52 protein-coding genes, 2 tRNA genes and 1 riboswitch (2 of these 55 running past the window's edge) are annotated in these 57272 nt (G+C 67.6%); of the genes, 39 read left to right on the top strand and 15 right to left on the bottom strand.

Annotated elements, in window-relative coordinates; genetic code table 11:
• A protein-coding gene (locus ABZ827_RS10825; RefSeq protein WP_357235713.1) for an ATP-dependent Clp protease proteolytic subunit crosses the window boundary here: on the top strand, nucleotides 1-92 show its 3' end. Its footprint begins 499 nt before the window's first position; the window shows 92 of its 591 coding nt (coding positions 500-591); its start codon lies off the left edge, out of view; its stop codon occupies nucleotides 90-92.
• Nucleotides 93-132: 40 nt separating this feature from the next.
• On the opposite strand, the gene ABZ827_RS10830 is transcribed toward ABZ827_RS10825, so the two are convergent.
• Both ABZ827_RS10830 and ABZ827_RS10835 read right to left on the bottom strand, forming a co-directional pair.
• Nucleotides 133-501, bottom strand: coding sequence for a helix-turn-helix transcriptional regulator (locus tag ABZ827_RS10830; protein ID WP_357235715.1), 369 nt, complete (start codon nucleotides 499-501; stop codon nucleotides 133-135).
• Between the two features lie 117 nt (nucleotides 502-618).
• A complete protein-coding gene (locus tag ABZ827_RS10835) occupies nucleotides 619-933 on the bottom strand; it encodes a hypothetical protein (protein ID WP_357235717.1) in 315 nt (104 codons plus the stop codon).
• A gap of 344 nt (nucleotides 934-1277) precedes the next feature.
• Between ABZ827_RS10835 and ABZ827_RS10840 the strand changes: the two genes are divergently transcribed.
• The 4 genes from ABZ827_RS10840 to ABZ827_RS10855 all read left to right on the top strand — a co-directional run bounded on the left by ABZ827_RS10840 (nucleotide 1278) and on the right by ABZ827_RS10855 (nucleotide 5727).
• On the top strand, nucleotides 1278-1481 hold the full coding sequence (locus ABZ827_RS10840; protein WP_357235719.1) for a cold-shock protein: 204 nt from the start codon (nucleotides 1278-1280) through the stop codon (nucleotides 1479-1481).
• A gap of 758 nt (nucleotides 1482-2239) precedes the next feature.
• Nucleotides 2240-3838 (top strand): phosphoglycerate dehydrogenase, encoded by a 1599-nt coding sequence (gene serA, locus ABZ827_RS10845; RefSeq protein ID WP_357235722.1) that lies wholly within the window; start codon nucleotides 2240-2242, stop codon nucleotides 3836-3838.
• Nucleotides 3839-4020: 182 nt separating this feature from the next.
• Nucleotides 4021-5028 (top strand): 3-isopropylmalate dehydrogenase, encoded by a 1008-nt coding sequence (locus ABZ827_RS10850; RefSeq protein WP_357235725.1) that lies wholly within the window; start codon nucleotides 4021-4023, stop codon nucleotides 5026-5028.
• A gap of 99 nt (nucleotides 5029-5127) precedes the next feature.
• Nucleotides 5128-5727, top strand: coding sequence for a Uma2 family endonuclease (locus ABZ827_RS10855; RefSeq protein ID WP_357235728.1), 600 nt, complete (start codon nucleotides 5128-5130; stop codon nucleotides 5725-5727).
• A gap of 195 nt (nucleotides 5728-5922) precedes the next feature.
• On the opposite strand, the gene ABZ827_RS10860 is transcribed toward ABZ827_RS10855, so the two are convergent.
• On the bottom strand, nucleotides 5923-7149 hold the full coding sequence (locus ABZ827_RS10860) for an MFS transporter (protein ID WP_357235729.1): 1227 nt from the start codon (nucleotides 7147-7149) through the stop codon (nucleotides 5923-5925).
• 193 nt (nucleotides 7150-7342) lie between these two features.
• Here ABZ827_RS10860 and ABZ827_RS10865 point away from each other — a divergent pair, with 193 nt between their 5' ends.
• The 4 genes from ABZ827_RS10865 (at nucleotide 7343) to ABZ827_RS10880 (ending at nucleotide 10101) form a co-directional block, all read left to right on the top strand.
• The gene (locus ABZ827_RS10865; protein WP_357235732.1) at nucleotides 7343-8104 is read left to right on the top strand and encodes a fumarylacetoacetate hydrolase family protein; all 762 of its coding nucleotides are present in this window, start codon (nucleotides 7343-7345) and stop codon (nucleotides 8102-8104) included.
• Nucleotides 8105-8117: 13 nt separating this feature from the next.
• Nucleotides 8118-9593: a glutamate--tRNA ligase gene (gene gltX, locus ABZ827_RS10870; RefSeq protein WP_357235735.1), complete on the top strand. Its 1476-nt coding sequence runs from the start codon at nucleotides 8118-8120 to the stop codon at nucleotides 9591-9593.
• A gap of 216 nt (nucleotides 9594-9809) precedes the next feature.
• Nucleotides 9810-9881, top strand: a tRNA-Gln gene (locus ABZ827_RS10875).
• A gap of 147 nt (nucleotides 9882-10028) precedes the next feature.
• Nucleotides 10029-10101 (top strand) — tRNA-Glu (locus ABZ827_RS10880).
• 1211 nt (nucleotides 10102-11312) lie between these two features.
• Here the strand turns inward: ABZ827_RS10880 and ABZ827_RS10885 are convergent.
• Nucleotides 11313-11840 (bottom strand): PPOX class F420-dependent oxidoreductase, encoded by a 528-nt coding sequence (locus tag ABZ827_RS10885; protein WP_357235738.1) that lies wholly within the window; start codon nucleotides 11838-11840, stop codon nucleotides 11313-11315.
• Nucleotides 11841-11874: 34 nt separating this feature from the next.
• Nucleotides 11875-12576, bottom strand: a complete 702-nt coding sequence (locus ABZ827_RS10890) for an IclR family transcriptional regulator (protein WP_357235741.1) — start codon at nucleotides 12574-12576, stop codon at nucleotides 11875-11877.
• 143 nt (nucleotides 12577-12719) lie between these two features.
• On the opposite strand from ABZ827_RS10890, the gene leuC reads away from it, so the two are divergent.
• The 3 genes from leuC (at nucleotide 12720) to ABZ827_RS10905 (ending at nucleotide 15599) form a co-directional block, all read left to right on the top strand.
• Nucleotides 12720-14135 (top strand): 3-isopropylmalate dehydratase large subunit, encoded by a 1416-nt coding sequence (gene leuC, locus ABZ827_RS10895; RefSeq protein WP_357235744.1) that lies wholly within the window; start codon nucleotides 12720-12722, stop codon nucleotides 14133-14135.
• A 53-nt stretch (nucleotides 14136-14188) separates the two neighbouring features.
• Nucleotides 14189-14797, top strand: coding sequence for a 3-isopropylmalate dehydratase small subunit (gene leuD / locus ABZ827_RS10900; protein WP_357235747.1), 609 nt, complete (start codon nucleotides 14189-14191; stop codon nucleotides 14795-14797).
• A 154-nt stretch (nucleotides 14798-14951) separates the two neighbouring features.
• The gene (locus ABZ827_RS10905) at nucleotides 14952-15599 is read left to right on the top strand and encodes an HU family DNA-binding protein (RefSeq protein WP_357235750.1); all 648 of its coding nucleotides are present in this window, start codon (nucleotides 14952-14954) and stop codon (nucleotides 15597-15599) included.
• A gap of 197 nt (nucleotides 15600-15796) precedes the next feature.
• Here ABZ827_RS10905 and ABZ827_RS10910 read toward each other — a convergent pair whose 3' ends face one another.
• From ABZ827_RS10910 to cofC, 3 genes are read right to left on the bottom strand one after another with little or no spacing between them, the layout of a single operon-like run.
• The gene (locus tag ABZ827_RS10910; RefSeq protein WP_357235753.1) at nucleotides 15797-16762 is read right to left on the bottom strand and encodes an NUDIX domain-containing protein; all 966 of its coding nucleotides are present in this window, start codon (nucleotides 16760-16762) and stop codon (nucleotides 15797-15799) included.
• Nucleotides 16759-18951, bottom strand: a complete 2193-nt coding sequence (locus ABZ827_RS10915; RefSeq protein ID WP_357235756.1) for an RNA degradosome polyphosphate kinase — start codon at nucleotides 18949-18951, stop codon at nucleotides 16759-16761. The genes ABZ827_RS10910 and ABZ827_RS10915 overlap by 4 nt, the downstream gene beginning before the upstream one ends.
• Before the next feature lie 52 nt (nucleotides 18952-19003).
• A complete protein-coding gene (gene cofC / locus ABZ827_RS10920; RefSeq protein ID WP_357235759.1) occupies nucleotides 19004-19711 on the bottom strand; it encodes a 2-phospho-L-lactate guanylyltransferase in 708 nt (235 codons plus the stop codon).
• Nucleotides 19712-19741: 30 nt separating this feature from the next.
• On the opposite strand from cofC, the gene ABZ827_RS10925 reads away from it, so the two are divergent.
• Nucleotides 19742-20737: an NAD(P)H-dependent glycerol-3-phosphate dehydrogenase gene (locus ABZ827_RS10925; protein WP_357235761.1), complete on the top strand. Its 996-nt coding sequence runs from the start codon at nucleotides 19742-19744 to the stop codon at nucleotides 20735-20737.
• Between the two features lie 56 nt (nucleotides 20738-20793).
• Nucleotides 20794-21909, top strand: a complete 1116-nt coding sequence (locus tag ABZ827_RS10930; protein ID WP_357235764.1) for a D-alanine--D-alanine ligase family protein — start codon at nucleotides 20794-20796, stop codon at nucleotides 21907-21909.
• 16 nt (nucleotides 21910-21925) lie between these two features.
• Here ABZ827_RS10930 and ABZ827_RS10935 read toward each other — a convergent pair whose 3' ends face one another.
• Nucleotides 21926-22519: a DUF3515 domain-containing protein gene (locus ABZ827_RS10935; RefSeq protein ID WP_357235767.1), complete on the bottom strand. Its 594-nt coding sequence runs from the start codon at nucleotides 22517-22519 to the stop codon at nucleotides 21926-21928.
• Nucleotides 22520-22799: 280 nt separating this feature from the next.
• Between ABZ827_RS10935 and ABZ827_RS10940 the strand changes: the two genes are divergently transcribed.
• The 4 genes from ABZ827_RS10940 to ABZ827_RS10955 are packed head-to-tail and all read left to right on the top strand — an operon-like array spanning nucleotide 22800 to nucleotide 25674.
• The gene (locus tag ABZ827_RS10940) at nucleotides 22800-23795 is read left to right on the top strand and encodes a thiamine-phosphate kinase (RefSeq protein WP_357235770.1); all 996 of its coding nucleotides are present in this window, start codon (nucleotides 22800-22802) and stop codon (nucleotides 23793-23795) included.
• Between the two features lie 11 nt (nucleotides 23796-23806).
• Nucleotides 23807-24490, top strand: a complete 684-nt coding sequence (locus ABZ827_RS10945) for a uracil-DNA glycosylase (RefSeq protein ID WP_357235773.1) — start codon at nucleotides 23807-23809, stop codon at nucleotides 24488-24490.
• 36 nt (nucleotides 24491-24526) lie between these two features.
• Entirely contained in the window at nucleotides 24527-24766 is a 240-nt protein-coding gene (locus ABZ827_RS10950) for a hypothetical protein (protein WP_357235776.1), read from the top strand.
• A 50-nt stretch (nucleotides 24767-24816) separates the two neighbouring features.
• Nucleotides 24817-25674: an alpha/beta hydrolase gene (locus tag ABZ827_RS10955; protein ID WP_357235779.1), complete on the top strand. Its 858-nt coding sequence runs from the start codon at nucleotides 24817-24819 to the stop codon at nucleotides 25672-25674.
• Nucleotides 25675-25881: 207 nt separating this feature from the next.
• On the opposite strand, the gene ABZ827_RS10960 is transcribed toward ABZ827_RS10955, so the two are convergent.
• The 3 genes from ABZ827_RS10960 to rpmB all read right to left on the bottom strand — a co-directional run bounded on the left by ABZ827_RS10960 (nucleotide 25882) and on the right by rpmB (nucleotide 27527).
• Nucleotides 25882-26667, bottom strand: coding sequence for an enoyl-CoA hydratase-related protein (locus ABZ827_RS10960; protein WP_357235781.1), 786 nt, complete (start codon nucleotides 26665-26667; stop codon nucleotides 25882-25884).
• Entirely contained in the window at nucleotides 26664-27122 is a 459-nt protein-coding gene (locus ABZ827_RS10965; protein ID WP_357235784.1) for a GNAT family N-acetyltransferase, read from the bottom strand. The genes ABZ827_RS10960 and ABZ827_RS10965 overlap by 4 nt, the downstream gene beginning before the upstream one ends.
• Nucleotides 27123-27335: 213 nt before the next feature.
• Complete coding sequence (gene rpmB / locus ABZ827_RS10970; protein ID WP_011210730.1) at nucleotides 27336-27527, bottom strand: 50S ribosomal protein L28; 192 nt, start codon at nucleotides 27525-27527, stop codon at nucleotides 27336-27338.
• Between the two features lie 553 nt (nucleotides 27528-28080).
• Between rpmB and ABZ827_RS10975 the strand changes: the two genes are divergently transcribed.
• The gene (locus ABZ827_RS10975; protein ID WP_357235787.1) at nucleotides 28081-29904 is read left to right on the top strand and encodes a DAK2 domain-containing protein; all 1824 of its coding nucleotides are present in this window, start codon (nucleotides 28081-28083) and stop codon (nucleotides 29902-29904) included.
• Between the two features lie 90 nt (nucleotides 29905-29994).
• Entirely contained in the window at nucleotides 29995-32262 is a 2268-nt protein-coding gene (recG, locus tag ABZ827_RS10980) for an ATP-dependent DNA helicase RecG (protein WP_357235790.1), read from the top strand.
• Nucleotides 32263-32606: 344 nt separating this feature from the next.
• Here the strand turns inward: recG and metE are convergent, their stop codons facing one another.
• The gene (gene metE / locus ABZ827_RS10985; protein WP_357235792.1) at nucleotides 32607-34886 is read right to left on the bottom strand and encodes a 5-methyltetrahydropteroyltriglutamate--homocysteine S-methyltransferase; all 2280 of its coding nucleotides are present in this window, start codon (nucleotides 34884-34886) and stop codon (nucleotides 32607-32609) included.
• Between the two features lie 139 nt (nucleotides 34887-35025).
• A riboswitch (cobalamin riboswitch) is annotated at nucleotides 35026-35231 on the bottom strand.
• A 295-nt stretch (nucleotides 35232-35526) separates the two neighbouring features.
• Here metE and ABZ827_RS10990 point away from each other — a divergent pair.
• From ABZ827_RS10990 to coaD, 3 genes are read left to right on the top strand one after another with little or no spacing between them, the layout of a single operon-like run.
• Nucleotides 35527-38925, top strand: a complete 3399-nt coding sequence (locus tag ABZ827_RS10990) for a pyruvate carboxylase (protein ID WP_357235793.1) — start codon at nucleotides 35527-35529, stop codon at nucleotides 38923-38925.
• The gene (gene rsmD, locus ABZ827_RS10995) at nucleotides 38922-39515 is read left to right on the top strand and encodes a 16S rRNA (guanine(966)-N(2))-methyltransferase RsmD (RefSeq protein WP_357235796.1); all 594 of its coding nucleotides are present in this window, start codon (nucleotides 38922-38924) and stop codon (nucleotides 39513-39515) included. The genes ABZ827_RS10990 and rsmD overlap by 4 nt, the downstream gene beginning before the upstream one ends.
• Nucleotides 39516-39518: 3 nt before the next feature.
• A complete protein-coding gene (coaD, locus tag ABZ827_RS11000) occupies nucleotides 39519-40004 on the top strand; it encodes a pantetheine-phosphate adenylyltransferase (RefSeq protein ID WP_357235798.1) in 486 nt (161 codons plus the stop codon).
• Here coaD and ABZ827_RS11005 read toward each other — a convergent pair.
• On the bottom strand, nucleotides 39972-40547 hold the full coding sequence (locus ABZ827_RS11005; protein ID WP_357235801.1) for a GtrA family protein: 576 nt from the start codon (nucleotides 40545-40547) through the stop codon (nucleotides 39972-39974). The two genes, coaD and ABZ827_RS11005, sit on opposite strands and share 33 nt — an antisense overlap.
• A 223-nt stretch (nucleotides 40548-40770) precedes the next feature.
• Here ABZ827_RS11005 and ABZ827_RS11010 point away from each other — a divergent pair, with 223 nt between their 5' ends.
• The 13 genes from ABZ827_RS11010 (at nucleotide 40771) to smc (ending at nucleotide 53079) form a co-directional block, all read left to right on the top strand.
• Nucleotides 40771-41517 (top strand): DivIVA domain-containing protein, encoded by a 747-nt coding sequence (locus tag ABZ827_RS11010; protein WP_357235804.1) that lies wholly within the window; start codon nucleotides 40771-40773, stop codon nucleotides 41515-41517.
• 110 nt (nucleotides 41518-41627) lie between these two features.
• Nucleotides 41628-42287: a DUF177 domain-containing protein gene (locus ABZ827_RS11015; protein WP_357235807.1), complete on the top strand. Its 660-nt coding sequence runs from the start codon at nucleotides 41628-41630 to the stop codon at nucleotides 42285-42287.
• 2 nt (nucleotides 42288-42289) lie between these two features.
• On the top strand, nucleotides 42290-42472 hold the full coding sequence (rpmF, locus tag ABZ827_RS11020) for a 50S ribosomal protein L32 (protein WP_357235809.1): 183 nt from the start codon (nucleotides 42290-42292) through the stop codon (nucleotides 42470-42472).
• 14 nt (nucleotides 42473-42486) lie between these two features.
• Nucleotides 42487-43209 carry a ribonuclease III gene (gene rnc, locus ABZ827_RS11025; protein WP_357235812.1) on the top strand — a complete coding sequence of 241 codons (723 nt, stop codon included), beginning with the start codon at nucleotides 42487-42489 and terminating at the stop codon, nucleotides 43207-43209.
• Nucleotides 43210-44097 (top strand): bifunctional DNA-formamidopyrimidine glycosylase/DNA-(apurinic or apyrimidinic site) lyase, encoded by an 888-nt coding sequence (gene mutM / locus ABZ827_RS11030; protein ID WP_357235815.1) that lies wholly within the window; start codon nucleotides 43210-43212, stop codon nucleotides 44095-44097.
• A gap of 81 nt (nucleotides 44098-44178) precedes the next feature.
• The gene (locus ABZ827_RS11035; RefSeq protein ID WP_357235819.1) at nucleotides 44179-44760 is read left to right on the top strand and encodes a dihydrofolate reductase family protein; all 582 of its coding nucleotides are present in this window, start codon (nucleotides 44179-44181) and stop codon (nucleotides 44758-44760) included.
• A gap of 3 nt (nucleotides 44761-44763) precedes the next feature.
• Nucleotides 44764-45822: a PHP domain-containing protein gene (locus tag ABZ827_RS11040; RefSeq protein WP_357235821.1), complete on the top strand. Its 1059-nt coding sequence runs from the start codon at nucleotides 44764-44766 to the stop codon at nucleotides 45820-45822.
• A gap of 187 nt (nucleotides 45823-46009) precedes the next feature.
• Entirely contained in the window at nucleotides 46010-47530 is a 1521-nt protein-coding gene (locus tag ABZ827_RS11045) for a substrate-binding domain-containing protein (protein ID WP_357235824.1), read from the top strand.
• 218 nt (nucleotides 47531-47748) lie between these two features.
• Nucleotides 47749-47892 (top strand): hypothetical protein, encoded by a 144-nt coding sequence (locus ABZ827_RS11050; protein WP_357235827.1) that lies wholly within the window; start codon nucleotides 47749-47751, stop codon nucleotides 47890-47892.
• 48 nt (nucleotides 47893-47940) lie between these two features.
• Nucleotides 47941-48414 (top strand): OsmC family protein, encoded by a 474-nt coding sequence (locus ABZ827_RS11055; protein ID WP_357235829.1) that lies wholly within the window; start codon nucleotides 47941-47943, stop codon nucleotides 48412-48414.
• A 2-nt stretch (nucleotides 48415-48416) separates the two neighbouring features.
• Nucleotides 48417-48722 carry an acylphosphatase gene (locus ABZ827_RS11060; protein WP_357235831.1) on the top strand — a complete coding sequence of 102 codons (306 nt, stop codon included), beginning with the start codon at nucleotides 48417-48419 and terminating at the stop codon, nucleotides 48720-48722.
• 109 nt (nucleotides 48723-48831) lie between these two features.
• Nucleotides 48832-49260 carry a DUF1707 domain-containing protein gene (locus ABZ827_RS11065; protein ID WP_357235834.1) on the top strand — a complete coding sequence of 143 codons (429 nt, stop codon included), beginning with the start codon at nucleotides 48832-48834 and terminating at the stop codon, nucleotides 49258-49260.
• Nucleotides 49261-49461: 201 nt separating this feature from the next.
• Nucleotides 49462-53079, top strand: a complete 3618-nt coding sequence (gene smc / locus ABZ827_RS11070; protein ID WP_357235935.1) for a chromosome segregation protein SMC — start codon at nucleotides 49462-49464, stop codon at nucleotides 53077-53079.
• A gap of 75 nt (nucleotides 53080-53154) precedes the next feature.
• Here smc and ABZ827_RS11075 read toward each other — a convergent pair whose 3' ends face one another.
• Nucleotides 53155-53544, bottom strand: a complete 390-nt coding sequence (locus tag ABZ827_RS11075; RefSeq protein ID WP_280401323.1) for a DUF2237 domain-containing protein — start codon at nucleotides 53542-53544, stop codon at nucleotides 53155-53157.
• 176 nt (nucleotides 53545-53720) lie between these two features.
• Here ABZ827_RS11075 and ftsY point away from each other — a divergent pair, with 176 nt between their 5' ends.
• The 3 genes from ftsY to ABZ827_RS11090 all read left to right on the top strand — a co-directional run.
• On the top strand, nucleotides 53721-55382 hold the full coding sequence (ftsY, locus tag ABZ827_RS11080; RefSeq protein ID WP_357235837.1) for a signal recognition particle-docking protein FtsY: 1662 nt from the start codon (nucleotides 53721-53723) through the stop codon (nucleotides 55380-55382).
• 286 nt (nucleotides 55383-55668) lie between these two features.
• Nucleotides 55669-56958, top strand: coding sequence for an ammonium transporter (locus tag ABZ827_RS11085; protein ID WP_357235937.1), 1290 nt, complete (start codon nucleotides 55669-55671; stop codon nucleotides 56956-56958).
• Nucleotides 56959-56963: 5 nt separating this feature from the next.
• Nucleotides 56964-57272, top strand: the 5' portion of a protein-coding gene (locus tag ABZ827_RS11090; protein ID WP_357235939.1) for a P-II family nitrogen regulator. It continues 30 nt past the right edge of the window; the window shows 309 of its 339 coding nt (coding positions 1-309); the start codon lies at nucleotides 56964-56966; its stop codon lies off the right edge, out of view.

A 57272-nucleotide genomic window follows, 5' to 3' on the forward strand; every position in this document is an offset into this window, starting at 1 on the left:
TCCGGCACGATACCGACCGCGACCGTGTCTTCACCGCGACGGCCGCCGTCGAATACGGGCTGGCCGATTCGGTGCTCGCACCGCGTGGGTGATGGACCGGTACCCGGCGGGCGTTCGACTCCGGCCGAGCGATCAGGCCGCCCGCAGCATCGGCACTTGCGAGGCGCCCCGGTGATGTGTCGCGGCAGGCAGGCGCAGGGTGCGCAGCTCCTCGGCGACCTGTCCGGTGAGCCCACCGAGAGAGGTCCCGAGAGCACCCGCCAAGGCGGCGATCATCTCGCTCGACGGTTCTTTGCGGCCGCGTTCGACCTCGGAGAGATATTGCGGTGAAATGCCCGCTCGCTCGGCAGTTTCCGCGAGCGTCTCACGCTGTTCGCGACGCAGGGCGCGCAACCGGCCGCCGAGTAATTCGCGCCACAGCGGTTCGGGCTGCTCCGGCTGCCGGCGCGGGGATTCGTCCCGTCCACCGGGGATCGCGTGGAGTCTGCGCGGCTCGGTCATGAATCGAGCCTAGGATTCGGGTCGTTACGAGCTCTACCGATTACGCTACGGGCGTAAACCGTGGCGCGGCAGGGATATAGTGCGGGCCCGCATTCCAGGGAATGCGGGCCCGTATCGTCAGCTGCTGCCGAACGATCCGCGCAGGATGTGGCGGAACCATTGTGCCGGGTCGTCCCAGCCGGGGTGCCCGTGCCGGTCATCGTCCCAATGGCGGTCCCGGTCCCAGCCACGGTCCCGATGGTGATCCCGGTCCCAGCCGCGGTCCCGATCCCGGCCCGGATGCCCGTGCCTGTCCCGGTCGACCTGGGTGTACCCGGGTGCCGGCCCGGGGTCGGCCGCGGCCGGAGCGGCCAGCGCTGCCAACGGCAGCAGGGCGATGGCACCCGCGACGACGACCCGGCGGGTCGCGAATGCTCGTTTCGTGCGGAACACGTCGTATCCTCTCGAACTGCGCCGCGGCGCGGTAGGAGAAGCCGCGCCGGTATCGGCGATAGGACTCTCACCCTCGCGCAGCGGAGTCGGGATGTCATCGCTTTACGCGGAAAATCATCCTTGGGTACTACAGGGTTCCCCGGGGTGCCGCCTCAGATCGAGGGGCGGTGCGGCAGTACCGGTTCCGCGCCGGTCATACCGCGCTCGTCGCCATCGCGTTCTGCCTCACAGTGGGCGGTTTTCGAGGTGGAGGAACTTTCCGGGACGTGGCATCGTTATCAGAGAGATCAGTCGGATCGACCGAGATCCGTCTGGCTCGCAACAGAAAGTAAGAAGTAAGTATCATGGCTCAAGGCAGCGTGAAGTGGTTCAACAGCGAGAAGGGCTTCGGCTTTATCGCGCAAGACGGGGGCGGACCTGACGTCTTCGTGCATTACTCGGCAGTCTCCGGTTCCGGCTTCCGGACCCTCGAAGAAGGCCAGCGGGTGGAGTTCGAGATCGGCCAGGGCCAGAAGGGTCCGCAGGCTCAGGATGTTCGCTCCATCTGAGTGATGTGACGAAATGGCAGGGCCCCGCACCGCAAGGTGCGGGGCCCTCTCGTCGTTTCGGGGGAAGATCATTTTCCGGTGTGGCACAGTGTGCTCTCGCAGCGTCGTATTCCGGTGTCGTCGCAACTGTTCCCGTGGTAATTCCAAAATAAATTTGGGCATTGTCACAGTGCGGTCCAATCGTCGGCTGTGCTACTCGATGCGAGGGTCCACTGGCTGTCTATTAGTGGCGTAACTCTGGACAATCCGCTGGTAGGGGCCGTTTTGTTGTAGATCGAATCCTTATCTCGAAACTATATACAGTGATGTGAGGCACTAATTCAGGGAATTCGGTAATGCGCTGGAATCGGTGGTCGATGTGCCGCGTGACAGTCGATCAGCGACTGGCTTCCTATACGAAAGGATATTTCCATGATCCCCGTTATCATCGACACCGGTTCCGCTGTTCTGTCCACCGGTTCGGCCGCGTTCCACGGAGTCCTCGACGTCCTGGGGACCCTTCTCTTCGGCTGATCCATCGGCCGTCGCCCCGGTCTCCGACTGTGCTGGAGACCGGGGCGTCCGCGTCCGCACAGCCCGCATTCGCGCATACCCGGCCGGCCGGGGCGGTGATTCCGCCCACCCCCGGGAGCGGGTCCGCGCTGGTTGTACAGGGTCTGACAGCAGGCGACCACGAGGGGGCGGGTAACCGCCGGATTCGCTGGAACTAAGCTTGGCCGCGTCAACTGGCCGTCCCCTTCATCCAGGAGAACCCCACCGTGAGCCAAGCAGGCCGTCCTGTAGTTCTGATCGCCGACAAGCTCGCCCAGTCGACCGTCGATGCGCTCGGTGACGGTGTCGAGGTCCGCTGGGTCGACGGCCCGGATCGGCCCGCCCTGCTGGCGGCGGTGCCGGAGGCCGACGCGCTGCTGGTGCGTTCGGCCACCACCGTCGACGCCGAAGTCCTCGAGGCCGGCAAGAACCTGAAGATCGTCGCCCGGGCCGGGGTCGGCCTGGACAATGTCGATGTCCCGGCGGCCACCGAACGCGGTGTCATGGTCGTCAACGCCCCCACCTCCAATATCCACACCGCTGCCGAACACGCGGTATCGCTGATGCTGAGCGCGGCCCGCCAGATCCCCGCCGCCGATGCCACCCTGCGTGAGCACACCTGGAAGCGCAGCAGCTTCAACGGTGTGGAGATCTACGGCAAAACCGTCGGTGTCATCGGTCTCGGCCGGATCGGGCAGCTGTTCGCCGCGCGGCTGGCGGCGTTCGAAACCGAGATCGTCGCCTACGACCCCTACGTCTCCCCGGCGCGCGCCGCCCAGCTCGGTATCGAACTGCTGACCCTCGACGAGGTGCTGGAGCGGGCCGATCTCATCTCCATCCACCTGCCGAAGACCCCGGAGACCAAGGGCATCATCGGCAAGGAAGCGATCGCCAAGACCAAGCCGGGCGTGATCATCGTGAACGCCGCGCGCGGCGGTCTGGTGGACGAGACGGCGCTGGCCGAGGCGATCAAATCCGGACATGTCCGGGCCGCCGGTATCGATGTCTACGAAACCGAGCCGTGCACCGACAGCCCGCTGTTCGAACTGCCGCAGGTCGTGGTGACGCCCCACCTCGGCGCCTCCACCAGCGAAGCGCAGGATCGCGCCGGTACCGATGTCGCGAAATCCGTACTGCTGGCCCTGGCCGGCGAGTTCGTACCCGGCGCGGTGAACGTGACCGGCGGCGTGGTCGGCGACGAAGTGGCACCCTGGCTGGACCTGGTCCGCAAACAGGGCGCGCTGCTCGGCGCGCTGGCCGACGAACTGCCGGTGAGCCTCGAGGTGCAGGTCCGTGGCGAGCTGGCCACCTCCGAGGTCGAGGTACTGCAACTGTCCGCGCTGCGCGGAGTGTTCTCCGCCCACGTCGACGACCAGGTCACCTTCGTCAACGCCCCGGCACTGGCCCAGGAACGCGGAATCACCGCCGAGGTGACCACGGTCACCGAGAGCCCCAGCCACCGCAGCCTGGTGGATCTGCGGGCGGTCTTCGGTGACGGACGCACCATCAATGTCGCCGGCGCGCTCACCGAACCGCGCCAGGTCGAGAAGATCGTCAACATCAACGGCCGCAACTACGATATGCGCGCCGAGGGCATCAACCTGGCCGTCCTCAACTACGACGATCAGCCGGGCGCGCTGGGCAAGGTCGGCACCGCGCTCGGTGCCGCCGAGATCGATATCCTCGCCGCCCAGCTCACCCAGGACGCCAACAAAGAAGGCGCCACCGTGGTGTTGCGGGTCAACAAGGAGGTGCCCGAATCGGTGCGCTCCGAGATCGCGGCCGCGGTGGGCGCCGCCAAGGTCGCACTGGTCGACCTGTTCTGATGTAGCCGTGCGCGATGCCGTCCGGGGTCGGTGGGCATCGCGCGCTGCCGCGGTTGCGCCGCCCGGGCCCCGTACCCGGGCGGCACGGCTCCGCGGCTCTGTCCCAGCGGCAGGCATACCCGGCCCGCCGGCCGCGGCCCGCTCTGCTCGCGGCATCGTCGTACGTAGAAAGCGTGGTTGTCATGAAGCTCGCCGTGATCCCTGGTGACGGTATCGGTCCGGAAGTCATCACCGAGGCACTCAAAGTCCTCGACGTCGTCCTCCCCGGCGTGGTACGCACCGAATACGATCTGGGCGCCAAGCGCTACCACGCGACCGGCGAGGTTCTGCCGGAATCGGTCCTGCCGGAACTGAAACAGCACGATGCGATCCTGCTGGGCGCGATCGGCGACCCGTCGGTACCCAGCGGACTTCTGGAACGCGGACTGCTGCTGCGCACCCGGTTCGCGCTCGACCACCATGTGAACCTGCGGCCGTCGAAGCTGTACCCCGGGGTCGGCAGCCCGCTGGCCGGCAGCCCCGATATCGATTTCGTGGTGGTCCGTGAGGGTACCGAGGGCCCCTACACCGGTACCGGTGGTGCCATCCGCGTCGATACCCCGCACGAGGTCGCGACCGAGGTCAGCACCAACACCCGGTTCGGTGTCGAGCGCGTGGTCCGCTACGCCTTCGCCAAAGCGCAGACCCGCCGCAAACACCTCACCCTGGTGCACAAGACCAACGTGCTGGCCTTCGCCGGTTCGCTGTGGCAGCGGACGGTCGACGTGGTCGGCGCGGAGTTCCCCGAGGTCGAGGTCGCCTACCAGCACATCGACGCCGCCACCATCCATATGGTGAACGATCCGGGCCGCTTCGACGTCATCGTCACCGACAACCTGTTCGGCGATATCATCACCGACCTGGCCGCCGCGGTCAGCGGTGGTATCGGCCTCGCCGCCAGCGGCAATATCGATGCCACCGGCACCAACCCGAGCATGTTCGAACCGGTCCACGGCAGCGCCCCCGATATCGCCGGCCAGTCCAAAGCCGATCCGACGGCCGCCATTCTCTCGGTCTCCCTGCTGCTCGAGCACAAGGGCGAAACCGAAGCCGCGGCGCGGATCCAGGAAGCGGTTGCCAAGGACCTGTCCAGCCGCACCGGTACCTCCTCGACCACGGAGGTCGGCGACCGGATCGCCGCCGCAGTCTGATCCGGGCTGGGCCGGGCGCCGAAAGGTGTCCCGGCCCACCGGATACGGTCTCGAATCCTCGGCGAGTTTCTGGCCGAACGCCCAGATACTGGAGTCGGTGTGACAGTTCGGCGAGGCGGTTCGGCCGGCTTCGGTCCCTACACCGTTCTGGACCTGTACGCCCTACCGGACGGCGGAAAGGGCCTCGAACTCGAGCACGGCTGGTTCACCGAGGTGGCGGGCGGGGCCCGGCACAGCTATGTCGGACGGTCACTCGCGGAACAGATCCGTACTGCCGCCGAAGGTGCCGATGTCGTCGTATGTCATGGCGGGGGATGGGAAATCAGTACGGCGGCAGGTATTCGCAAGCCCGACGTACTCGTCCTTTCCGAGCCGCTTCTGCGAGCAGTCGTTGTCGATGGAACGCCGACGCTGATTCCCGGTAATGGGCTTCAACTGGTGGTAGAAGTCGTATCTCCTGGTAGCCGCAGCGAGCGAACCGACCGGGTGTACAAGGTCGGTGAGTACGCGCGGTCCGGAATCCCGCAGTACTGGATAGTCGACCATCGGCCGAAGATCCGGATGCACAGAGGGATCCTGGACGGCGGCACCTACCGGTGGGAGCCACCAGTGGGTGAGGGGGACGAGTTCGCGGCCGAGATCGAAGCGGACAGGGCGATACCGGTGAGTTTCGATCCCGCGGTACTCGTCGCACTCTGATCCCTGCGGAATCGACTGTGCGCGAGTTACGCGGGACGGCTTCACTGTCCGGCGTCGGAGCCTACGGTCGCTGGTCGACCCGGGGAAATACTTCGTAGCGCTCGCCGGAACAGCGCAAGTCTGCGCCGGCGAGCGATCTGCCGGTGATGCAGTGAACACGGTCGAACCGTGAGCTGCGAGCCGGCGCTGTCTCGGTTACTGCAGCGGTTTCTCCGAAGCCTGTGGAACCAGTGGGATGGCGACGGCGGCCAGTGCGGCTGCCGCGAGGTAGGCGGCGGGGAAGCCGGTCGCGGTGATGAGTGCACCGAGTACCGGCGGTACCGCCGCGACCATCAGGTTCTGGCCGGTGTTCTGGATACCCAGGCCGCGACCGCTCCAATAGGGGCCGGCGAGCTCGGCGATGGCGGTGAAGGCGAGGCCGTTATCGGAGACCGTGACGACCGATGCGATCACCAGCAGTGGGATGGCCGCCCACCACCATTCGGTCCAGGCGGTGAGGGCGAGCAGGGCCATGGTGGTGACCGCGGCGACCGCGATCAGCCGTAGTGGCCGCATCCGGCTGCCCATCCGGTCGGACCAGGCGCCCGCTCCGATCCGGCCCAGCGCGCCGAGGATCTGTGTCGCGGTGACCAGTGCTCCCGCCGCGGCCAGAGACCAGCCGATATCGCGGTGCAACCAGAGCAGCGCGAAGGTCCAGACGGTGGCCTGCGGGATCACCAGCAGGATGGAAACTCCGTGGATACGCCAGAGGGTGCCGCCGGCACGGTACGGGTTGGTGCCGGAGGATTGCGCGCGCGGCGGCCGGGGCGGGTCGATGATGCCCACCAGGCACCCCAGGGCGGCCAGGCCCGCCAACGCGGCCGGGACGACGAGCGCCGTCGCGACACCGAAACTGTCCGCGACCAGCGGGATGGACAGTGCGCCGATACCCACTCCGATGGGCTGGCCGGTCTGCCGGATCCCCATGGCCAGGCCGCGGCGTTCCGGCGGGAACCAGCCGACGATCACCCGGCCGCTGGCACCGTTGGTGCTGGCGGCGCCCATACCGCCGAGGAACAGCAGGATTCCGAGCAGGGGATAGCTCGTGGTGAAGGCGGCCGCGCCGCCCGCGGCACACATGAGCAGCGGCCCGGCGACCAGGGCGATGCGCTCGCCGAGGCGGTCCACCAGGTAGCCCCAGGCGATGAGAGTGCAGCACAGCCCGACTGTCGGCAGTGCGACCAGTAGGCCCGCCGTCGGCAGCGGCATACCACTGGCGGTGAGCGCGGGCAGCAGGAACGGGACGCCGTGGACGAAGATCGCGCTCGAGGTCTGTGCGAAAACTCCCAGGGCGAGCATGAGCCAGCGGCGGGCCGGGGAGACCTGGTGGGCCTGTTCTCCGCGCTCGGCGGCCCGAGTGGCCGCCGGTGAGCTGTGCGCCATAGTTCCTCATCTCGGAATACAGCAGCAGTATCTCAATATTTGAGATCCGCTTCTCAAAGTTTGAACTTTCACCGGTCACCGTACACCTCGGGGCCGCGATCCTTCCAGGCGGTATCGCGATTCTCACGTGCGCGCAGAGCCGACCGGTCGGGCGCATTCGAGCTGGTGGAACCCGGCTGGATAGACTCCGACCATGCGTCTAGGTCGAGTTGCCAGCCCCGACGGGGTCGCTTTCGTCGCCATCGACGGCGAGACCGCCAAAGAAATCGCCGAACATCCGTTCGGCACTCCGACGTTCACCGGCCGCAGCTGGCCGGTGGCCGATATCCGCTTGCTCGCTCCCATCCTGGCGAGCAAGGTGATCTGCGTGGGCAAGAACTACGCCGCGCACGCCGCCGAATTCGGCGGGCAGGCGCCGGAGGAGCCGGTGATCTTCATCAAACCGAACACCTCCATCATCGGCCCGAACGTGCCTATCCAGCTGCCACCCAGTTCCTCCCGAGTCGACTTCGAAGGCGAACTCGCGGTGGTGATCGGGCGGCCGTGCAAAGACGTCACCGCCGCCCGCGCCAAGGATGTGATCCTCGGCTACACGGTCGCCAACGATGTCACGGCCCGCGACCAGCAGGCTCAGGACGGGCAGTGGACGCGGGCCAAAGGCTACGACACCTTCTGCCCGCTCGGCCCGTGGATCGAAACCGAATTGGACCCCGCGGACCTCGAGATCACCACCGAGCTCGACGGCGAAGTTCGCCAGCGCAGCACCACATCACTACTGCTGCACGATATTCCGGAAATCATCGAATGGGTGACCCGGGTGATGACACTGCTGCCCGGCGATGTAATCCTCACCGGCACGCCCGAAGGCGTCGGCCCGATGAAAGACGGGCAGAGCGTATCGGTGACCGTCTCGGGAATCGGAACACTCACCAATCCTGTTGCCGCCAAACGCTGAACGAAAGAGAGACATGACAAACGTACGGGTCCGTTTCTGCCCGTCGCCCACCGGGACACCGCATGTCGGGCTCATCCGCACCGCGCTGTTCAACTGGGCCTACGCCAAACATCACGGCGGAACCTTCGTCTTCCGAATCGAAGACACCGACGCCGCACGGGATTCCGAAGAATCCTATGTGGCCCTGCTGGATGCGTTGCGCTGGCTGGGCCTCGAATGGGACGAGGGCCCCGAAATCGGCGGACCTTATGCGCCGTACCGGCAATCGCAGCGGCGCGATATCCACCTGGATGTGGTGCGGAAACTCCTCGACGCCGGCGAAGCCTACGAATCCTTTTCCACGCCAGCCGAAGTCGAAGAACGCCACCGGGTAGCGGGCCGCGACCCGAAACTCGGCTACGACAATTTCGACCGTGATCTGACAGCGGAACAGATCGCCGAATACAAGGCCGCCGGCCGCGGCGCCGTGGTGCGGTTGCGTATGCCCGATACCGATATCACCTGGCATGATCTCGTCCGCGGTGAAACCACCTTCAAACCCGGCAGCATCCCCGACTACGCCCTCACCCGCGGCACCGGCGATCCGCTCTACACGCTGGTGAACCCGGTCGACGACGCCACCATGCGGATAACCCATGTCCTACGCGGTGAGGACCTGCTCTCCTCCACCCCGCGCCAGATCGCCCTCTACGCGGCGCTGCGGCGAATCGGTGTCACCGACTTCACGCCGGAGTTCGGTCACCTGCCCTTCGTGATGGGGCAGGGAAACAAGAAGCTGTCCAAACGCGACCCCGAATCCAACCTGTTCGTACACCGCGACCGCGGCTTCATCCCCGAAGGCCTGCTGAATTACCTGGCGCTCCTCGGCTGGAGTATCGCCGACGACCACGACGTGTTCTCCATGGACGAGATGGTCGCGGCGTTCGATATATCGAAAGTAAATTCGAACCCGGCGCGATTCGACCAGAAAAAGGCCGATGCGATCAACGCCGAGCACATCCGGATGCTCGCCCCCGCGGATTTCGCTGGACGGTTGCTCGAATACTTCACCCGGCACGGATATATCGATAGCGGAATAGACGAAAAAGTCTTCGCCGAAGCCGCGGAATTGGTCCAGACACGAATTGTTGTTCTGGACGACGCATGGGGCTTGCTCCGATTCCTCTTCGCGCCCGCCGCCGACTTCGCGATCGATCCCGCCGCGGGGAAGAAGAATTTGGGTGAGGACGCCCAGCCGGTATTGAACGCGGCCGTGGAAGCACTCGAACCGATCACCGCCTGGACCGCCGGAGAAATAGAGAACGCGCTGAAAACCGCGCTCATCGACGGGCTGGAATTGAAACCCCGAAAAGCCTTCGCGCCGGTACGTGTCGCGGTGACGGGATCCCATATCAGCCCCCCGCTGTACGAATCCATGGAACTACTGGGCCGCGACGAAACCATGCGCCGGCTGCGCGCCGCACGGGAATGGGTCCCGCCGGCGGAATGACCCCCGGCCGCCCGGGCCTCGCCGGTCCCCGCCCCGGGCCGACGACCCGGGCGGGCGGAATCGGCCGCCGACCGGCACTCCGGTACGCCCCCGAGGCCGCCACGGCCCCATCTGACCAGGCGATTTGTAGTTTACCCGGAACGGTTTGGTACTCTCTTTCTCGGCCGGAACGACGGCGCCACCGCAGCCAGCGGCGACACCGAAAGCCCAGGTCATTGGGGTATGGTGTAATTGGCAACACAGCTGATTCTGGTTCAGCCATTCTAGGTTCGAGTCCTGGTACCCCAGCGGAGATCGCTCCCTACTTCATCCTCCAGATGCGGTGCGCGACGATAACCAGGCGATTTGGTCGCCACCGCCCGGTCGGTTACGCTGATCGAGCTTCGGATCGAACGATCCAGATCCACTCCAGCCAGGAGTTGATCAATAAGTCCTGGCCCCGTCGTCTAGCGGCCTAGGACGCCGCCCTCTCAAGGCGGTAGCGCGGGTTCAAATCCCGTCGGGGCTACTCAGCTGGCAGGCTCATGCTCATAGAGAGCATGAGCCTTTGCTGATTCGCGATGTTTTGCGGGGTGCAACCCCCGCACCCCGCCCAGGCGGGCTCGGCGCCCCTGGACCCCCCTTGGTAGATAGGGTGCCTACGGGGGTGATGCCGGGGCTGCGCCCCTGGACCCCTTTGCGGTTGGTTTCATACCGGTTCGCGTTGTGCGAACGGTGGCCTGGGGACTCACAGTCCGGATGCAGGGTTGGGTTCCGTTGAGGTTTTGGTGCTTGCGAGGACCTGCCGGAACTGCACCCCTGTCCCACCCTTTGCGGTCAGTTTCATACGGGTTCGCTTTGTCGTGGCGGTGTCCTGCGCCGCATTCGCCGCCAAAAACTACAACCCAACCGCGGTAGCCGACCCCAGCATCAATACCGAACCCTCCGCCGCCGCCAGGCGCGTTTGGTCCCCCTACCGCCCGTCTGTCCACATGCAATCCACCCCATTTCCCCGCATGCGATCGGTCGGCCTTGGTGGTTCGGGGCCCGTCTCGTTCTGGAGCGACAGAGCGGGGGAGCGAAGCGGAGGAGCGGCGGAGTGAAGAACGAGACCAAGGGGGCCCCGAACCCGCGCGCGCCAGCGCGCCAAAAACACAGAACCTTCGCGAACTGGCCTGCGTATCACCTTCGCGAACTGGCCTGTTTGTCACCTCGTGGACTGGCCGTTTGTCACCTTCGCGAACTGCCTCTGGGCGCGTTCGATTCGGGATGCGCGGCAATTTCCGTGGGCCTCGTTGAACTCGGCACCGCTAGTGGTGTGCGGTGAGGTGCTGTGTTTTTGGCGGGTGGGTGGAGGTGACGAGGTTGGTAGAGGTGAGAAGCTGATCAGTTCGTGAAGGTTCTGTGTTTTTGGCGCCGCCTGCGGCGTCGCGGGTTCGGGGCCCCCTTGGTCTCGTTCTTCACTCCCGGCGCTCAGTCGCTGCGCTCCTTCGCTCTGGTCGCTCCAGAACGAGACGGGCCCCGAACCACCAAGGCCGACTGTCCGCATGCGGGAAACGGGGGTGGGGATCGGATGCGGACTGATTGGTGGTAGAGGGCCAAACGCGCCTGGCGGCGGCGGGGAACGGGGTGGGGTCGGATGCGCGGACTGGTGGTAGGGGACCAAACGCGCTCGGGGCCGCGGCAAATTGGGTGGGGATTGGATGCGGACCCGAGGCCCGCCGGGCCCCCGGAACCGAATCAGTCGTCGAGCGCGTTGGCCGTGGAACCGCCCAGGGGCATTTCGGGAAGCCCCAGTTTGCGGTGGTCCCAGCTGCGGACGCGGTCGGGGACCACCCGCACCGCTACTCGTTTATTGAGCATTCCCTCGACATACTGGCGCATATCTTCCGTGTACGGCCCCGTGTAGCGCTCCCAGACACTGACACCGACAGCGAATAGCTTCTCGGGGTCGTCGATAACCTCCGCGTGGCCTTCGATGGCGACTCCGCGCAGCGTGTCGTATGTTTTCCCGGCCTCGACCATGCAGGTGACGGCGGGGTTGCGGCGCAGATTGACCGCTTTCTGGGATTTACCCTTCGTTTCGAACCACAGTTCGGGGACGCCGTCAGGGTTTTCCGGATCGGTGATGAGCCCGTACCACATCGCGGTCAGGTGCGGTTTTCCGTCGCCTCCGAGGGTGGCCAGCGTGGCCACGCGGCTGCGGGTGAGGAAATCGGTGATCTCGGCGTCGGTCATCACGATCTGCGACCGTTGGTTCACTCCCATGGGGTCACCATAAGTGACAGCGCCCGCCTGCCGCTCAGAGTCGGCGGTGCAGCGCATCCGCCGCCGCGACCAGATCCGCGGCCCAGCGGGCACCGGGCCGGCGGCCCATACGGTCGATCGGGCCCGATACGGATATGGCGGCGACTACGGTGCCGTGCTGGTCGCGGACGGGGGCCGAGATGCTCGCGACGCCGGCCGCGCGTTCGCCGGCGCTTTGTGCCCAGCCTCGTTTGCGCACGTCGGCGAGGGTGCGTTCGGTGTATGCCGCGTCGGCCAGCACGCTGCGCTGCAGGTCGGAGTCGGCGAAGGCGACCAGGACCTTGGCGGCAGAGCCCGCGGTGAGCGGCAGCCGGGAGCCGATCGGCACGGTGTCGCGTAGTCCGGCGGGTGGTTCGAGGGCCGCGACGCAGACCCGTTCGCTGCCGTCGCGGTAGTAGAGCTGCACGCTCTCGCCGGTGATCTCGCGCAGCCGCGGGAGGATGGAACTCGCGGCCTCGAGCAGGGGATCCGCGGCGCCGGCGGCGAGTTCGCCGAGTGCGGGGCCGGGACGCCAGGTGCCGTCGCCGTTGCGGGCCAGCAGCCGATGCGTTTCCAAACCCACGGCGAGGCGGTGAGCGGTGGCGCGGGGTAGACCGGTGCGGTCGCACAGGTCGTTGAGACCGCAGGGCCGTTCGGCGACCGCATATAGCACTGCCACCGCTTTGTCCAGGACGCCGATACCGCTATGCTGTCTCATACAACGATATTAGCGTCCTGCATTCTGAGATGCCATCACGAACAGCCCAGGTGGGGTCGTGGGATGGGGTCGCGACATTCCAGCTAGCGCGTATCCGCGACGGGTCGACCGAGCGGATGCCGGGCCTGAAAGGTGATCGCAAAATGCCACGTACGCTGGCCGAAAAAGTATGGGAACAGCATGTCGTCGCCCGTGGTGAAGGCGAGGGCGAGGCGCGCGAACCCGATCTGATCTATATCGATCTGCATCTGGTGCACGAGGTGACCAGTCCGCAGGCCTTCGACGGGCTGCGTGCGGCCGGTCGTCCGGTGCGCCGGCCCGACCTCACGATCGCCACCGAGGACCACAACGTCCCGACCGTCGATATCGACAAACCCATCGCCGACCCGGTTTCCCGTACTCAGGTGGAAACGCTGCGGCGTAACTGCGCGGAGTTCGGGGTGCGGCTGCATCCGATGGGCGATCGCGAACAAGGCATTGTGCATGTGGTCGGCCCGCAACTCGGTTTGACCCAGCCGGGCACGACAGTGGTGTGCGGAGACAGCCATACCTCCACGCACGGCGCGTTCGGCGCACTGGCCATGGGAATCGGGACCAGTGAGGTCGAACACGTCCTTGCCACACAGACTCTGTCGCTGCGTCCGTTCAAGACAATGGCGATCACCGTCGACGGGGCGCTGCCGCCGGGAGTCACCAGTAAGGACCTCATTCTGGCGGTGATTGCCGAAATCGGTACCGGCGGCGGGCAGGGATATGTGCTCGAGTATCGCGGTGAAGCCATTCGCAATATGTCGATGGAGGCGCGGATGACGATCTGCAATATGTCCATCGAAGCCGGTGCCCGGGCCGGGATGATCGCGCCGGACGAAACGACCTATGAGTTCCTGAAGGGGCGGCCGCATGCCCCGCAGGGCGCGGACTGGGATGCCGCGGTGCGGGCGTGGGAGGCGTTGAAGACCGACGAGGGCGCGGCTTTCGACCGGGAAGTGCATATCGACGCCGGCTCGCTGACTCCGTTCGTCACCTGGGGTACCAACCCGGGGCAGGGATTGCCGCTGGGGGCGAATGTGCCGGACCCGGCGCAGATCGCCGACGAGTCCGCGCGCGACTCGGCAGAGAAAGCGCTGCGGTACATGGATTTGACCCCGGGGATGCCGTTGCGTGAGGTCACGGTGGACACCGTATTCGTCGGATCGTGCACCAACGGCCGGATCGAGGATCTGCGGGCCGTGGCCGGGGTCCTGGAGGGTCGCAAGGTCGCCGACGGGGTGCGAATGCTGGTGGTGCCGGGCTCGATGCGAGTGCGGGAGCAGGCCGAAGCCGAGGGGCTCGGCGAGATATTCACCGCGGCCGGGGCCGAATGGCGGCAGGCCGGATGCTCTATGTGCCTGGGAATGAACCCGGATCAGCTGGAGCCCGGTCAGCGCTGCGCCTCCACCTCCAATCGGAACTTCGAGGGGCGGCAGGGGAAAGGTGGCCGCACTCATCTGGTGTCGCCACTGGTCGCCGCCGCCACCGCGGTTCGCGGCCGGCTGTCGGCGCCCGCCGATCTGAACTGAGCCCCCGCGCCGCATTCCGAAAACGAACATACAGCCCGAAACAGGAGAATTACATGGATGCCTTCACCGTGCACAAGGGGATCGGTGTACCGCTGCGCCGGTCCAATGTGGACACCGACCAGATCATCCCCGCCGTCTATCTGAAGCGCGTGACTCGAACAGGATTCGAAGACGGCCTGTTCGCGGCGTGGCGGGGCGACGAGGACTTCATTCTGAACACCGAACCGTACAAGCACGGCAGCGTGCTTGTGGCCGGACCGGATTTCGGGACCGGTTCATCCCGTGAGCACGCGGTATGGGCGCTCATGGACTATGGCTTTCGAGTAGTTATCTCTTCACGTTTCGCCGACATCTTCCGCGGTAATGCGGGCAAGGGTGGTCTACTGGCCGCGCGAATGTCACAGAATGATGTCGAAATGCTCTGGAAGTTGCTCGAGGAACAGCCGGGGCTGGAATTGGTTGTCGACCTCCGGGAGCGCACGGTGACCGCTGGAACCATCGTGTTGCCGTTCGATATTGACGACTACACCAGGTGGCGCCTGTTGGAAGGATTGGACGACATCGGCCTGACACTGCGACGTAGCGATGTGATCGCCGAGTTCGAAAAGGCAAGGCCGGCTTGGAAACCAAAGACCCTTCCGGAACCTATTTCGCAGGCGTAATGTTCTCGGCCTCTTAAGGGGCTCGGATGGTGCGGTAGCTGTGCGTGTGCTAGACCACATGAATTTTGGCGTGGCACATAGACTCTTGCCCATTGTGGGTTTACCGTGGTACCTAGTCGGTCCGACGACGGGCCATTAGTCTGCGGAGGATTCAATGAACAAGGCGGAACTGATCGACGTTCTGACCGAAAAGTTGGGTACTGACAGGCGCACGGCCACCGCGGCAGTTGAGCATGTGGTCGATACCATCGTGCGTGCGGTACACAAAGGGCAGAGCGTCACCATCACCGGATTCGGTGTGTTCGAACAGCGGAAGAGGGCAGCCCGGGTCGCGCGGAATCCGCGGACCGGGGAAACCGTCAAGGTGAAGCCCACTTCGGTGCCGGCCTTCCGGCCCGGCGCCCAGTTCAAGGCGGTTATCGCGGGTAAACAGAAGCTCGCGGCAACAGGCCCCGCGGTGAAACGCGGTGTCAATGCTCCTGTGGCGGCCAAGAAATCCACGGCCAAGAAGACGACGGCGAAGAAAACCACCGCCAAGAAGTCGGCCACCAAGGCGCCCGCCAAATCAACGGCACGTAAGACCGCCACCAAGGCGCCGGCCAAGAGCACCGCCGCCAAGAAGGCCGCGACCAAGGCCGCGGCCCGAAAGACAACGGCCAAGAAGGCACCGGCCAAGAAGACCACAGCCAAGGCCACGGCCAAGAAGACCACGGCCAAGGCTACGGCGAAGAAGACCACGGCGACCAAGAAGGCCACCGCCAAGCGGACCACGGCCAAGAAAACCGCCAAAAGGGCTCGCTGACCTACGGAGCCCGCGGATGCCGCGGAAATCCCCGACGGCTTTCCGACCCGCGAACGGTGCCAGTCGGTGAGCGGTGAGTGTCGTATCTCGGCCCGCTGCTCGCGACCTACACAACCGAAACGCCGGACGGACCAGCCCCCGGGCGATCCCCGGGGGCGTAACCGTCTCCACGGCCACCGGTGCGCAGAGAACAGGTCCTATTCGGTTGCCGGAGCGGTATCCACCGACAGCGATCGATCGAGATGATCGGCGGCCATCAGCCGGCCGTTCACGAAAGACAACACCCAGACCGACCCTTTCCGGGTTCGGGCGGGTGACAATCGCATTCCGTCGTGCTCGGCCCACCATGCGACGAGATCCGGCACGGTATCGCCCTGGCTGCACAGTACGGGCACGGATTGCGAGGAAAGCACCAGAGAACGGATATGATCGCGCGCCTTCTGCGTATCGGCGGCGTATCCGATATCACCGAGAAGCGGTTCGACCGCGACCTCGACACCCAATTCCTCGGCCAGCGGGGCCACTGTTTGCACGCAGCGCAGTGGTTCGGCGGATAAGACCGTCCCGGCGCCGAAGGCGAGGAGATTCGGTACCAGCGCGAGTGCCTGCTGGTGTCCGGCCAGCTCGAGCGGGCGTTGTTCGTCCGGGCCGCGATAGCGGTCGCGGCGGCCGGCCTTGGCGTGCCGCACCACCAGCGCCGTCCGGGTGTCGGCCGGTAGCCGGGTGAATGCCCGCACGATCTGGCGGTCCATCGGATACGACAAGGTCGACATCACTGTTTCCAGCGGGCACCAGGTGAGTTCGTCGACTTCGTGGTTGGCGCTGAACTCGCCGCCGACGGCCTCGGCCGCCCAGTAATGCACCCGTTTCATTCTGCGGTGCCCCGGGATCGGATAAGTGACCTTGCCGAGGTAGCGCCCCAGCCGGGGGCGCAGACCGGTCTCCTCCTCGGTTTCCCGGACCGCGGCCAGGACGGGGGTTTCGCCGGGATCGAGTTTCCCCTTGGGCAGCGACCAGTCCTCGTATTTGGGCCGGCGGATCACCGCGATCTCCAGCCCCCCCGCGGAACCGGGCGCATGCCTCCACAACACGGTGCCCGCCGCATGAATATTGGGTGTGGTCCGGGGATCCGGATAGGACGGTGGTGTATGCGTGCTGTTCACTGCTGATCCGGGCGGCGTAGCCGCATCAGTGCCACCTGATGGTCGCGGACTTCGATCCCGTCGCCGTCCGGTCCGGTCCCGGCTCTGTCCGGGCTGGATTTCCAGTTACCGTCGGGGGCCAGCACCCAGCAGCGGGTCATGGGGTGGAGGGCGGATTCGAGGATCCCGTCCAGCCGTTCGCGCAGTTTCGGGTCTTTCACCTGGGCCATCACTTCCACCCGCCGGTCCAGATTGCGGTGCATCATATCGGCGCTGCCGATCCAGAACTCGTCCTGCGCCGCGAAGTTGAGGAGGCGTGAATGTTCCAGGACCCGGCCGAGGATGGAGCGCACCTCGATGTTCTCGCTCATTCCGGGAACACCCGCGCGGAGCCCGCAGATACTGCGGACCACGATCTGTACGGGTACACCGGCCTGCGATGCGCGGTACAGGGCGTCGATGATCTGTTCGTCGACAAGCGCGTTGGCCTTCAGCCTGATCCGGGCGGCGGCGCCGGAGCGGGCCAATTCGATCTCCCGTTCGATCCGGGAGATGATCCCGGCCCGGATACCGTGCGGGGCCACCAGAATATTGCGGTAATCGGATTTGCGGGAATAGCCGGTGAGCGAATTGAACAGATCGGTGAGATCGGCGCCGATCTCGGGGGCCGCGGTGAGCAGGCCGACATCCTCGTAGAGGCGCGCGGTCTTGGGATTGTAGTTACCGGTGCCGATATGGCAGTAGCGACGGATGGTGGAACCTTCCCGGCGCACCACCAGGCAGGTCTTGCAGTGGGTTTTGAGCCCGACCAGCCCGTAGACGACATGGACACCGGCCTGTTCCAGGGTGCGTGCCCATTTGATGTTGGCCTGCTCGTCGAATCTGGCCTTGATCTCCACGAGCGCCACTACTTGTTTACCGGCTTCGGCGGCGTCGATGAGCGCGTTCACGATCGGGGAGTCGCCGGATGTGCGGTACAGGGTTTGTTTGATCGCCAGCACCTGCGGATCGGCCGCGGCCTGCTCGATGAAACGCTGCACGCTGGTGGAGAACGAATCGTATGGATGATGCACGAGTACATCGCCCTCGCGCAGCGCGGCGAACACATTGCGCGGGGTCTCCCGTTCCCCGAACGCCGGTGGGGTCGCGGGAACGTAGGGGGCGTCCTTCAGATTCGGGCGGTCCACCCCGTACACCTGTGACAGGCAGGACAGATCCAGCAGCCCCGGGACCTGGATGACATCGGCCGGATCGACCTCGAGCTCGCGGAGCAGCAGATCGAGCATATGCTCGGTCATATCGTCGGAGACCTCGAGCCGTACCGGTGAACCGAACCGGCGGCGGGCCAGTTCGCGTTCCAGCGCCTGTAGCAGATCCTCGTCGCGATCCTCGTCGACCTCGAAATCGGCATTACGGGTGATCCGGAACGAATGGTGCTCGACCACCGTCATCCCGGGGAACAGGTGTTCCAGATGTGCGGCGATCAGCGCCTCCATCGGGAGGAACGCGGCGATCGACGCACTGTTGCCGGTGCCGGGGCGCCGGACCCGCACGAACCGGTCCACATTGTCGGGGACCTTCACGCGGGCGAAGTGCTCGCCGCCGGTGGTCTGGTCCTGGACGGTCACCGCGAGATTCAGGCTCAGACCGCTGATATACGGGAAGGGGTGAGCGGGGTCCACTGCCAGCGGAGTCAGGACCGGGAACACCTGGTCCTGGAAATGCGCGGACAACCGTTCCCGTTCGGGTTCCGCTAGATCGGCCCAGTCGATGATCTCGATACCCTCGGCGGTGAGCGCGGGCAGTACCTCGGTGAGGAACACCTCGGCGTGGCGGACGGCCAGGTCCTGGGTGCGGGCCGCGATCAGGTCGAGCTGTTCGTTGGGTGAGCGGCCGTCGGCGGAGCGAACCGAAAGCCCGGTTTCGGCGCGGCGTTTGAGACCGGCGACACGGACCATATAGAACTCGTCGAGATTCGAGGCGAAGATGGACAGGAATTTCGCGCGTTCCAGCAGCGGTAGCGAACTGTCCTCGGCGAGGGCCAGGACCCGGGCATTGAAGTCGAGCCAGCTCAACTCCCGGTTGAGGTAGCGATCGGCCGGCAAACGAGGTGCGTTGCCGCCCGCGGGTATCTGAGTGGCGGCCGGAGGCGGAGTGGGTAGCACCTGTTGCTGCTTGACGGTTTCCGTATCGCTCACGCCTACGATCATCCCTTACGAACCGGGTGGTGCGCATACACGGGAGGTGACTGTTATCTCTAGTTCACGGTGTGGCGACCGGCCCGCACACCTGGGTGACCATTGTGCGAACACGATGCGGCAGGCCCAGTTCACGCAGTAGCGCGGCGGTCTCGTGGCCGGTTCCCAGTTCCCGCAACGCCGCCAGATCCGCGGCGGTATCGACATCGTGTCGCAGACCGGGCCAATCGCCGTGTAGTTCGCGCGCGCCGTCGGCACGATGGCGGTGAGCGGAATCACGACCGAAGCGGGGTCGCAATGCCAGGCCGGGGGGTGCGAGCAGCGCCGCCGTCCCGGTACCGGCGTGATCGGCCACGAGCCCGCGCGTATCGCCGGGAGCGGCGGCCAGCACCGCGGCCAGCTCCTGCGGGCACAGGGCGGGGAGATCGGCTTGGAGGGCCAGCAAACCCACGGCGGCGCCGTATCGCGCCCGCAGGGCTGCCGCCGCATCGGCCAGGGCGATGTTCAACCCGTCCGGATCGGCGGCGGCGCCGGCCGGCTCGGGGTGGACCTCGGCCCCGAGAGCCCGGGTCGTCTCGGCTACCACCGGGTCCGGGGTGACGACCGTGACCGAGGTGATCGCCGGGACCGCCACGGCCGCCCGCACGGTATCGGTGAGCATGGCCAGCACCAGCCGGGACCGCTGCGCCGGCGGAAGGACGCCGGCCAGCCGGCTCTTGGCGCTGTCCAGGGTTTTCACCGCGATCACGGCGTGCACGGAGTGCGGGCACATGGCCCCATCCTGTCATGGCATATTGGGCTGATGACGAGGGCGGCGGTAATGGGAGCGGGATCGTGGGGGACGACCCTGGCGAAGGTATTGGCGGACGCGGGCACCGAGGTCACTGTCTGGGCTCGCCGGCCGGAGGTCGCCGAGGCATTGAACACCGATCACCGGAACCCTTATTACATGCCGGGAGTGCAGCTACCCCCGATTGCCGCGACCGACGATTACGCCCGGGCCATGGAGGGTGCCGAGATCGTGGTGCTCGCGGTGCCGTCGCAATCGTTGCGCGGGAATCTGAAGACCTGGGCACCTGCCATCGGCTCCGATACCACCTTGCTGAGTGTGGCCAAAGGGATCGAGAGCGGCACGCTGCTGCGGATGAGTGAGGTCGTCGCGGAGGTCACCGGCGCGGATCCGAGCCGGATCGCCGTGCTGTCCGGACCCAATCTCGCCGGGGAGCTCGCCGCCGGGCAGCCGGCGGCCACCGTGGTCGGCTGTACCGACGCGCAGCGGGCGGCGGCGGTGCAGCGGGCCTGTGTCACCAGTTATTTCCGGCCCTACACCAATACCGATGTGATCGGCTGCGAAATCGGCGGTGCCTGCAAGAATGTCATCGCCCTGGCCTGCGGTATCGCCTCCGGAATGGGTTTCGGGGACAACTCCATCGCCGCGTTGATGACGCGCGGCCTGGCGGAGATCATCCGGCTCGGTATGGCGCTCGGCGCCGAACCGGCGACTTTGGCGGGGCTGGCCGGGGTCGGGGATCTGATCGCCACCTGTACCTCGCCGCTGTCGCGCAACCGGTCCTTCGGGCAGGTACTCGGGTCCGGCGGATCCATGCAGGCCGCGCAGGAAGCGACCCACGGGCAGATTGCCGAAGGCGTGAAGTCCTGCACTTCGGTGCGCGCGCTGGCGGTGGCGCGCGGGGTGGAGATGCCGCTCACCGAGGCCGTCCACCAGGTGTGCCACGAGGGGCTGACTGTGCGTTCGGCGATGGACAAGCTCCTCGGACGCCAGATCAAACCCGAATAGCCACCGGTGATGGTGTACCGCGATTACCCGGTGTCCCGGCAGGGTACCGTTCGGGCATGAACCGGATCAGAGTTGCCGTGGTATTCGGCGGTCGCAGCAACGAGCACACCGTGTCGTGCGTCTCGGCCGGCGCCGTGCTGCGCAATCTCGATCCGGAACGGTACGAGGCGGTGCCCATCGGGATAACCCCGGCGGGGACGTGGATGCTCGCGGATATCGATATCGCGGCGCTCGCCCGGCACGACCGGACGCTGCCCTCGGTCACCGGGGGTGGCACCGAACTGGTGCTGGCCGCCGATCCGAGCCGCGCCGGAACACTGGTCGCGCTCGACGATCCGCGTACCGCGCTCGAAAACGTCGATGTGGTGTTCCCGGTGCTGCACGGACCGTTCGGTGAGGACGGCACGGTACAGGGAATGCTGGAACTGGCCGGAATCCCCTATGTGGGCCCCGGCGTCCTGGCCAGCGCGGCCGGTATGGACAAGGAGTTCACCAAGAAACTGCTCGCCGCCGACGGCCTGCCGGTAGGAGTGCAGGTGGTGCTGCGGCCGGGCACCGGGACCGTGGCACCGGCCGACCGGGCGCGGCTCGGGCTGCCGGTTTTCGTCAAACCCGCCCGCGGGGGCTCGTCCATCGGGATCACCAAGGTCACCGACTGGGCCGATCTGGATACCGCGATCGCGACCGCGCGCGAACACGATCCGAAGGTGATCGTGGAAGCCGGAATCATCGGCCGCGAAGTCGAATGCGGTGTGCTGGAATTCCCGGACGGCCGGGTGGAGGCCAGTGTTCTCGCCGAGATCCGGATGCCGGAGGACCTCGCCGACGCCGACGCCGGTGAGCAACCCGGACCGGCCTTCTACGATTTCGACACCAAATACCTCGATGACGTCTGCGAATTCGATGTCCCGGCGAAACTGGACGACGATATCGCCGAGGAGGTCCGGGCGATGGCCGTCCGTGCCTTCCGCGCATTGGATTGCCAGGGGCTGGCGCGGGTCGATTTCTTCGTCACCGAGGACGGTCCGGTGATCAACGAGATCAACACCATGCCCGGGTTCACGCCGATCTCCATGTTCCCCCGGATGTGGCAGGAAACCGGGGTCGGTTACGCGGAACTGCTGTCCGGTCTCGTGGAAACCGCCCTGGCCCGCGGTACCGGGCTGCGCTGAACCGAAACGGGAACGCTCAGTTCGGCAGCTCGCCCGGGTCGATCGGTTGCGCCGGCAGCTGCGCGGTGATGGTGTCCGACACCACCTGCAGCGGCGTCGGTCCGGAGCCGTCGGGAAGAGTCACCGCGATATAGGTTTCGCGGTCCACCGCGAACCAGGTGGCGGTTTGCGCGGCCTCGTCGCGGATCTCGAACCATTGCACCCCGTTGACCACCTGCAGCGGTGAAGCGCGGTTGAATTCCAGCGGGCGGTCCAGCCCGCAGCGCAGCACGACCGGTTCGCCGCCGTCGGCCCGCTGCCAGGCCGCGGTCGCCGGGGGAGCCGGTTCGACCAGAGTCGACCGGGTGAAATCGCCGAGATCGGCGGGTAGCGCGGGCAGTAGCGCGGAGCAGGCCGGTCCTTCGGCGGCGGGAGCGGGAACGGGGCCCAGGGCCAGGGGTTCGCGCTCGGCCGGGCCGCGCAGCACGATCACGGCCGCGACCACCACGGCGACCAGTAGCGCGACCGGTAGCGCCACCGCCGTCGCGATGAGTGCGGGCGAATAGGGAGCGCGTTCGGGTTCCGCGCTGTCCGGGGCCTCGGTGTCGTCGTCCGGCGATGTGCCCGGCATCCTCGAAGGTCCTTTCTGCGGTGCGCAGGCACAGCGGGTACGGCGTGGCGCGGTGGCGGTCCGGCCGCCGCGCCTGGTCACCGGGCACAGGGTACCGTCAGTGCGGGAAGCGCCGGGCTACCGGGCGCCGCGCCCGCGGCGTGTATTCGGCGCCGCCGGGCACCTGTTCCGCGGCCCGGCCCGTTCGTGGTGCCCGGCCTTTCGGGAACAGCCGCGAACCCCGGCCCGCTCGGCAGCAGCGGGGAACACGAAAGGTCTTCCGATCGACACCCGACCAACAGTGCGCGACCTGGGCGAATTCGCCCTGATCGCACAGATCAACGCGGGCCGGACGCAGGGCCCCGCCGTCCGGCTCGGCCCCGGTGACGACGCGGCGGTGCTGGCGGCCCCGCGAGGGCAATACGTGGTCAGCACGGATATGTTGATCGAGGACCGGCATTTCCGGCTGGACTGGTCGGATCCGGAGGAGATCGGGCGCAAGGCGATCGCGCAGAACGCCGCCGATATCTACGCGATGGGCGCCGAACCCGTGGGTTATGTGATCGGGCTGGGGCTGCCCGGGGAGACACCGGTGGATTTCGTGACCCGGCTCGCGGACGGGTTCTGGGCCGAAGCGGCGCGGGCGGGTGGTTCCGTCGCGGGTGGGGATATCGTGCGCAGCGCGCAGTTGGTGATCTCGGTGACGGCTTTCGGTGATCCGCTGGGTGGCGCGCCGATCACCCGGTCCGGCGCGCGAGCCGGCGGCACGGTGGCCCTCGCGGGCCGTCCGGGATGGTCCGCGGCCGGTTTCGCGGCGCTGTCCGGTGCGCATCCGGAGGCCAACCGTCACCACGGTGATTCGGACGCCGCGGTCGCGGTGGCCGCACACCGGGCGCCACGCCCGCCCTACGACCTCGTCCGCGCGGCGATGGCCGCCGGCACCCCACCGGAGGCACTGACCGATATATCCGACGGATTGCTCGCGGATCTCGGCCATCTCGCCGCGGCGTCGGGAGTCGCGGTGGCGGTGGACTCCGCGAACCTGCACGATCCGGACCTGGAACGGTGTGCCGCCGAACTGGAAGCGGATGCGCGGCAATGGATTCTGACCGGTGGTGAGGATCATGTATTCGCGGGTGTCTGGACACCCGGGGTGACACCTCCGTCCGGCTGGACCCCCATCGGGTGTATCGAGGCTGGTCAGGGTGTAACCGTGGACGGCGCGCGCTACCGCGGTCCCACGGGCTGGGAAGCCTTCTCGGGGACGGACTCGGCGAAATCGGACCACTCACGATAGGTTGTGCGGTCATGGGCACGAAACCACTCACGGAAATCATCGATCCGGGCTGGGCGAAAGCATTGGCGCCGGTGGCCGATCGTATTTCGGCGATGGGTGAGTTCTTACGTGCCGAGAACGCCGCGGGGCGCGGCTACCTGCCCGCCGGGGAGAATGTGCTGCGTGCCTTCCAGCATCCGTTCGAGCGGGTCCGGGTGCTGATCGTCGGCCAGGACCCGTATCCGACCCCCGGACATCCCATGGGATTGAGCTTCTCGGTGGCACCGGACGTTTCGCCGGTACCGCGCAGCCTGGCCAATATCTTCGCCGAGTACAGCAAGGATCTCGGCCATCCCACGCCCACCAGCGGAGATCTGAGCCCCTGGTCGGACCAGGGGGTGCTGATGCTGAACCGGGTGCTGACCGTATCGCCGGGCAAGCCGGCCTCGCATCGCGGTAAAGGCTGGGAACAGGTCACCGAACAGGCGATCAGCGCTCTGGTGAACCGGGACGAGCCGCTGGTGGCGGTTCTGTGGGGCCGGGACGCGGCGTCGTTGAAGCCGGCGCTGGCCGGTGCCGAGGTGCCCTGTATCGAGTCCGCGCATCCGTCACCGTTGTCGGCGTCGCGGGGATTCTTCGGTTCGCGTCCGTTCTCCCGGGTCAACGAACTCCTGGACGAACTCGGCGCGGAACCGGTGGACTGGCGCCTGCCCTGAGCGGGCGTCGAAAGAGAAAAAAGTGAGGAGCACACCATGAAACTGCGCGGCATCACCGCCACGCTCGCGCTGAGCGCCGCCCTGACCGGCGCCGCCGGGGCGACGGCCGGAGCGGCCCCGTTGACCCTGGAACCGGCCCAGCCGGTCACCGAGCCGGCGGCGCCGATCGGGGAGGATTTCACCTCTACCGGTTCGTCGACCCTCTCGGCATCGGTGAACGCGAAGGGTGCTTGCCTGTTCCAGCGGACCCTCAGCGCCATGGACCTGGACTGCTGATTTGTCCGTTCGTACGGCGTAACGTCCGTATATTTGCGATGCTGCAAATCGTGAGTAATGCGAACTATCTGCTCGATCCCGTCCGGCTGCGATTACGCGGTGCGGGCGGGATCGAGCTCGTCGGGGACCAGTACGGCCCGCAGGACGGCCCGCTGGTGCTGTTCCTGCACGGCGGCGGCCAGACCCGGCATTCCTGGAAACAGACCGGCGCCCAACTCGGCGCCGCGGGGATCCGGGCGGTCACCCTGGACGCGCGAGGCCACGGGGACAGTCAGTGGGCTCCGGATCGCGACTACCGCTACGAGGCCATGGGCGGTGACGCGCTCGCGGCGATCGAACAACTGGGCGGCGGACCGGCCGTCCTGGTGGGCGCCAGTATGGGCGGTATCACCGGGCTGCTGGCCACCGGCGCGCCGGGTGGAGAAGTCATATCCGCGCTGGTGCTGGTCGATATCGTGACCCGGCCCGAACCCGCGGGAGTCAACCGGGTCGTCACCTTCCTGAGCAAGAATCCCGAGGGATTCGCTACCTTGGACGAGGCCGCCGACGCGGTGGCGGAATATCTCCCGCACCGGCCCCGGCCCAAATCCAGCGCGGGACTGCTGCGCAATCTCCGCGAACGCGACGGCCGCTGGTACTGGCACTGGGATCCGGGCATTCTCGGTGACAAGGGACTGGATCCCGACGAAATGGCCCGCAATCTCGAGGGGGCCGCCCGGGCACTGACGATTCCGGTGCTGCTGGTGCGTGGCCTGCAGTCCGATGTGGTCAGTGCCGAGGGGGCGGCCGAATTCCAGGCCCTGGTACCGCACGCGGAGATCGTCGAAATCGGCAATGCCGCGCATACCGCCGCCGGTGACGACAACGACGCCTTCACGGAGGCTGTCGCGAAATTCGTGCTGCGTTGATCGGGCCGCCTGCGGCGTCGCGGGTTTTGCCTCTTCGGACCCCACTTTCAGCCTCGGGACTCGCGGCTTCGCCGCATACGCCTCGAGGGCTGAAAGCAGGGCCGGGCCGAACCATCCGAATGCCTCGCTGAACTCGGCGCCGCCGGCTGGTTCCGGATCGGATCGGACCGCTCGATGGCGGTCGGTCAGCCTGTTCGGCGGGCGGAATCAGTTGAGGCCGGAATAGTCGGGCGCACGTTTGGCGAGGAAGGCGTCCACGCCTTCGCGGCCGGTAGGACTGCCCGCGGCCGCTCCCATGGCATCGCGTTCGGCATCGAGCTGATCGCTGAAGGTCGAGGTGGCGGACCGGCTCAGCAGGGTGCGGATGGATGTGTAGCTGGCGCGTGGGCCGCGCGCGAGGGTCCGGGCCAGGTCGAGGGCAGTCTCCCGGACCTTTTCGTCGCTGTCGGTCAGCCGCGCCAGGATGCCGAGGCGGTGTGCTTCGGCGGCGTCGAGTACCGAATCGGTGAGCAGGATATCGCGGGCCTTGGCGGCGCCCACGAGCCGCGGCAGCGTCCAGGACATACCGCCGTCCGGGCTCAGGCCCACGCCCGGATAGGCCGGACGCATCCGGGTTCCGGGGCCGCCGACCGCGATATCGGCCGCGCACACCAGGCTCATCCCGGCCCCGGCCGCCCAGCCGTGGACGGCCGCGACCACCGGGACCGGTGCGGCATCCAGGGCGCGGACGAAAACGTGCAGGGTATCGGCGAGCTGGTACAGATGGGCCGAGCGGTCCTGTGCCGCCGCGAAATCCCGGACATCGCCGCCGGCGCAGAAGTTCGGGCCGGAGCCGCTCAGCAGTACGGCACCCACATCCGAACCGGCCTCGGCGAGGGCGGCGGTTCCCGCGGCGACCCCGGCGAAATCGAGGGAAGTGCCCCGGGCTGAGGTCGACAGGGTGATCTCCAGTACCCCGTCGTCGATTCGGATGTATTCGGTTTCGGTGCTCATGGTCGGAACTCTACTGCCGGTCGCACCATCCTGATCTCGGTTGTGGTGGTGAACCGTTCGGCCCGGGCGGTGCCGTCGGGGACGAAACCGTACTTGGTGTAGAAGGCACGGGCGCGTGGATTTCGTTCGAAGACCCAGAGGTAGCAGGACAGATGCAGTTCCAGTACGGAGTCCATGAGGGCCTGTGCGAGCCCGGTGCCGTACCACGGGGCGCGAACGTACATCGCACTCAGTTCCCGCTCGGCGGGTGCGGGAAGCTCATCGGGCAGGCCGTACCCGGTGAATCCGATGATCTCGTCCCCGTGCTCCGCGACCAGGGCTGTCTTCCCGCTGTGCTCGTGCGCGATACGCGCCCAGGCCGCGGCGCCCCGGTCCGGATCGAAAGCCGCGAGTACATGATCGGGTACGAGTCCCTGGTAGGCCTCACGCCAGCAGGCGATATGGCAGGCCGCCAAGGCTCGTGCGTGCCCGGGGGCGAGTGGGACGATCCGCCACGGCGGGCCGGGTACAGCCTGACTCTCGCAGCTGGGGTCGATGAGTGTCCCTCCGATCGAAGACCGGCACGAACCCCGCCCCGGCTGCCGAGTGGCAACCGGGGCGGGGTTCGTCTGTATTCGTATGTGCGTCGGACAGCGACGCTGCGGTTACCCGCGATCGGTTGTCGCGGTTCAGCCGCGGACGACCTTGCCCGCCTTGAGGCAGGAGGTGCACACGTTCATCCGGCGAGTGTTACCCGGGGCGACCTGTGCGCGCACGGTCTGAATATTCGGGTTCCAGCGACGGTTGGTGCGCCGGTGCGAATGCGAGACCGACTTCCCGAAGCCGGGGCCTTTGGCGCAAACGTCGCAGACGGCAGCCATAGTCGCGAACTCCTTCATGTCATCAGGGGGACCTGCCACCGGTACAGCGGTCGATCCGAGATCAATATCGTCATGCCTGCCGAGGAGACCTGCGGCGAGCGCGGACCTGTACCGGTCGCGCCAGGCAACCCCGCAAGGGTAGCCCGACCCGCGGTGATCCACCAAACCGGGGTGGGGTGAGCCCTGACCCGGGCGATCTCTCGACCTTACAGGTGCGACGGGCGGCGGGTCGTGGGGCCCGAGCCTCCAGCGGGGTATCTCCGGTGACGGGTACATCCTGGAGACCGCGGCCGTCGTCGGTCTACCGCTCGGCAACGACGCGGCCTGACGATGGTGATCACCGGACGGCCGGGGTGCCGGTAGCACCGGCCGTACGGGCATCCGGCCGCCGGCCGCGGCGTGAGTTGCCGCACATGAGGCCCATCGAAGCCGGCGCACCGAGAGTGAGTGACGTCGTGTGGCTGCTCGTCGGGCGGGACGGTGCGTTCCGCGTGTGTTGTCCACCCGATCCGCCATGTCGGGTGGCGCCGCTAACCTGGCGGGCAACGATCCGATGACCAGGAACGAGGTGGCGGTGCCCGAAACCCGGCAGGTGAGCGGTGTTCCGGACGAGCGGTGTCCGGGCTCCGGCGGCACGCTCGCCGCGGATGACGGCGCGTCGCGGGTGCGCGGTGCCGATTCCTACCGAGCCGGGCTCGGCGGCGCGGAGTTCCTGCACTGGGGCCGGGCCTGTGTGCGCGCGCTGGAGCGGGCACGTGGCGAGATCGACGGACTCAACGTTTTTCCCGTACCGGATTCGGACACCGGCAGAAATCTGCTGGCGACGATGCGTGCCGCCGTGGCGAGCGCGGAAGAAATCGCCGGGGAGCCCGCGGACGGCGCCGATGCACCCGAATGGCGGGTACCCCGGATAGCCGCCGCGATGGCACGGGGCGCCACGGCCGGTGCCCGGGGTAATTCCGGGATCATCCTGTCGCAGGTGCTCCGGGGTTTCGCGGAGGCCGCCGCGGAGACCGCCCTGACGGGCGATACCTATCGGATCGCATTGGCGCGGGCCGCGGCACTGGTCCGCGGCAGCCTGAGCGAGCCGGTCGAGGGAACCATTCTCACCGTGCTCGACCGAGCGAGCGCCGCGGCGGCGAACTGCTCCGAGTCCGGGCTGGGTGGTGTGGCCCGTGCCGCCGCCGAGGGCGCCGCACGGGCGCTGGACAGTACGCGCGACCAACTGGACGCGCTACGCGAGGCCGGAGTGGTGGACGCGGGTGCGCGCGGACTGCTGGTTTTACTGGACACGATGGTCGCCGAGGTGACCGGGGAAACTCCCGTTCGACGCGAATACCCGGCTGCCGGGGTACCGCGTACCGGCCCTCGGCGGTTCCCGCCGGAGCCGGTGCGGTTCGAGGTGATGTTCCGGATCACCGGTGCGGACGACGATCGTGCCACCGCGTTGCGATCGCGGTTGGCGCCGCTGGGCGATTCCGTGGTTGTGGCGGCCGACGGGGCCGGCGGCTGGGCGGTCCATATCCACTGTGCGGACGCGGGGGCGGCGGTGGAAGCCGGTGTGGCCGCGGGGAGTGTGCGGGATATCCGGATCGAATGCCTCTCCGGGGCCCATCCGGACACCGGTGCTGCCGCCGGCGCGGAAGCGGCCGCAGCCGGTGGTGCCGGCAACGGTGTGCCGGCGGACGCCGGTGATCGCCGTGTGCCGGCGATCGGCGGGGCCGATCGTGGTGTGCTGGCGGTCGCCGCCGGGGCCGGCGCCGCCGAGCTGTTCGAGGCGGCCGGTGCGGTGGTGCTGGGTGCCGAGCCCGCCCTGGAATCCGCGGCGCTGCTCGCAGCGATACGGCAGATGCCGCACCGGGAGGTACTGGTATTGCCCAACGGCGCCCTACCGGCTCACGAACTGGTCGCGGTCGGCGCCGCCGCGCGCGATGCGCACCGCGATGTTCTGCTGCTGCCCAGCGCCAGCATGGTGCAGGGGCTGGCGGCGATGGCGGTGCACGACCGGGCGCGGATCGCGGTCGACGATGCCTTCGCCATGTCCGAAGCCGCCGCCGGTACTCGCTGGGGCGCGTTGCGCCGGGCTCGGGAACGGGCGCTGACCATGGTCGGAACGTGCGCACCCGGCGACGGTCTGGGCCTGGTCGGACACGATGTGGTGGTGATCGACCGGGATACCCGCGCCGCGGGGCATACCTTGCTGAACCGGATGCTGGGGCTGGGCGGGGAACTGGTGACGCTTTTGGCCGGTGCGGGGGCGCCGGAGGAACTGGCCGCCGAACTCGCGCGGCATATCGGGGCCGAATTCCCCGGTGTGGAGGTCACGGTGTATTCCGGAGGACAGCGCGCGGACCTGATCCAGATCGGTGTGGAATGAGTATTCGTCCGGCCACGGGTCCGGTGACGACGGGAGGATGGCGACGGTGCGACTGAGCGGACTTCGGATGGTGACACCGATCGGGGCGAGATGGCCACACTGAGTGATCGCCTCGACCATGTGCTCGGGGCGAAAGCGGCCGGTTCGCTGTCGGATGCGTTCGATATGCGCACGGTCGAGGATCTGCTGCGCCACTATCCGCTGCGGTATGCCACCCAGGGGCAGCCGCTCACCGAGGAAGCACCCGAGGACGGTGCGCATATCACCGTGATCGGCCGGATCAGCAAAGCCGAACTGCGGCCGATGCGGCAGCGGCGCGGTTCGTTACTGAAGGTGGTCCTCGACACCGGGTCGGGTCGCGGGGTGGATGTCACCTTCTTCAACGGTGACAAGGTGAAATACGCGGTGCGCGAAGGCGCCCGGGCAATGATGTCGGGGACGGTGAACTACTGGCGTCCCGGCCAGTGGAATCTCAGCCACCCCGGGTATCTGATCCTGCCGGAGTCGGATACCGAGGAACCGATGCTCACCACCGTGCGTGGTGGCGGCGACCTCCGCGGTATCGCGCAGAGCGCGAAAGGCGCGGGCGGGGTGGATATGTCGTTCTTCGAACGGGAGTTCATCCCGGTGTATCCGGCGACCGCGAAAGTGCAGAGCTGGGAGATTCTGGGGTGCGTCCGGCAGGTGCTCGATCAGCTCGACCCGCTCGCCGATCCGCTGCCCGGCGATGTACGCGCCGAGCACGCGCTGATGCCGGTGGGTGATGCGCTGCGGTCGATCCACCTGCCCGAAAGCCAGTCCGATATCGAACGAGCCAGGGAGCGGCTGCGTTTCGACGAAGCGCTGGCGCTGCAACTGGTGCTCGCCGAACGCCGGCACGAGGTGTCCGGCCGGACAGCCCGGGCCTGCCCGCCGCGGGCGGACGGTATCGCCGCGGCCTTCGACGAGCGGCTGCCGTTCGAACTCACCGAGGGGCAGCGGCAGGTGATCGGGGAGATCTCCGCCGATCTGTCCCGGGAGCAGCCCATGCATCGCCTGCTGCAGGGGGAGGTGGGGTCGGGGAAGACCATTGTCGCCCTGCACGCCATGCTGCAGGTCGTCGATACAGGCCAGCAATGCGCTCTGCTCGCGCCCACGGAAGTGCTCGCGGCCCAGCACTATCGGTCGCTGCGCGCGATGCTGGGTGATCTCGGGCAGGCCGGTGAACTCGGTGCGGCCGAGACGGCGACCCGGGTCACGCTCGTCACGGGTTCGATGCCGGTGGCCGCCAAGCGGGAGGCGCTGCTCGCCGCGGTGACGGGGGATGCCGGGATCGTGATCGGTACCCATGCGCTGATCCAGGACTCGGTGGAATTCTTCGATCTCGGAATGGTCGTGGTCGACGAACAGCACAGGTTCGGGGTCGAGCAGCGAGACGCGCTGCGGGCCAAGGCGAAACCGGGGATCTCCCCGCACCTGCTGGTCATGACGGCCACCCCTATTCCGCGCACCATCGCGATGACCACTCTCGGTGATCTGGAGACCTCCACGCTCACCCAGCTGCCCCGTGGTCGCTCCCCGATCAGTTCGAAGGTGGTGCCGCGTCGCGTACATCCCAACTGGGTGGACCGGGCCTGGGAACGGATCACCGAGGAGGTGGGGGCGGGGCGTCAGGCCTATGTCGTGTGCTCGCGTATCGGTGACGACGAGGACGGCCCTGCCAAGGGCGGGAAATCGCGCGGCGCGGATTCCGGAAAGGAGCCGCCCTCCACGCAGGCGGTCCTCGATGTCTTCGACCGGCTGCGCACCGGCCCGCTGTCGCAACTACGTGTCGGCCTCCTGCACGGACGGCTGCCGTCCGACGAAAAAGACCAGGTGATGCGCGATTTCAACGCCGGCGATATCGATGTGCTGGTCTGTACGACCGTGGTCGAGGTCGGCGTTGACGTACCGAACGCGACCGTGATGGTCATCATGGACGCCGACCGGTTCGGTGTGAGCCAGTTGCACCAGCTGCGTGGCCGGATCGGTCGTGGTGCGCACCCCGGGCTGTGCCTGCTGATCACCGACGCCGCACCCGGTGGGCCGGCGATGACCAGGCTGGAGGCCGTGGCCCGGACTACCGACGGTTTCGAACTGTCGGTACTCGATCTGCGACAGCGGCGCGAGGGCGATGTGCTGGGTGCGGCGCAGTCGGGAACCGCGCGATCGCTGCGGTTGCTCTCACTGCTCGACGATCTCGAAGTCATCACTTCCGCACAGGAACTCGCTCGCACCGTTGTCGCCGACGATCCTGGCTTGGTCCGGCACCCCGGTCTGGCGGCGATGATGCATGCCGCTGTCGACGCGGAGCGGCTGGAGTACCTGGCGAAATCCTGAGCGGGCGATCCATCGGCCGAGCCGTCGGGACGCGGTTCGGAAATTGGTGTGCCGGAGGGGAACCGGTGGGTGGCCCGCGGCGTCAAACCTGGCACAGAGCATCGGCTAGTGAAGGGTGGGCGGGATGAGGCCAGAGCAAGGGTGCCGTGCGGTCAGGAGGGTATCGCCGGTACCCCATTCACGAGTACGGCCGGTTCTCCGGGTGACGCGGCATTGTCCGGAATGTGCCGCGGCGGAACGGATGAAGCGCCGGGAATCCGGCGCCGGGGAGCTGGAGGGCTGACCGGCCCGGGCCGAATACCCGCGGGCAACGACCCGGGCCGGGAAGCCGGTTGGCGAAAAGGTCAGCGCACGGTACGGGCGGCGGTGACCATATTGCGCAGTGACGCTTCGACTTCGGCGGGGCCTCGGGTCTTCAGACCGCAATCCGGATTAACCCAGAGGCGTTCGGCGGGAACGGCTTTCAAAGCGGCGCGCAAGGCGGCAGTGATCTCCTCGGCGCCGGGGACACGCGGGGAATGGATATCGTAGACACCCGGGCCGACGCCCGCGGCGAACCCGGCGGCGTTCAGATCGTCGAGTACCTCCATATGGGAGCGCGCGGCCTCGATCGAGGTCACATCCGCGTCCAGTCCCGCGATCGCGTCGATCACCTCACCGAATTCCGAATAGCACAGATGTGTGTGGATCTGGACCGAATCGGAGACCCCGGAGGTCGACAGCCGGAACGCACCCACCGACCAGTCGAGATAGGCCTGCTGGTCGGTTCTGCGCAGCGGCAGTAGTTCGCGCAGTGCCGGTTCGTCCACCTGGACGATCCGGATACCCGCGTTCTGCAGGTCGACGGTCTCGTCGCGGATCGCCAGCGCCACCTGTCGCGCCGAATCCGCGAGGGGTTGATCGTCGCGGACGAAGGACCAGGCCAGGATGGTGACCGGCCCGGTGAGCATGCCTTTCACCGGTTTATCGGTGAGCGATTGCGCGAACTCGATCCAATCGACCGTCATGGGCGCGGGCCGGGACACATCACCGAACAGGATCGGCGGGCGTACGCAGCGGGTGCCGTACGACTGCACCCAGCCCAGTTCGGTGGCCGCGAAACCGTCGAGCTGTTCGGCGAAGTACTGCACCATATCGTTGCGCTCCGGCTCGCCGTGTACCAGCACATCGAGTTCGAGCTTCTCCTGCAGGGCGATGACCTCGGTGATCTCCGCCCGCATCCGCCGCTCGTATTCGGGCCGGTCGATCTCGCCCTTTCGCAGCGCGGCGCGGGCCAGCCGGATCGCCGAGGTCTGCGGGTAGGAGCCGATCGTGGTGGTGGGCAGCGGCGGCAGCTGCAGGCGTTCCTGCTGCAGGGCCCGCCGCCGGGCCGCGGGGCCGCGCTCGCCGGCGTCCGGGCCGAGCGCGGCCAGCCGGGCTCGTACCTGCGGGTTGCGGATCCGTGGATCGGCTCTGCGGCTCGCCGCCGCGGCGCGGGCACGGTCCAGTTCCGCCGCGATGACTTCGGTGCCGGCACTCAGGCCGGTGGCGAGCAGTCCCACTTCGGCCACCTTCTCGGCGCCGAACGCGAGCCACGACCGCAGGGCCTCGTCCAGGTGGGCTTCCGCGGCCAGGGTGTACGGCACGTGCAGTAGCGAGCACGACGTCGACGGCACGACGGTTTTCGCGCTGCCGAGCAGGGTGGCGAGGGTGGACAGCGCCTGATCCAGGTCGGTGCGCCATACATTGCGGCCGTCGACGACACCGGCTACCAGCGTTTTGTTCGCCAGCGCGGGAACCGCGGCCAGTTCTTCGACCGTCCCACCGGCGACCAGGTCGACCGCCAGCCCCTCGATATCGGTCCCGGCCAGTGCGTCCAGGGCCGGGCCGGGATGCCCGAAATACGTGGCGACCAGCACGGCCGGGCGGTTCGCGGGGGCCGTCAATTCGGTGTAGACCTGCCGGACCGCCGCCAGTTCCCCGGCCGTGAGGTCGGTGACCAGCGCGGGTTCGTCGATCTGCACCCACGGCGCGCCCGCCTCGGCGAGCAGGCCCAGCAGCTCGCGGTAGAGCGGAATCAGCTCATCGGCCCGGTCGAGCGCGGCGGGGCCGGTGGACTTCGACAGCTTCAGGAAGGTGATCGGGCCGATGATCACCGGACGGGCCGGGACCCCGAGCTCGATCGCCTCGCGCAGCTGCGCGAGCACGTCTTCGGGGTGCAGCGTGAACGTCGTCTCCGGGCCGATCTCGGGGACCAGGTAGTGATAGTTGGTATCGAACCACTTGGTCATCTCCAGCGGTTCCACCGAATCGGTACCGCGAGCCGCGGCGAAGTAGCGGTCCAGCGGGTCGGCGATATCGGCCACCCGTGGCGGCAGGGCGCCGAGCAGCACCGCGGTATCGAGCATCTGGTCGTAGTAGGAGAAGGTGCCGACCGGGACCGAATCCAGGCCCGCGGCCCGCAGCTCGGCATACTGGTCGCGCCGCAGCGCCCGCCCGGTTTCGTGCAGCTGATCGGCGTCGATACGCCCGGCCCAGTAGGATTCGGTCGCGCGTTTGAGTTCCCGGCGGGGACCCACCCGGGGAAGTCCGAGAACCGTTGCGGTGAAAGGTGTTTGCGAAATCGCAGTCACGGTGTTCTCCATTGCTGAAGGTTGACCGACCATCGCCTTACGCGGACGTACGGATACCGATGAGACCCGGACTCCCGGTCGTGTGACCGGGATATGTGTCAGCACTGGTGGACCGCAGCGCCCAATCCACGAGGCGGTGGTCACCGGATACGGCGTACCCGGTACAACCGGCAGGTCTTCGGACTCGCGGGCTCCGGCCGATCGGCCGACCTACTGGCCGTCGCTTCCCGGGCTGTGCGCCCAGTGCTGATGACGGCGGTCGTTCCCGCTCACCGCTGCGGGACAGTTCCGGTTTTCCACCGGATTCCCTCTCACCCGCCGAGGGCGGGCTTCGACGCCGGGACGGTCGTTCGGGGCTCCGAGTCGACCGGCCGGCGAACCAGCTGCGTGGTCCACCATAGCCCGCCCGGGCCGCCGCAGCCGGAGCGGTCGAGATCGCGAGCTCGCGCGGGCCGATCGGGTGCCTGCCCCGCGGCGAGGAAGTTGCCAGGTGTTGTCCCTGCTCGTCCGGTCGCACAATCCGCCGCCGTCGACGGTGAGATATGACCGCGCGGTGACCAACACTTCGCAGCGCTGCCATACCCCGTTGTGAAGATTCTGCGAAGTGGACTTCGGTGTCGAACCTGGATGTGGCGCCGGGTACGTTTGGTCAATGTTCTCGAAAGTCTTGGTTGCCAACCGCGGCGAAATCGCCATCCGAGCCTTCCGCGCGGCGTACGAGCTCGGTGTCGGAACGGTTGCCGTCTTCCCGCACGAGGATCGGAATTCGGTCCACCGCCTGAAGGCGGACGAGGCATACGAGATCGGTGAGGAAGGACATCCGGTCCGGGCCTATCTTTCCGTCGACGCGATCATCGAGGCGGCGAAGACCGCCGGCGCCGACGCGATCTACCCGGGATACGGGTTCCTCTCGGAGAATCCGGATCTCGCGGCCGCCTGCGCGAACGAGGGGATCACCTTCATCGGGCCCTCGGCCGAGGTCCTCGAACTGGCCGGAAACAAGGCCCGCGCGATCGCGGCGGCGAAGGCCGCCGGGCTGCCGGTACTGAATTCCAGCGCCCCCTCCGCGGATATCGGCGAATTGCTCACGGCGGCCGAATCCATGGAGTTCCCGGTATTCGTGAAGGCTGTCGCCGGTGGCGGCGGCCGGGGGATGCGCCGGGTGCAGGCTCGCGACCAGCTGCGGGAGGCGATCGAGGCGGCCTCGCGCGAGGCCGAATCGGCGTTCGGCGATCCGACGGTCTTCCTGGAACAGGCCGTGGTGAATCCCCGTCATATCGAGGTGCAGATCCTGGCCGATACCCAGGGCAATGTGATGCATCTGTTCGAGCGCGATTGTTCGCTGCAGCGGCGGCATCAGAAGGTGATCGAGCTGGCGCCGGCCCCGAATCTGGACCCGGACCTGCGTGATCGGATCTGTGCGGACGCGGTGGCGTTCGCGCGGCAGATCGGCTACAGCTGCGCGGGCACGGTCGAATTCCTGCTCGATGAGCGCGGTAACCATGTCTTTATCGAGATGAACCCCCGTATCCAGGTCGAGCACACGGTGACCGAAGAGATCACCGATGTCGATCTGGTGCAGTCGCAGCTGCGGATCGCGGCGGGGGAGAGCCTGGGCGATCTGGGCCTGAGCCAGGACAAGGTGACCATTCGCGGCGCGGCGCTGCAGTGCCGGATCACCACCGAGGATCCGGCGAACGGTTTCCGCCCGGATACCGGCCGGATCACCGCTTACCGTACGCCCGGTGGCGCCGGTATCCGGCTCGACGGTGGCGCGAATCTGGGCGCTGAGATCGGGGCCTATTTCGATTCGATGCTGGTGAAGCTGAGCTGCCGGGGCCGGGATTTCCCGGCGGCGGTGGCGCGGGCGCGCCGCGCGCTGATGGAGTTCCGGATCCGCGGTGTCACCACCAATATCCAGTTCTTGCTGGCGGTGCTCGACGACCCCGATTTCAAGGCCGGGCGGGTCACCACGTCGTTCATCGACGAACGCCCTCAGTTGCTGTCTCTGCGCGAACCCGCCGACCGCGGCACCAAGATCCTGAACTATCTGGCCGACATCACCGTGAACAAACCGCACGGCGCGCGGCCGACGGCGGTATATCCGCACGACAAACTGCCGTCGATCGACCTGTCGGTACCACCGCCGGACGGTTCGCGGCAGAAACTGCTGACCCTCGGGCCGGAGGGTTTCGCGCGGGCGCTGCGCGAACAGAAGGCCGTCGGGGTGACCGATACGACCTTCCGCGACGCCCATCAATCACTGCTGGCCACCCGGGTGCGGACCAACGGACTGCTCGATGTCGCCGGGCATATCGCCCGGCTGACCCCCGAACTGCTCTCGGTCGAATGCTGGGGCGGGGCGACCTACGATGTGGCGCTGCGGTTCCTGTACGAGGACCCGTGGGAGCGGCTGGCCGCGCTGCGCGAGGCGATCCCGAATATCTGCCTGCAGATGCTGCTGCGTGGCCGCAACACCGTCGGCTACACGCCGTATCCGGAACGGGTGACGCGGGCGTTCGTCGCCGAGGCCACCGAAACCGGGATCGATATCTTCCGGATCTTCGACGCGCTCAACAACGTCGACCAGATGCGCCCGGCGATCGACGCGGTACGCGAGACGGGTACCGCGGTAGCCGAGGTCGCGCTGAGCTACACCGGGGACCTGACCGATCCCGGCGAAAAGCTCTACACCCTGGACTACTACCTGAAACTGGCCGAGCAGATCGTCGACGCGGGCGCGCATGTGCTGGCGATCAAGGATATGGCCGGTCTCCTGCGTGCCCCGGCGGCGGCGAAACTGGTGACCGCGCTGCGCAGCAATTTCGACCTGCCGGTGCATGTGCACACGCATGACACCCCGGGTGGTCAGCTGGCCACCTATCTGGCGGCGTGGCAGGCCGGGGCCGACGCGGTCGACGGCGCGTCCGCGGCGATGGCCGGTACCACCAGCCAGCCCGCGCTCTCCGCGATCGTCGCCGCCGCCGCGCACAGCGAGCACGACACCGGCCTGAACCTGGGCAATGTCTGCGATCTCGAGCCGTACTGGGAGGCGCTGCGCAAGGTCTACGCCCCCTTCGAATCCGGTCTGCCCGCCCCGACCGGGCGCGTCTACACCCACGAGATTCCCGGCGGTCAGCTGTCCAATCTGCGGCAGCAGGCCATCGCACTCGGACTGGGCGATCGGTTCGAGGAGGTCGAGGCGAAATACGCCGCCGCGGACCGGCTGCTGGGCCGGTTGATCAAGGTGACCCCGTCGTCGAAGGTTGTCGGTGATCTCGCGCTCTCGCTGGTCGGATCCGGTGTGGAGGTCGCCGATTTCGCCGCTGATCCCGGCCGCTACGACATCCCGGATTCGGTGATCGGGTTCCTGCGCGGTGAACTCGGCACCCCCGCCGGCGGCTGGCCCGAACCGTTCCGGGAGAAGGCACTCGCCGGACGGAGTGCGGCCAAACCCGAGACGCCGCTGACGGCCGAGGACGAGGCGGGCCTGGCGGGCACCTCCCAGCAGCGCCGCGACACCTTGAACCGGTTGCTGTTCCCGGGGCCGACCGCCGAATTCCTCGCGCACCGCGAGAAGTACGGCGATACGACCGGGCTGTCGGCGAACCAGTTCTTCTACGGCCTGCGCCACGGCGAGGAGCACCGCGTCCAGTTGGAGAAGGGCGTCATCCTGCTGATCGGGCTGGAAGCGATCGCCGAACCCGACGAACGCGGGATGCGCACGGTGATGTGCATTCTCAACGGGCAGCTGCGCCCGGTCTCGGTCCGCGACCGGTCCATCGCCAGCGATATCCCGGCCGCGGAGAAAGCCGATAAGAACAATCCGCACCAGATCGCCGCACCCTTCGCCGGTGTGGTGACTCTCACCGTGTCCGAGGGCGATACCGTCGCGTCCGGCGACACCATCGCCACCATCGAGGCCATGAAGATGGAGGCCGCCATCACCTCGCCCCGCGGGGGCGTGGTGGGCCGGGTGGCCATCACCCAGGTGCAGCAGGTCGAAGGCGGTGACCTGCTGGTCGAGCTGGGCGAGCGCGAATCCGAATGACCCGGATCGTCGCCGGTATCGCCGGCGGGCGGCGCCTACGGGTACCGCCCGCCGGAACCCGGCCCACCTCGGATCGGGTCCGCGAGGCGCTGTTCTCCTCGATCGAGGCCCGGCACGACCTCGACGGTGCCCGGGTGCTCGACCTCTACGCCGGGTCGGGTGCGCTGGGCCTGGAGGCGCTGTCCCGCGGCGCGGAGGCCGCGCTGCTGGTCGAATCGGACCGGCGCGCGGCCGGGGTACTGCGTGGCAATATCGCGGAGCTCGGGTTCGACGCGGCGCAGGTCCGGATCGGCGCGGTGGCGCAAGTGCTGGCGCATGGGGGCGCCGGTGCTTTCGATCTCGTCTTCGCCGACCCGCCCTACGATCTGCCCACCGCGGCTGTCGAGGGGGATATCCGGGCGCTCGCGGCCAACGGCTGGCTGGCCGAGGACGCGCTGCTGCTCGTCGAACGGTCGGTGCGGTCGGCGGAGATCGGATGGCCCGCGGAGTTCGCCGGGCGGGCGGCGAAACGCTACGGCGAGACCCGGATCGAGTCGGCCGTGTACTCCGGCGTCACCTCGGCGGGTAGCGCCCGACCTGCTAGCGTCTGAACCATGGCAGGAGCATTGTGCCCGGGTTCGTTCGATCCGGTGACCAACGGCCACGTCGACGTTTTCCGCCGGGCCGCGGCCCAGTTCGACGAGGTCGTCGTGACGGTCAATGTGAACAAGAAGAAACAGGGCATGTTCGGTATCGAGGAGCGTATCGAGATGCTCCGCGACGCCACCGCTGATCTCCCGAATGTGCGGATCGCGTCCTGGGACGGCCTGACTGTCGATTTCGCCCGGGAGCAGGGCATCACCGCCATCGTCAAGGGTCTGCGCGACGCCGGGGATTTCGGCTACGAACTGCAGATGGCGCAGATGAACAAGAAGCTCGCCGGGGTGGACACCTTCTTCATCGCCACCAACCCGGCGTTCAGCTATCTGTCCAGCTCACTGGTGAAGGAAGTGGCGGCCTTCGGCGGCGATGTCAGCGATATGCTGCCGCCGCTGGTGCACAAGCGGCTACTCGACCGGCTCGCCGAGCGCGCGACCTGATTCGGATCGCGCGGCGTTCACTTCCCGCACCCGCCGCAGCGGCCCGAACACCAGGCCGCGTAGCGCCAGGAAACGCAACCCGCCCACCGCGGCGCTGATGGCCAGGACGGCCGCCGCCTGCGCCGGTTCGGCCAGCGTCGGGGCGAGGACTTCCAGTGCCGCGAGCGCCGACGTGCTGATACCCAGACCGAGCAGCGCCAGACCGCCGCCCTCCCACTGGGCGGTGAACCAGCCGACCCGTTCGGCCGCGTGGAAGGTGAGCCGGCGGTGCAGTTCGTTGGCCAGGACCGTGCTCACCACCGAGCCGGCGACATTGGCCAGCAGCGTGCCGGCACCGGTCAGGCTGAGGAACAGCAGCACGTAGGAGATATTGCTCAACCCGCCGACCAGCGCGAACCTGATCAACTGGGGAAACGCCCGATCGCCCCGCAGATACCGGAGCAGCCGTCGCTGCCAGGCGACCGCCGATATCGATTCCGGCCAATCGATATCCAGATCCCCGGTGGTCAGAGCCCCTGACGGGGGCAGCTGCAGGATGGTCATGGGCGGTTTCCGATCGGACAGGGGACTCACGGCCCACCGCGGTACGTGGGGGCTCCCACGAATTTATCACCAAGCGGAGAGAAGGTCTCCAGTTGGCTCCGAAGTACGCGGATATCCGGCGGAAGTAGCGACACACCGAAAGTTGGTTCGGCTCAGCCCATGGCCCGGGGCACACTGGGAACGGCGTGATATTTCGCCGATCGTCAGCAGGAGGGCACTGAGCATGTACCGGGTATTCGAGGCGCTCGACGAACTGGTCGCCATAGTCGAGGAGGCACGCGGGATACCCGCGACTCGTAACTGCATCGTTCCGCGTCCGGAAACGCTCGACCTGCTCGACGATGTCCGCGACGCGCTGCCGACCGAGATCGACGACGCCCAGGATGTCCTGGACCACCGGGACAAGATCGTCGACGATGCCCGCGGGCTCGCCGAGGAAACCGTCCGGACCGCCGACGAGGAGGCCACCGGTGCCGTAGCCGCCGCCCGCGCGGAGGCCGACCGGATTCTCGCCGAGGCCAAGGCGCACGCCGACCGGATGGTCGCCGAGGCCACCACACATGCCGACCGGCTCGTCGACACTGCCACGAACGAGGCCCAGCGCCTGGTCGCCGATGCCAAGGCCGAATACGAATCGGTCACCGGCCGGGCCCGCACCGAGGCCGACCGGATATCCGAAGCCGGCCGGGCGTCCTACGACCGTTCGGTGGCCGACGGGCAGGCCGAACAGCGGCGCCTGGTGGAGGACACCGAGGTCGTCCGGGCCGCGCATGCCGAATCGGCCCGGCTCATCGATACCGCGCAGGCCGACGCGGACCGGATGCGGGCCGATTGCGATCACTACGTCGATACCAAACTCGCCGAATTCGAGGAGACCCTCGGCGGCGCCCTGCGCACCGTCGGCCGCGGCCGGCAGCAGTTGCGCAACGGCGTGGGTGTGCCCGATTACGCCGCCGAGTTCCGGCGCTGACGAGCTGCCCTATTTTGGAGCTGACCACACGTTTCGCGTACTGTGGTGTGGTTGCTCGCCGATTCCGGGCGCCAGCGAAAATCCCCGAACGACCAGTGGAGTGTTCTTCGATGTCTGCCGATACGACAGCGCGCTCGCGTTCCGGTGCACGTCGTGCACACGACGCGGGTTTCGTGCTCGATATTCGCAGCCTCGGTCGCGCCCCGGGATCGATGCGCGAACTGCGGCGAACCGTCACCACCTCCGAACGTCTCGGGCTCGACCTGATCGGCGTTCCTACCGGCTCCGAGGTCGATATGGACCTGCGGCTGCAGTCGGTATCGGAGGGCGTTCTCGTCACGGGAACCCTGTCGGCGCCGCTGTCCGGTGAATGCTCGCGCTGCCTGGAATCGTTCACCGATACCGTGGATCTCTCGTTGACCGAACTGTTCGCCTACCCGGACAGCACCACGGACCGGACCGCGGAGGACGACGAGGTCTACCGGATGGCCGACGACCTCATCGACCTCGAACCGCTGGTGGTCGACCAGCTCGGCCTGGAATTGCCGCTGCAACCGCTGTGCAGTCCCGACTGCGCGGGCCTGTGCCCGGATTGCGGTGTTCGGATGGCGATTGCAGGATCCGATCATGGGCATGAGATACTGGATCCCCGCTGGGCCGGGCTGGCGAAATTCGCCTCCGGATCGCCCGGCAGCGGCAGCCCCGACGAGGGTGCGGCCACCGGAGATCATTCCGCAGACATTGCACGTAACAGCACAGAGGAGAAGTAGTCGTGGCCGTTCCCAAGCGCCGGATGTCCCGTTCCAATACCCGGTCGCGGCGCAGCCAGTGGAAGGCCGTCGCGCCTACGCTGATCACCTGCCCGAACCGGGCCTGCGGTCAGAAGACCCCGCCGCATATCGCGTGCCCGTCCTGCGGTACCTACAAGGGCCGCCAGGTCACGTCGGCGATCTGATCCCCGGTCTACCGTTGACCGCGGCCAGAGACGAAGCCGGCGAGCGGCCGGATCAAGCAGGCCTGCTCGCCGCGCTGGGTGTCGAGGTGCAGCCCGATTTGCTGCGCCTGGCACTGACACATCGCTCGTACGCGTACGAGAACGGTGGACTGCCGACCAACGAGCGGCTCGAATTCCTCGGGGATTCGGTGCTCGGGTTGAGTATCACCGAGCGGCTCTACCACGAACACCCGGAGAAGTCCGAGGGTGAGCTGGCGAAGCTGCGCGCGAGTGTGGTGAATATGCACGCACTCGCCGAGGTCGCCCGCAATCTCGGTACCGGCGGTCTGGGCGCGCATCTGCTGCTCGGCAAGGGTGAGGAACTCACCGGTGGCCGGGACAAGCCCAGCATCCTGGCCGACGGGATGGAATCGCTGCTCGGTGCAGTGCACCTCGAGCACGGTATCGACGTGGCCCGGGAAGTCGTCTTGCGACTGTTCGCCGATCTGCTCGAACGGGGCCCGCGCATGGGTGCCGGGCTGGATTTCAAGACCAGTCTGCAGGAGCTGACCGCCGAACGCGGTCTGGGCGTACCCAGCTACGAGATCACCTCCACCGGCCCCGACCACGACAAAGAGTTCACCGCGACCACCGTGATCGCCGGGGACGCTTACGGTCAGGGTGTCGGACGGTCGAAGAAGGAAGCCGAACAGAAGGCGGCAGGTGCGGCCTACCGCGCGTTGACCGGCGAGTCCTGAATGCCCGAACTCCCCGAGGTCGAGGTGGTCCGCCGCGGCCTGACCGAACATCTGTCCGGGCGGACCGTCGAATCGGTGACCGTCACGCATCCCCGGTCGGTACGCCGCCATATCGCGGGCGCCGCGGATATGGCGGCCCGGCTCACCGGGCTGTCGGTGGCCGCCGCCGAACGCCGCGGCAAGTACCTGTGGCTCACCTTCCTCGAACCCGGGGGTGATCCGGCCGATTCCGCACTGGTCGTGCACCTGGGCATGAGTGGGCAGATGCTGGTGCAACCGGCGGGCGCTCCGGTGGAGAAGCACGCGCATATCCGCGCGACCCTCGACGACGGGCGCGAACTGCGTTTCGTCGATCAGCGCACCTTCGGCGGCTGGGTGCTGGCACCGCTGGTCATGGTGGACGAGACCCTGCTGCCCGATCTGCTGGCGCATATCGCGCGTGACCCGCTGGACCCATGGTTCGACGACGAGGCCGTCGTCACCAGGTTGCGAGCCAAACGCACCGAGATCAAACGGATGCTGCTGGATCAGACGGTGGTCTCCGGGATCGGCAATATCTACGCCGATGAGGCACTGTGGCGGTCGGAGGTGCACGGCAACCGCCTCGCCGCCACGCTGACCCGGCCCGTGTTGCGTCGCGTGCTCGCCGAGGCCCGGGCCGTGATGCGGGACGCGCTGGCCGTGGGCGGAACGTCCTTCGACGCGCTGTATGTCGACGTCAACGGCGAATCCGGCTATTTCGAGCGTGAGCTGGCGGTGTACGGCCGCGGTGATCGGCCCTGCCCGCGCTGTGGTGCGATGATCGTCCGGGAGAAGTTCATGAACCGGTCGTCGTATTCGTGCCCGCGCTGTCAGCCGTCCGCACGGCGCCGGAAGTCCGCGTCGTAGGGCCCTCGCGGCGGCACCCGCCGAGGGGTTACGGTTTCCTGGGGGAAGATCACCAACCCGGTCCGGTCTGGGAAGGACGCCATGCGCAAGCTCACCTACTACGTCGCCGCCACCATCGACGGATTCATCGCGACCGAACAGGGAGCGGTCGATTTCTTCCCGGTCGGCGGTGATCACGGGCCCACGATCACCGCGCAGTATCCGGAGACCCTGCCGTCCGAAGTGCGCGAAACACTCGGTATCCGCACCTCCAATGCCAATTTCGACACCGTGATCATGGGCCGTAAGACGCACGATTTCGGGGTGCGCACCGGCACGGCGAGTCCGTACGCGCATCTGCGTCAGTTCGTGGTGTCCACCACGTTGACCACGCCCCCGGATCCGGCGGTCGAGCTGATCTCCGCGGATCCGGTGGCCCGGGTGCGTGCGCTCAAACGGGAGCAGGGTCTCGGTATCTGGTTGTGCGGCGGCGGTGAACTCGCTGAGGTTCTGCTGCCGGAGATCGACCAGATCTTCCTCAAGCTGTATCCGATCGTGCTCGGGCGGGGGCGGCCGCTGTTCGGCGCAGGCTCCGGGTTGCCCGAGCCCGCCCAGTTCAAGATCATCACCAGCCAGGTCTTCGAGGACGGTGTGGCGTTCTTGAAGTACGCACGGGTGAGCTGACCGGTGTCGGCGGACGGGCCGGATACCGAAGACCGATCCTCGCCGGACGCGGTCGCGGCATTACGCGAGATCGGGTTCTGGCTCGAGCGGGGCAGGGAGAAAACCCACCGGGTGAAGGCGTATCGGCGGGCCGCCGATATCCTCGCCGGTCTCGGCGAGTCCGAGCGGGAGCGGCGCCGGGCGGCGCGCAGCTGGCAGGAACTCACCGGGATCGGTCCCAAAACGGCGGCGGTGATCGAGGAGGCGTACGCCGGGGCGATACCGGGTTATCTCGCCGAACTACGTGCCGCCGCGAAGCCGATCGGTGCGGAGGGAGCCGAGCTGCGCGCGGTACTGCGCGGTGATCTGCACACCCATTCGGACTGGTCCGACGGCGGGAGTCCGATCGCGGAGATGATGGGTACCGCGGCGGCTCTCGGGCACGAATACTGTGCGCTGACCGATCATTCGCCGCGGCTCACGGTGGCCAACGGTCTTTCCGCGCAGCGGCTGCGCCGCCAGCTCGACGTGGTCGCGGAACTGAACGCGCGGCTGGCGCCCTTCCGGGTGCTCACCGGGATCGAGGTCGACATCCTCGATGACGGCAGCTTGGACCAGGAAGCCGATCTGCTCGCCGAACTCGATATCGTCGTCGCCAGTGTGCATTCGCGGCTACGCGACGACCGCGACACCATGACCCGGCGCATGGTTTACGCGGTGGCGAATCCGCGGGTGGATGTTCTCGGGCACTGCACCGGCAGGTTGGTCGAGGGCGGGCGGGGGACGCGGCCCGAATCGGAATTCGACGCCGAGATCGTGTTCGAGGCCTGCCGCCGCTACGGTACGGCGGTCGAGATCAACAGCCGGCCGGAACGGCAGGACCCGCCGGAACGACTGATCCGGCTCGCGGACGAGATGGGGTGCGATTTCGCCCTCGACACCGATGCGCACGCACCGGGCCAATTGGATTGGCAGGGTTACGGTTGCGCCCGGGCCGTGGCCTGCGGGGTCGAGGCCGGCCGGATCATCAATACGTTCCCCGTGGACGATCTGCTGGAGTGGACGCGATCGCCCGGCGGCTGACCCGCCGGGGTACTCTGCGCCGGTGCCGGCTCCGATAATGCCCGGTATGCGCACTGCCGACCGGCCCGCCGCTACGGTGGATGACGGTTCGGTGAACGGTATCCGAACACTCGCCGGGCGCGGCCGGTTCGGGCCGTCGCTGACCAAAAATGGTGAGCGATGGGTGGATTCGAGGGGGTAGCGGCCGGTGGGTGAACTACTGCTCACAGTTGTGCTCCCGCTCGCCGGTATCGCCATCCCGATGGGTGCCTTTGTCTGGGAGTTCGTTTTCGTCGGGCGCAAACGGCTCGGCTGGCGGGTGCAGATGGACACCCCGGTCACCGGCGAAGCGGAATCAGGGCACGCCGGCGCGCTGCGGCAACTACGGCAGACGGCCGCGGGCGGAGAGCGCAATCTGCAGGATCTGTCGGTGGTGCTGGTCCGGATCGAGAACAACGGCGCCACCACGATCGATGCCGCCGACTATGTGACCGGGCAGAACGGCCGGGGCGGGCTGCATCTGCATTTCCCGCAGCGCCGGGTGATCGGGATGGCGGTCACCGAACTGAGCAATCCGGGCCTCGCCGTCTGCTTCGAACCGGATTCGGGCTTCGGCCACCGCGAACTCACGAACCAGAGCGTCGGGGTCATCGACCTGCCGAAGGTACCGCTCAACCGTTCGGACCATTACAAGATTCTGGCCACGCTGGAACGGACCGCGGGGGCGGGCGACTATCCCGAGCCCACGATGCAGGGCGTCGTCACCGGCGGTGGTATCGCCAAGACCCGCGGACGCTCCGGTGTATCACTGCTGATGTTGGGGCTCACCGGATTCCTCGTCACCGTGATCGCGGCGATGGCGGTGGTCGATATCGTCGAGTCGGACGCACCGATCGGCTGCGCCACGGGACGGCTCACCGTGGTGGGTTCGACCGCGTGGAAACGCGTGGTCGAGGACGCGGGCGACCTGTATGAACGAACCTGCCCGGGCTCTGATCTCGATTACGCGTTCGGCGGCAGCGAGCCCGGGATGTCGCGCGTCACGGATGAGCGCGGTCGCGACGGCACGTTGCTGGCGATCGGTGACGCCCCCAACGGCCCGGATTTTCCCGGCCTGGTTCAGCGGCCGCTGGCGCTGTCGCTGTTCAGCGTGGTCGTGCACCCGAGTGCCCGGGTCACGGACCTCTCGGTCGAGGAGATCCGGGATCTGTTTCTCGGAAAGGTCACGAACTGGCAAGCGGTGGGCGGCGCGGATCTGCCGGTGCGGGTCGTCAACCGGTACGCCGGATCCGGTACCCGCTGGAATTTCGAGACCCGGCTGCTGGAGGGTGGGCAGCCGCCGGAGCCCAGCGTCACGTGCAACGAACTCCAGCGTGACGGCGGCCCCGGGCGCTGTCAGACCGGGTCCACCGGTGAACAGCTCGGTGAGGTCGCCGAGCTGCCGGGTGCCATCGGATACGGCGAATACGCGGATGCGGCGGACAGGGCCGGCGTGGTCGGTGTGACGATCGGCGGTGTGTCCGCGTCCCGGGACGCGGCCGTCGACGAGACCTACCCGTTCTGGGGAGTGGAGTACGCGTTCTCCTACGGGGATTTCGCTGCCGATTCGATCGGTGCGAGCTTCGTGCGGTTCCTCCTCCAGGAGGCGGGCCAGGATGTGATCCGCCACTACGGAAACCAGCCCTGTGCCGAACTGGCCGACCCGTCGCGGTGCTATCCGCAGCGATAATTCGATGCCCGTTCCCGATGGGCTCGGCGCACTCGACCGGGCGGGTTCGGGTACACCCGCCGGCAACCGATACCAGTCCTGTCGCCGGCCGTAAGGATTGCGCAAGCAACCGGTTTCGTACCGCTTCAGCGGGGTAGTTTTCCCTGCGCACCGCCGTTGGGCGCAGCCGGGAATATCGGCACCCTAGGCGGGTACGGAGCCGTGACGGAAGGACGCCCATGTCCCTGGTGACCCCTGGTTTGATCGCGGGATTTCTCGCCGGTCTGCTGTTGTTGCGGGTGCTGGCGGTGACTCTGGAGAGCAGGCCGCGGCGGCCGGTCCGGGTGGCCGCGCGACGGCCACGTCCACCGCGCACCCGCTGACACGGACGGGTGCACATGGCCGGTCCGGCGGATGGCAGGATCGCAACCATGGCTGATGACACCACTGCGGCGGCTGCCGCGGCGCCGGCCGGCGCACCCCCGGGCCCGACCACCCTGTGGGTGGAACGCACCGGAACTCGGAGCTATACCGGCCGGAGTTCGCGCGGCGCCGAGGTACTGGTCGGGTCGGACGGGGTGCCCGGTGTTTTCACACCCGGTGAACTGCTGAAGATCGCACTGGCCGCGTGTTCGGGGATGAGTTCGGATTTCCCGCTGTCACGCCGGCTCGGCGACGATTACGACGCCACCATCCGGGTCGCCGGTGCCGCGGACCGGGAGAACGAGGTGTATCCGCAGCTGGACGAGGTGTTCGAGCTCGATCTCAGTGAACTCGACGAAGCCGGCCGGGAGCGTTTGCTGGTGACGGTGCAGCGGGCGATCGACAAGGTGTGCACGGTGGGCCGGACGCTGAAGGCCGGCACCAAGGTGACGTTGTCCTTCGATATCGATACCGTCGACTGATCGTGGAGCGGGATACGGCGACGGAATCGGGTGCCGATCCGGTGCGGCTGAGCGCCTGGGTTCACGGGTCTGTGCAGGGTGTGGGCTTCCGCTGGTGGACCCGGTCCCGGGCCTTGGAACTCGGGCTCACCGGACATGCCACCAACGCCGCCGACGGGCGGGTACACGTGGTGGCCGAGGGGACGCGGGCGGCGGCGGCCGAGCTGCTGGCGTTGCTGCGGTCGGGGACGACGCCGGGCCGCGTGGATCTGGTGGTCGAGAACTGGGAGCGGGCTCGCGGCGGACTGGTGGGGTTCGTCGAGCGGTAGCGGCGGCGCGGCCTGTTCCGCCGAGGCCCACCCTTGACATTCCACTATGGGGGTATCACTCTGGATGTATTCCACAGTGGAATGTGGTTCGACCCGTAAGGGGAGCGATATGGAGATCTCGACGGGAATCCGCGCGTCGGACGCCGAACGTGATCGATTCGTGCAGGAGCTGGGTCGGCATTTCGGCGACGGCAGGATCGACCTGGCCGAATACGACCAGCGGGTCGCCGAGGTGTATCGGAGCACGACCCGCGAGGAGCTGAAAGGCGTTCTCGCGGACCTGCCCGAACCGGCCTCGGTGCCCGCACCCGCACAGAAACCGGCGCGCTCGCGGTTCCCGATCTGGCAGCGGATCGAAGGAAGTGCCTGGCTGGGTGCCAGTGTGCTGGTACTGGTGATCTGGGCGGCGATCTCGCTGGGTGTGGGAGCGTTCACCTACTTCTGGCCCATATGGGTCATCGGCCCGTGGGGCGCGGTGCTGGCAATGCGCGCGGCAACCGGGATCGAGTCCGGCCGCTGCCATCGTCGTAAGGCATAACGCCCGGTAGCCTCGGTGGCATCCGGTCGGCGCGACCACCGGGCTACCGTGTCGGGTACCCGCGACAACCGCGCGGCCGCCACCCGCAACCGATCGGCCACCGCCGGTGCGCCGGGTGGGGATATCTCGCCGCGGCCCTATAGCATGGCTGATCGGCCTGAGCGAGGCGGACAGTACATGGAGGCGGAAGGGTCGTCGGCGTTGCACCTGAAGAGCTTGACGTTGAAGGGATTCAAATCCTTCGCGTCCGCGACGACACTGCGGTTCGAACCCGGAATCACCTGCGTGGTCGGCCCGAACGGCTCCGGGAAATCCAATGTCGTCGACGCGCTCACCTGGGTGATGGGCGAGCAGGGCGCCAAAGCCCTGCGCGGCGGCAAGATGCAGGACGTCATCTTCGCCGGTACTTCCGGCCGGGCTCCGCTGGGGCGCGCGGAAGTAACCCTGACCATCGACAACTCCGACGGTGCGCTGCCGATCGACTACGCCGAGGTCTCCATCACCCGCCGGATGTTCCGTGACGGTGCGGGCGAATACGAGATCAACGGCAACTCCTGCCGGCTGATGGATGTGCAGGAACTGCTCAGCGATTCCGGTATCGGACGCGAAATGCATGTCATCGTCGGCCAGGGACAGCTGTCCGCGATCCTGGAATCGCGCCCCGAGGACCGGCGTGCGTTCATCGAAGAAGCCGCCGGGGTGCTCAAACACCGAAAACGCAAGGAAAAGGCCGTCCGCAAACTGGATGCGATGCAGGCCAACCTCGCCCGGCTCACCGACCTCACCAGCGAACTGCGCCGCCAGCTCAAACCGCTCGGCCGGCAGGCCGAGGTGGCGCGCCGGGCCCAGACGGTGCAGGCGGACCTCCGCGACGCCCGCCTGCGGCTGGCCGCCGACGATCTGGTCACCCGGCGGACCGAGCTGGAAAGCCAGCAGAGCAAAGAAGCCTACGCACGCGAACAGCAGATCACGGTGCAGAGCGAACTGGACGCGGCCAACGCGGCGCTCGCCCAGCAGGAGTTCGAGCTCGGACGCCTCACCCCCAGCGCCGAAGCGGCCGGTCAGCTCTGGTTCCAGTTGTCCGCGCTGGCCGAACGAGTCAACGCCACCATCCGGATCGCCGGTGATCGGGCTCGTCATCTGGATACCGCTACCGCCGCGAATACCGGACGAGACCCCGACCAGCTCGAGGCCGAGGCCGATCGGGTGGAGGCCGAGGAGAACGAACTGCGGGCGGCCGTCGAGATGGCCGCGGAAACCCTGGACGCCGCCCGGGACGGCCTCGCCGATCGCGAACACGCGGCCAAAGCGGCCGAACAGGCGCATCTGGCCGCGGTCCGGGCCATCGCCGACCGGCGCGAAGGTGTGGTCCGGCTGTCGGGACAGGTCGAGAACCTGCGTACCAAGGCGCAGTCGATCGACGCCGAGATCGTCCGGTTGTCCACTTCGATCGACCAGGCCCGGGTCAGGGGCTCGGAGGCACAGCACGAATTCGATACCGTCCAGGACGAACTGGCCGAACTCGATGCCGGGGAAGCGGGGCTCGACGCGCAGCACGAACATGCGGTCGAGGCACTCGAACACGCCGATCGGCGGGTCACCGAACTGCGGGCCGAGGATCGGGAAGCCGGTCGCCGGGTCGCTTCGCTGACCGCGCGCATCGAAGCGCTCGGAATGAACCTGGCCAGTCGTGACGGCGCGGCCTGGCTGACCGAGAACCATCCGGCCGGACTGCTGGGACCGCTGTCCGATGTGCTCGGCGTACACACGGGCTACGAGGCCGCGGTGGCGGCCGTACTCGGCCCCGTCGCGGAGGCGGTGGTGGCCGATACCGGTGATACGGCGGCTAGCGCTGTACGGGCGCTCGGAAAGGCCGATGCGGGCCGGGCCGCTCTGGTCTACGAAGGTGCCGTCGCGGAAACCGAGACCGGAACCGAGAGCGCGTTGCCCGGCGGGGCCCGCCGGTTGCTGGATGTGGTGGATTGTCCCGATTCGGTGCGCGCCGCCGTGGTCGCGCTGACCGGTCGTGTCGTGGTGGTCGACGATCTGGACCGCGCCGCGGAGGTACTCACGCACCGTCCGGAACTGCGAATCGTCACCCGCGAGGGCGATCTGGCCGGTACCGGATGGCTGATCGGCGGGTCGGACCGCTCGCCGAGCCGCCTGGAGGTCCAAGCCGAAATAGATACCGCCGAATCCGACCTCCGGGCCGCGCGCCGGCACGCCGAGGAACTGGAGGCGAGCCTGGCCGGGGCGCTCGAAGAACAGTCCGATCGCAAGGACGCGGTCGATCAGGCACTGCTGGCCCTGCACGAATCGGATCAGGCACTGGGCGGGATCTACGACCGGCTCGGCCGGCTCGGTTCGGCCGTCCGCGCGGCCGCCGCCGAATCCGAGCGGCTCACCGACCAGCGGGCCACGGCGGAGACCTCCCGGGAGGAGGCGGTCACCGCGCTCGCCGACCTCGAGGATCGACTCCGCCGGGCCGAACTCGAACAGGGCGATTCCGACGGTGACGAAACCGGGGCCGGTACCGAGGCGGCCGCGCTGGCACGCGAGGAGGCCGCGTCGGCGCTGGCCGAGGCCCGGGCCATGGAGGTCGAGGCGCGCCTGGCGGTGCGCACCGCCGAGGAGCGTGCCGAATCGGTCCGCGGTAAAGCGGATTCGCTACGCCGGGCCGCCCGCGCCGAGCGTGATGCCCGGGCCCGCGCCGAACGTGCCCAAGCGGCCCGGCGCCGCGCTGCCGGGGTGGCGGCGGCGGTCGCCGAATCCGGCACCGAACTGGCCGGCGAATTGGAACAGGTGGTCGCGGCCGCCGCCACCCGGCGCGACGAACTGGTGCGCCGGCGCACCGAATGTGCGACGGCGGTGGAGCAGATCAAGGAGCGGGTGCGGGCTCTGGGCAATCAGCTCGGTCAGCTCACCGACGCCGTGCACCGCGACGAGGTGGCCAAGGCGCAGGCCGCGTTGCGCATCGAACAGCTGGAGGCGAATATCGCCGAACAGTTCGGTATCGCGCTCGACGATCTCATCGCCGAATACGGCCCCGCCGTCGCGCTGCCGCCCAGCGAGCTGGAACTGCGCGAATACGAGCAGGCCAAGGAGCGCGGCGAACAGGTCAGCGCACCCGCCCCGATGCCGTTCGACCGCGCCTCCCAGGAACGCCGCGCCAAACGTGCCGAGAAGGATCTGGCCACCCTCGGCAAGGTGAACCCGCTGGCGCTGGAAGAATTCGCCGCGCTCGAGGAGCGCTACAACTTCCTGGCGACCCAGCTCGAGGATGTCAAGAAGGCCCGCCAGGATCTGCTGGATGTCGTATCCGAGGTGGATGCGCGCATCCTGCAGGTCTTCACCGACGCCTACGCCGATGTCGAGCGGGAATTCGTCCAGGTTTTCTCCGCGCTGTTCCCCGGCGGCGAGGGGCGTCTGCTGCTCACCGACCCCGGCGATATGCTCACCACCGGCATCGAAGTGGAGGCGCGCCCGCCCGGTAAGAAGGTCAAACGGCTCTCGCTGCTCTCCGGTGGGGAGAAATCACTGACCGCGGTGGCGCTGCTGGTCGCGATCTTCCGCGCCCGCCCCTCGCCCTTCTACGTGATGGACGAGGTGGAGGCCGCGCTGGACGACACCAACCTGCGTCGGCTCATCGGGTTGTTCGAACAGTTGCGGGAGAAGAGCCAGCTGATCGTCATCACGCACCAGAAGCCGACCATGGAGATCGCCGACGCGCTCTACGGCGTGAGTATGCGCGGTGACGGGATCACACAGGTGATCTCGCAGCGCATGCGCGGCGAGAACCTCGCCGCGGCACCCACCTGATACAGCCTGCCGAGCGCGACCGTGTGTCGCGCTACGAGCCGGCACGCGGCGACCGTGGCGGCCCGCCGCGTCGGGTCAGAGCAGATCGCTGACGTCGTCGGGTACATCGACCGCGTATTTTCGCAGGATTTCCATCGATATCACTTCCAGGGCATTCTCATGGGTCGCCGCCAGCACCACCGGTGCGGCGACACCGTCCTCGTGCGCATGCAACCAGCGCACCGCCACGACACACCATCTGTCCCCGGGCTGGAGGCCCGGGAAATTGTTCTCCGGGCGCGGCGTGCTCAGATCGTTGCCGATGGACGCCTGATGCTCCAGGAACTCAGCTGTGACGACCGTGCACACGGTGTGGCTGCCCAGATCCTCCGGGCCGGTGCTGCAGCAGCCGTCCCGGTAGAACCCGGTCAGAGGATCGGTGCCGCACTCTTGTAGCGGACCCCCAAGCACGTTTCGATCGGTCACATCGCCGATCCTATTGGCCAGCCGCGAGAACTTCCGCAGGACAAGAAATCTCACCGGCGGTATTCACCTGGCTGAGCAGGGAATGTGCAGCGTACGGGGATACCGGGGAGGTGTCCGGCACGCGGGCCGGGCGGGGTCGGGCGGCGGCCCGCACCGGCTCTGCAAGGATGGGCGCTGTGAGTGCGCAAGCCTGGATTCTGATCGCAGCGATCGCCGCCGTACTGCTGGTCGCGCTCGTGGCCGGTTTCGTCCGGTACAAACGCGGCCGGGTCTCGCTGGCCCCACCGTCGGAGAAAGGAGAGCTGGCCGACCGGTCGGGTGGTTACCAGGCGGCGGGCGGATTCTCCTTCAGTCAGGGCGGGCAGCAGGCGACTGCCGCCCCCGCGCGCCCGAGTCCCACTGAGCGGACAGATACCGAAGGCCAGCCGCATATAGGCGACGACGCCGCGATACCGCGTGACGCTCCGCGCCGCGGTATCACCGATGTCCCGCTCCCGGATACCGCCGACACCGCTACCGCCGCGCCGGCCGCCGAACCGGATTCCGCGGCGCCGGCCGGGGCCGCCACGGATAGCGCGCCCGCGGCCCCCGCCGAATCGGAGACGGCTCACCCGGGCACCGGGACAGCTGTACCGCGGGACACCGGAACGACCGCACCCGCGGAACCCGAGACGACCACGCCGCGCGAGACCGCGAGCACCGCGTCCGCGGACGCCGGAACCGCCGCGCCGCCGGAAGATGAACCGGTAGCCGCCGAAAAAGCCGATACCGAAACCGCCCCGCCTCGGGACGGGGCGGCGGCCGCGGCGGATACCGAGACCGCGCCGGAGGCGCCCACCGCCCCGCCCGCCGAGCCGCCGGTTGTGGCCCCCGATACCGCGGCAGGCGCCCATCTCGTCCCCGAGGTGGAGGAGATCGAACCCACCTCCGGCCGGCTGACCCGCCTGCGCGGCCGGCTGTCGCGATCGCAGAACGCGGTCGGCAAGAGCCTGCTGGGCCTGCTCGGCGGCGGCGATCTCGACGAGGACTCCTGGGAAGAAGTCGAGGACACGCTGGTCCTGGCCGATATCGGTACGGCCGTCACGTCCGTGATCGTGGAACGGCTGCGGGAGGAGATGGCCGCCCGCAGCGTGCGCACAGCCGACGAAGCGCGGGCGGTATTGCGCGATGTGCTGGTCGAATCGCTACGGCCGGATCTGGACCGTTCGGTCCGCGCCCTGCCGCATGCCGATCATCCGTCGATCCTGCTCGTGGTCGGGGTCAACGGCACCGGTAAGACGACCACCACCGGCAAACTCGCCCGAGTGCTCGTCGCGGACGGGCGACGGGTGCTGCTGGGCGCGGCCGATACCTTCCGCGCGGCCGCGGCCGACCAGTTGCAGACCTGGGGGGAGCGGGTCGGCGCGGAGACCGTCCGGGGCCGCGAGGGCGCCGATCCCGCCGCGGTCGCCTTCGACGCGGTGGCCAGCGGTATCGACACCGGCGTGGACGCGGTGCTCATCGATACCGCCGGCCGCCTGCACACCAAGACCGGGCTGATGGACGAACTCGGCAAGGTCAAAAGGGTGGTGGAGAAAAAAGCGTCGGTGGACGAGGTACTGCTGGTACTGGACGCCACTGTCGGCCAGAACGGACTGATGCAGGCCCGTATCTTCGCCGAGGTGGTCGATATCAGCGGGGTGGTGCTGACGAAACTGGACGGGACCGCGAAGGGCGGAATCGTCTTCCAGATCCAGCACGAACTCGGTGTGCCGGTCAAGCTGGTCGGCCTGGGTGAAGGCGCCGACGATCTGGCCCCGTTCGAACCGACGGCCTTCGTGGACGCGCTGCTCGGATAATGACAACCGGCCGCGGCGGCGACGGCTCCTCCGGGGACGTCCAGCCACCATGACACGGAGTGTGGCGGCGCTTCCCGAATCGGCGCCGCGACCGGCCTCACAAAACCCCGTGACCGGCGTGTACGGCGTCGGCAACACACTAGAAACATAACGGCGCGATCCATTCACCTAGGTGAAACACCGGGGCGTCACGGATGAAACACCCAATGAGGACCCTTCAGTAGCGGGCCCGAAGTCGTGCAGACGGCGGGCCGGACGATGAGGGAGGTAACTGGTGGAAACCGTGATCGGGGCGCCCAATGCCGGCGATACCGCATGGATATTGACGAGCGCCGCGCTCGTGCTGCTGATGACACCCGGCCTGGCGTTCTTCTACGGCGGTATGGTCCGTGGCAAGAACGTGCTCAACATGATCATGATGAGCATCAGCGCGATGGCCGTCGTCACAGTGCTCTGGGTGCTGTACGGCTTCTCGGTCGCGTTCGGCACCGACAAGGGCGGCCTACTGGGTGATCCGGGACAGTTCTTCGGCCTGAAGACCCTGATCGCCGGATTCGGTGACGAATCGGCGGGGGTCCCTCTCATCGGGAACATCCCCGCGACCGTATTCGTCGCGTTCCAGGCGATGTTCGCGATCATCACCGTCGCGCTGATCTCCGGTGCGGTCGCGGACCGGCTGAAGTTCACTGCCTGGCTGGTGTTCAGCGGTATCTGGGTCACCGTGGTGTACTTCCCGGTCGCGCACTGGGTCTGGGGTGGCGGCTGGATCATGGAGAAGGTCGAGGCCATCGACTTCGCCGGTGGTACCGCCGTCCACATCAACTCCGGTGCCGCCGCGCTCGCGCTGGCCATCGTGGTCGGTAAACGCGCGGGCTGGCCGAAAACCCCCTTCCGGCCGCATAATCTGCCGTTCGTCATGCTGGGTGCCGCGCTGCTGTGGTTCGGCTGGTTCGGTTTCAACGCGGGTTCCGCGGCGGCCGCCGACGGTATCGCCGGTGCCGCGTTCATCACCACCCTGGTCGCCACCGCCGCGGCGATGATCGGCTGGCTGGTGGTCGAGAAGATCCGCGACGGTAAGCCGACCTCGCTGGGTGCGGCGTCCGGTATCGTTGCCGGGCTGGTCGCCATCACGCCGTCCTGTTCGTCGGTGAACGTACTGGGCGCACTGGCCATCGGTGTTATCGCCGGTGTGGTCTGTGCGCTGGCGGTGAGCCTGAAGTTCAAGTTCGGCTACGACGATTCGCTCGATGTCGTAGGTATCCACATGGTCGGCGGTATTCTCGGCACGGTGCTGATCGGCTTGTTCGCCGCTCCCGAGGCGCCCGCGGGTGCCGAGGGCCTGTTCTACGGCGGTGATCTCGAGCTGCTGGGCCGGCAGGCTCTGGGTGCGGTCGCGGTACTGGTGTACTCCTTCGTGATCGCCCTGGTGATCGCGTACGCGATCAAATTCACCATCGGTCTGCGTGCCGACGCCGAAGCGGAGTCCAACGGGATGGACGATTCCGAACACGCGGAGACCGCATACGATTTCGCTGCACTGGGTGGTACCGCACGTTCGGCCGGCAAGGAGGCATGAACCCCATGAAACTGATCACCGCAATCGTCAAACCGTTCACGCTCGAGGACGTCAAAACCGGTCTGGAACAGGCGGGCGTATTCGGTATGACCGTGAGCGAGGTCCAGGGCTACGGCCGTCAGAAGGGCCATACCGAGGTGTACCGCGGTGCCGAGTACTCGGTCGATTTCGTCCCGAAGGTGCGGGTCGAGGTCGTGGTCGACGACGCCTCGGTCGACCGGGTCGTGGACCTGATCGTCGAAGCCTCGCGGACGGGCAAGATCGGTGACGGCAAGGTCTGGGTCACCCCGGTCGAGACGATCGTCCGGGTCCGC

The sequence above is a fragment of the Nocardia sp. NPDC019395 genome, assembly GCF_040632335.1.
GTDB lineage: Bacteria > Actinomycetota > Actinomycetes > Mycobacteriales > Mycobacteriaceae > Nocardia.

Bases quoted from the DNA above. Each gene is read 5' to 3' on its own strand.
- ABZ827_RS10935 (WP_357235767.1), bottom strand. From the start codon at position 22,519: ATGCCGGGCACATCGCCGGACGACGACACCGAGGCCCCGGACAGCGCG.
- ABZ827_RS10975 (WP_357235787.1), top strand. From the start codon at position 28,081: ATGACCAGGAACGAGGTGGCGGTGCCCGAAACCCGGCAGGTGAGCGGT.
- mutM (WP_357235815.1), top strand. From the start codon at position 43,210: ATGCCCGAACTCCCCGAGGTCGAGGTGGTCCGCCGCGGCCTGACCGAA.
- ABZ827_RS10860 (WP_357235729.1), bottom strand. From the start codon at position 7,149: ATGGCGCACAGCTCACCGGCGGCCACTCGGGCCGCCGAGCGCGGAGAA.
- gltX (WP_357235735.1), top strand. From the start codon at position 8,118: ATGACAAACGTACGGGTCCGTTTCTGCCCGTCGCCCACCGGGACACCG.
- ABZ827_RS11055 (WP_357235829.1), top strand. From the start codon at position 47,941: ATGGCTGATGACACCACTGCGGCGGCTGCCGCGGCGCCGGCCGGCGCA.
- ABZ827_RS10950 (WP_357235776.1), top strand. From the start codon at position 24,527: ATGAAACTGCGCGGCATCACCGCCACGCTCGCGCTGAGCGCCGCCCTG.
- leuC (WP_357235744.1), top strand. From the start codon at position 12,720: ATGCCACGTACGCTGGCCGAAAAAGTATGGGAACAGCATGTCGTCGCC.
- cofC (WP_357235759.1), bottom strand. From the start codon at position 19,711: ATGTGCCCGCACTCCGTGCACGCCGTGATCGCGGTGAAAACCCTGGAC.
- ABZ827_RS10830 (WP_357235715.1), bottom strand. From the start codon at position 501: ATGACCGAGCCGCGCAGACTCCACGCGATCCCCGGTGGACGGGACGAA.
- recG (WP_357235790.1), top strand. From the start codon at position 29,995: ATGGCCACACTGAGTGATCGCCTCGACCATGTGCTCGGGGCGAAAGCG.
- ABZ827_RS11065 (WP_357235834.1), top strand. From the start codon at position 48,832: ATGGAGATCTCGACGGGAATCCGCGCGTCGGACGCCGAACGTGATCGA.
- metE (WP_357235792.1), bottom strand. From the start codon at position 34,886: ATGGAGAACACCGTGACTGCGATTTCGCAAACACCTTTCACCGCAACG.
- ABZ827_RS11015 (WP_357235807.1), top strand. From the start codon at position 41,628: ATGTCTGCCGATACGACAGCGCGCTCGCGTTCCGGTGCACGTCGTGCA.
- ABZ827_RS10850 (WP_357235725.1), top strand. From the start codon at position 4,021: ATGAAGCTCGCCGTGATCCCTGGTGACGGTATCGGTCCGGAAGTCATC.
- ABZ827_RS10890 (WP_357235741.1), bottom strand. From the start codon at position 12,576: ATGAGACAGCATAGCGGTATCGGCGTCCTGGACAAAGCGGTGGCAGTG.
- ABZ827_RS10945 (WP_357235773.1), top strand. From the start codon at position 23,807: ATGGGCACGAAACCACTCACGGAAATCATCGATCCGGGCTGGGCGAAA.
- ABZ827_RS10990 (WP_357235793.1), top strand. From the start codon at position 35,527: ATGTTCTCGAAAGTCTTGGTTGCCAACCGCGGCGAAATCGCCATCCGA.
- ABZ827_RS10960 (WP_357235781.1), bottom strand. From the start codon at position 26,667: ATGAGCACCGAAACCGAATACATCCGAATCGACGACGGGGTACTGGAG.
- ABZ827_RS10865 (WP_357235732.1), top strand. From the start codon at position 7,343: ATGCGTCTAGGTCGAGTTGCCAGCCCCGACGGGGTCGCTTTCGTCGCC.
- rpmB (WP_011210730.1), bottom strand. From the start codon at position 27,527: ATGGCTGCCGTCTGCGACGTTTGCGCCAAAGGCCCCGGCTTCGGGAAG.
- ABZ827_RS11035 (WP_357235819.1), top strand. From the start codon at position 44,179: ATGCGCAAGCTCACCTACTACGTCGCCGCCACCATCGACGGATTCATC.
- ABZ827_RS11005 (WP_357235801.1), bottom strand. From the start codon at position 40,547: ATGACCATCCTGCAGCTGCCCCCGTCAGGGGCTCTGACCACCGGGGAT.
- ABZ827_RS10930 (WP_357235764.1), top strand. From the start codon at position 20,794: ATGAACCGGATCAGAGTTGCCGTGGTATTCGGCGGTCGCAGCAACGAG.
- ABZ827_RS10885 (WP_357235738.1), bottom strand. From the start codon at position 11,840: ATGGGAGTGAACCAACGGTCGCAGATCGTGATGACCGACGCCGAGATC.
- leuD (WP_357235747.1), top strand. From the start codon at position 14,189: ATGGATGCCTTCACCGTGCACAAGGGGATCGGTGTACCGCTGCGCCGG.
- ABZ827_RS11010 (WP_357235804.1), top strand. From the start codon at position 40,771: ATGTACCGGGTATTCGAGGCGCTCGACGAACTGGTCGCCATAGTCGAG.
- ABZ827_RS11050 (WP_357235827.1), top strand. From the start codon at position 47,749: ATGTCCCTGGTGACCCCTGGTTTGATCGCGGGATTTCTCGCCGGTCTG.
- rsmD (WP_357235796.1), top strand. From the start codon at position 38,922: ATGACCCGGATCGTCGCCGGTATCGCCGGCGGGCGGCGCCTACGGGTA.
- coaD (WP_357235798.1), top strand. From the start codon at position 39,519: ATGGCAGGAGCATTGTGCCCGGGTTCGTTCGATCCGGTGACCAACGGC.
- ABZ827_RS10840 (WP_357235719.1), top strand. From the start codon at position 1,278: ATGGCTCAAGGCAGCGTGAAGTGGTTCAACAGCGAGAAGGGCTTCGGC.
- ABZ827_RS10905 (WP_357235750.1), top strand. From the start codon at position 14,952: ATGAACAAGGCGGAACTGATCGACGTTCTGACCGAAAAGTTGGGTACT.
- ABZ827_RS10915 (WP_357235756.1), bottom strand. From the start codon at position 18,951: ATGATCGTAGGCGTGAGCGATACGGAAACCGTCAAGCAGCAACAGGTG.
- ABZ827_RS10925 (WP_357235761.1), top strand. From the start codon at position 19,742: ATGACGAGGGCGGCGGTAATGGGAGCGGGATCGTGGGGGACGACCCTG.